The 57,671-nt window shown below is 67.3% G+C and carries 47 protein-coding genes and 1 pseudogene (1 of these 48 running past the window's edge); 20 read left to right on the top strand and 28 right to left on the bottom strand.

All coding sequences use genetic code 11. The features are described from left to right. From A9Z05_RS36470 to A9Z05_RS26265, 5 genes are all read left to right on the top strand, one after another. On the top strand, nt 1-1,844 hold part of the coding region annotated (locus tag A9Z05_RS36470) for a YadA family autotransporter adhesin (RefSeq protein ID WP_141723488.1) (this coding region is incomplete at its 5' end). 1,240 nt of the annotated region lie to the left of the window's left edge; 1,844 of 3,084 annotated nt are visible. A gap of 120 nt (nt 1,845-1,964) precedes the next feature. After that, nucleotides 1,965-2,633 carry an OmpA family protein gene (locus A9Z05_RS26280; protein WP_069620675.1) on the top strand — a complete coding sequence of 223 codons (669 nt, stop codon included), beginning with the start codon at nt 1,965-1,967 and terminating at the stop codon, nt 2,631-2,633. Nucleotides 2,634-3,020: 387 nt separating this feature from the next. After that, nucleotides 3,021-4,166 carry a DUF2827 domain-containing protein gene (locus A9Z05_RS26275; RefSeq protein WP_069620674.1) on the top strand — a complete coding sequence of 382 codons (1,146 nt, stop codon included), beginning with the start codon at nt 3,021-3,023 and terminating at the stop codon, nt 4,164-4,166. A 14-nt stretch (nt 4,167-4,180) separates the two neighbouring features. Continuing rightward, the gene (locus A9Z05_RS26270; protein ID WP_069620673.1) at nt 4,181-5,335 is read left to right on the top strand and encodes a DUF2827 domain-containing protein; all 1,155 of its coding nucleotides are present in this window, start codon (nt 4,181-4,183) and stop codon (nt 5,333-5,335) included. A 28-nt stretch (nt 5,336-5,363) separates the two neighbouring features. After that, the gene (locus A9Z05_RS26265; protein ID WP_069620672.1) at nt 5,364-6,500 is read left to right on the top strand and encodes a DUF2827 family protein; all 1,137 of its coding nucleotides are present in this window, start codon (nt 5,364-5,366) and stop codon (nt 6,498-6,500) included. A 24-nt stretch (nt 6,501-6,524) separates the two neighbouring features. Here the strand turns inward: A9Z05_RS26265 and A9Z05_RS26260 are convergent, their stop codons facing one another. The 3 genes from A9Z05_RS26260 to A9Z05_RS26250 form a co-directional block, all read right to left on the bottom strand. Beyond that, nucleotides 6,525-6,941: a hypothetical protein gene (locus tag A9Z05_RS26260; RefSeq protein ID WP_069620676.1), complete on the bottom strand. Its 417-nt coding sequence runs from the start codon at nt 6,939-6,941 to the stop codon at nt 6,525-6,527. A 71-nt stretch (nt 6,942-7,012) separates the two neighbouring features. Continuing rightward, complete coding sequence (locus A9Z05_RS26255) at nt 7,013-7,816, bottom strand: EAL domain-containing protein (RefSeq protein WP_069620671.1); 804 nt, start codon at nt 7,814-7,816, stop codon at nt 7,013-7,015. A 786-nt stretch (nt 7,817-8,602) separates the two neighbouring features. After that, the gene (locus tag A9Z05_RS26250; protein ID WP_069620670.1) at nt 8,603-9,745 is read right to left on the bottom strand and encodes a DUF2827 domain-containing protein; all 1,143 of its coding nucleotides are present in this window, start codon (nt 9,743-9,745) and stop codon (nt 8,603-8,605) included. 122 nt (nt 9,746-9,867) lie between these two features. Here A9Z05_RS26250 and A9Z05_RS37040 point away from each other — a divergent pair, with 122 nt between their 5' ends. Then, nucleotides 9,868-10,221: a hypothetical protein gene (locus A9Z05_RS37040; RefSeq protein WP_176730250.1), complete on the top strand. Its 354-nt coding sequence runs from the start codon at nt 9,868-9,870 to the stop codon at nt 10,219-10,221. Here A9Z05_RS37040 and A9Z05_RS26240 read toward each other — a convergent pair. From A9Z05_RS26240 to A9Z05_RS26205, 8 genes and pseudogenes are all read right to left on the bottom strand, one after another. Further along, a complete protein-coding gene (locus A9Z05_RS26240; RefSeq protein WP_069620668.1) occupies nt 10,152-12,266 on the bottom strand; it encodes a phosphocholine-specific phospholipase C in 2,115 nt (704 codons plus the stop codon). The two genes, A9Z05_RS37040 and A9Z05_RS26240, sit on opposite strands and share 70 nt — an antisense overlap. A gap of 42 nt (nt 12,267-12,308) precedes the next feature. After that, on the bottom strand, nt 12,309-12,512 hold the full coding sequence (locus A9Z05_RS26235; RefSeq protein WP_069620667.1) for a hypothetical protein: 204 nt from the start codon (nt 12,510-12,512) through the stop codon (nt 12,309-12,311). A 184-nt stretch (nt 12,513-12,696) separates the two neighbouring features. Next, entirely contained in the window at nt 12,697-13,035 is a 339-nt protein-coding gene (locus A9Z05_RS26230) for a DUF1493 family protein (protein WP_069620666.1), read from the bottom strand. Then, nucleotides 13,035-13,465: pseudogene (locus A9Z05_RS38475) on the bottom strand (STM2901 family protein). Before A9Z05_RS38475 ends, A9Z05_RS26230 begins: the two are co-directional and overlap by 1 nt. 529 nt (nt 13,466-13,994) lie before the next feature. Continuing rightward, complete coding sequence (locus A9Z05_RS26220) at nt 13,995-15,989, bottom strand: acetyl/propionyl/methylcrotonyl-CoA carboxylase subunit alpha (RefSeq protein ID WP_069620665.1); 1,995 nt, start codon at nt 15,987-15,989, stop codon at nt 13,995-13,997. 36 nt (nt 15,990-16,025) lie between these two features. Then, nucleotides 16,026-16,811 (bottom strand): enoyl-CoA hydratase/isomerase family protein, encoded by a 786-nt coding sequence (locus A9Z05_RS26215; RefSeq protein ID WP_069620664.1) that lies wholly within the window; start codon nt 16,809-16,811, stop codon nt 16,026-16,028. A gap of 19 nt (nt 16,812-16,830) precedes the next feature. Further along, the gene (locus A9Z05_RS26210; RefSeq protein WP_069620663.1) at nt 16,831-18,438 is read right to left on the bottom strand and encodes a carboxyl transferase domain-containing protein; all 1,608 of its coding nucleotides are present in this window, start codon (nt 18,436-18,438) and stop codon (nt 16,831-16,833) included. A 31-nt stretch (nt 18,439-18,469) separates the two neighbouring features. Then, a complete protein-coding gene (locus tag A9Z05_RS26205) occupies nt 18,470-19,651 on the bottom strand; it encodes an isovaleryl-CoA dehydrogenase (RefSeq protein WP_069620662.1) in 1,182 nt (393 codons plus the stop codon). A 170-nt stretch (nt 19,652-19,821) separates the two neighbouring features. Between A9Z05_RS26205 and A9Z05_RS26200 the strand changes: the two genes are divergently transcribed. Continuing rightward, complete coding sequence (locus A9Z05_RS26200) at nt 19,822-20,568, top strand: TetR/AcrR family transcriptional regulator (protein WP_069620661.1); 747 nt, start codon at nt 19,822-19,824, stop codon at nt 20,566-20,568. 67 nt (nt 20,569-20,635) lie between these two features. Here A9Z05_RS26200 and A9Z05_RS26195 read toward each other — a convergent pair whose 3' ends face one another. Continuing rightward, nucleotides 20,636-21,124, bottom strand: a complete 489-nt coding sequence (locus tag A9Z05_RS26195) for a MarR family winged helix-turn-helix transcriptional regulator (protein ID WP_069620660.1) — start codon at nt 21,122-21,124, stop codon at nt 20,636-20,638. A 198-nt stretch (nt 21,125-21,322) separates the two neighbouring features. Here A9Z05_RS26195 and A9Z05_RS26190 point away from each other — a divergent pair, with 198 nt between their 5' ends. Then, nucleotides 21,323-22,402 (top strand): aromatic ring-hydroxylating dioxygenase subunit alpha, encoded by a 1,080-nt coding sequence (locus tag A9Z05_RS26190; RefSeq protein WP_069620659.1) that lies wholly within the window; start codon nt 21,323-21,325, stop codon nt 22,400-22,402. Beyond that, nucleotides 22,399-23,364, top strand: coding sequence for a PDR/VanB family oxidoreductase (locus A9Z05_RS26185; protein ID WP_069620658.1), 966 nt, complete (start codon nt 22,399-22,401; stop codon nt 23,362-23,364). Before A9Z05_RS26190 ends, A9Z05_RS26185 begins: the two co-directional genes overlap by 4 nt. A gap of 115 nt (nt 23,365-23,479) precedes the next feature. Here the strand turns inward: A9Z05_RS26185 and A9Z05_RS26180 are convergent, their stop codons facing one another. Further along, complete coding sequence (locus A9Z05_RS26180) at nt 23,480-23,926, bottom strand: hypothetical protein (RefSeq protein ID WP_069620657.1); 447 nt, start codon at nt 23,924-23,926, stop codon at nt 23,480-23,482. A 403-nt stretch (nt 23,927-24,329) separates the two neighbouring features. On the opposite strand from A9Z05_RS26180, the gene A9Z05_RS26175 reads away from it, so the two are divergent. Then, nucleotides 24,330-26,498, top strand: a complete 2,169-nt coding sequence (locus A9Z05_RS26175) for a TonB-dependent siderophore receptor (RefSeq protein WP_069620656.1) — start codon at nt 24,330-24,332, stop codon at nt 26,496-26,498. Between the two features lie 13 nt (nt 26,499-26,511). Here A9Z05_RS26175 and A9Z05_RS26170 read toward each other — a convergent pair whose 3' ends face one another. Next, nucleotides 26,512-28,437 (bottom strand): SMP-30/gluconolaconase/LRE-like region family protein, encoded by a 1,926-nt coding sequence (locus A9Z05_RS26170; protein ID WP_069620655.1) that lies wholly within the window; start codon nt 28,435-28,437, stop codon nt 26,512-26,514. Nucleotides 28,438-29,058: 621 nt separating this feature from the next. Continuing rightward, nucleotides 29,059-30,252, bottom strand: a complete 1,194-nt coding sequence (locus tag A9Z05_RS26165; RefSeq protein ID WP_069620654.1) for a porin — start codon at nt 30,250-30,252, stop codon at nt 29,059-29,061. A 300-nt stretch (nt 30,253-30,552) separates the two neighbouring features. Between A9Z05_RS26165 and A9Z05_RS26160 the strand changes: the two genes are divergently transcribed. The 4 genes from A9Z05_RS26160 (at nt 30,553) to A9Z05_RS26145 (ending at nt 33,244) form a co-directional block, all read left to right on the top strand. Next, nucleotides 30,553-31,191, top strand: coding sequence for a LysE family translocator (locus A9Z05_RS26160; RefSeq protein ID WP_069620653.1), 639 nt, complete (start codon nt 30,553-30,555; stop codon nt 31,189-31,191). 12 nt (nt 31,192-31,203) lie between these two features. Next, nucleotides 31,204-31,740, top strand: coding sequence for a GNAT family N-acetyltransferase (locus A9Z05_RS26155; protein ID WP_069620652.1), 537 nt, complete (start codon nt 31,204-31,206; stop codon nt 31,738-31,740). A gap of 100 nt (nt 31,741-31,840) precedes the next feature. Then, complete coding sequence (locus A9Z05_RS26150) at nt 31,841-32,575, top strand: metallophosphoesterase (RefSeq protein WP_069620651.1); 735 nt, start codon at nt 31,841-31,843, stop codon at nt 32,573-32,575. Between the two features lie 57 nt (nt 32,576-32,632). Further along, the gene (locus A9Z05_RS26145) at nt 32,633-33,244 is read left to right on the top strand and encodes an alpha/beta fold hydrolase (protein ID WP_069620650.1); all 612 of its coding nucleotides are present in this window, start codon (nt 32,633-32,635) and stop codon (nt 33,242-33,244) included. 63 nt (nt 33,245-33,307) lie between these two features. On the opposite strand, the gene A9Z05_RS26140 is transcribed toward A9Z05_RS26145, so the two are convergent. Together A9Z05_RS26140 and A9Z05_RS26135 are read right to left on the bottom strand one after the other, a co-directional pair. Continuing rightward, nucleotides 33,308-34,630, bottom strand: coding sequence for an ATP-binding protein (locus tag A9Z05_RS26140; protein WP_069620649.1), 1,323 nt, complete (start codon nt 34,628-34,630; stop codon nt 33,308-33,310). Continuing rightward, the gene (locus tag A9Z05_RS26135; protein WP_050016245.1) at nt 34,627-35,367 is read right to left on the bottom strand and encodes a response regulator; all 741 of its coding nucleotides are present in this window, start codon (nt 35,365-35,367) and stop codon (nt 34,627-34,629) included. The genes A9Z05_RS26140 and A9Z05_RS26135 overlap by 4 nt, the downstream gene beginning before the upstream one ends. Nucleotides 35,368-35,600: 233 nt before the next feature. Between A9Z05_RS26135 and A9Z05_RS26130 the strand changes: the two genes are divergently transcribed. After that, the gene (locus A9Z05_RS26130; RefSeq protein ID WP_069620648.1) at nt 35,601-36,182 is read left to right on the top strand and encodes a thioredoxin family protein; all 582 of its coding nucleotides are present in this window, start codon (nt 35,601-35,603) and stop codon (nt 36,180-36,182) included. 51 nt (nt 36,183-36,233) lie between these two features. Here A9Z05_RS26130 and A9Z05_RS26125 read toward each other — a convergent pair whose 3' ends face one another. Beyond that, on the bottom strand, nt 36,234-36,872 hold the full coding sequence (locus A9Z05_RS26125; RefSeq protein ID WP_069620647.1) for an FMN-binding negative transcriptional regulator: 639 nt from the start codon (nt 36,870-36,872) through the stop codon (nt 36,234-36,236). Between the two features lie 123 nt (nt 36,873-36,995). Here A9Z05_RS26125 and A9Z05_RS26120 point away from each other — a divergent pair, with 123 nt between their 5' ends. Next, on the top strand, nt 36,996-38,504 hold the full coding sequence (locus tag A9Z05_RS26120) for a PLP-dependent aminotransferase family protein (protein ID WP_069620646.1): 1,509 nt from the start codon (nt 36,996-36,998) through the stop codon (nt 38,502-38,504). 124 nt (nt 38,505-38,628) lie between these two features. After that, nucleotides 38,629-40,860: a penicillin-binding protein 1A gene (locus A9Z05_RS26115; RefSeq protein ID WP_069620645.1), complete on the top strand. Its 2,232-nt coding sequence runs from the start codon at nt 38,629-38,631 to the stop codon at nt 40,858-40,860. 21 nt (nt 40,861-40,881) lie between these two features. Here the strand turns inward: A9Z05_RS26115 and A9Z05_RS26110 are convergent, their stop codons facing one another. The 4 genes from A9Z05_RS26110 to A9Z05_RS26095 all read right to left on the bottom strand — a co-directional run bounded on the left by A9Z05_RS26110 (nt 40,882) and on the right by A9Z05_RS26095 (nt 46,039). Next, nucleotides 40,882-42,792 carry a WG repeat-containing protein gene (locus A9Z05_RS26110; protein ID WP_069620644.1) on the bottom strand — a complete coding sequence of 637 codons (1,911 nt, stop codon included), beginning with the start codon at nt 42,790-42,792 and terminating at the stop codon, nt 40,882-40,884. A gap of 80 nt (nt 42,793-42,872) precedes the next feature. Then, nucleotides 42,873-43,319, bottom strand: a complete 447-nt coding sequence (locus tag A9Z05_RS26105; protein ID WP_256122095.1) for a hypothetical protein — start codon at nt 43,317-43,319, stop codon at nt 42,873-42,875. Nucleotides 43,320-43,544: 225 nt separating this feature from the next. Further along, complete coding sequence (add, locus tag A9Z05_RS26100) at nt 43,545-44,645, bottom strand: adenosine deaminase (RefSeq protein ID WP_069620642.1); 1,101 nt, start codon at nt 44,643-44,645, stop codon at nt 43,545-43,547. A 44-nt stretch (nt 44,646-44,689) separates the two neighbouring features. Then, nucleotides 44,690-46,039 carry an NCS2 family permease gene (locus tag A9Z05_RS26095; RefSeq protein WP_069620641.1) on the bottom strand — a complete coding sequence of 450 codons (1,350 nt, stop codon included), beginning with the start codon at nt 46,037-46,039 and terminating at the stop codon, nt 44,690-44,692. Nucleotides 46,040-46,133: 94 nt separating this feature from the next. Between A9Z05_RS26095 and A9Z05_RS26090 the strand changes: the two genes are divergently transcribed. Then, on the top strand, nt 46,134-47,042 hold the full coding sequence (locus A9Z05_RS26090; RefSeq protein ID WP_069620640.1) for a LysR family transcriptional regulator: 909 nt from the start codon (nt 46,134-46,136) through the stop codon (nt 47,040-47,042). Nucleotides 47,043-47,071: 29 nt separating this feature from the next. Here the strand turns inward: A9Z05_RS26090 and A9Z05_RS26085 are convergent, their stop codons facing one another. The 5 genes from A9Z05_RS26085 to A9Z05_RS26070 form a co-directional block, all read right to left on the bottom strand. Next, a complete protein-coding gene (locus A9Z05_RS26085; RefSeq protein ID WP_069620639.1) occupies nt 47,072-48,124 on the bottom strand; it encodes a nucleoside hydrolase in 1,053 nt (350 codons plus the stop codon). A gap of 10 nt (nt 48,125-48,134) precedes the next feature. Beyond that, the gene (locus A9Z05_RS26080; protein WP_069620638.1) at nt 48,135-49,247 is read right to left on the bottom strand and encodes a porin; all 1,113 of its coding nucleotides are present in this window, start codon (nt 49,245-49,247) and stop codon (nt 48,135-48,137) included. A 162-nt stretch (nt 49,248-49,409) separates the two neighbouring features. After that, entirely contained in the window at nt 49,410-50,720 is a 1,311-nt protein-coding gene (locus A9Z05_RS26075) for a hypothetical protein (protein ID WP_084044449.1), read from the bottom strand. A 141-nt stretch (nt 50,721-50,861) separates the two neighbouring features. Next, nucleotides 50,862-51,089 carry a hypothetical protein gene (locus tag A9Z05_RS37035; RefSeq protein ID WP_176730249.1) on the bottom strand — a complete coding sequence of 76 codons (228 nt, stop codon included), beginning with the start codon at nt 51,087-51,089 and terminating at the stop codon, nt 50,862-50,864. 17 nt (nt 51,090-51,106) lie between these two features. Next, entirely contained in the window at nt 51,107-52,525 is a 1,419-nt protein-coding gene (locus tag A9Z05_RS26070; RefSeq protein WP_069620636.1) for an MFS transporter, read from the bottom strand. Between the two features lie 447 nt (nt 52,526-52,972). On the opposite strand from A9Z05_RS26070, the gene A9Z05_RS26065 reads away from it, so the two are divergent. Beyond that, nucleotides 52,973-55,435: a DUF3772 domain-containing protein gene (locus A9Z05_RS26065; protein ID WP_069620635.1), complete on the top strand. Its 2,463-nt coding sequence runs from the start codon at nt 52,973-52,975 to the stop codon at nt 55,433-55,435. 137 nt (nt 55,436-55,572) lie between these two features. Here the strand turns inward: A9Z05_RS26065 and A9Z05_RS26060 are convergent, their stop codons facing one another. Then, entirely contained in the window at nt 55,573-57,084 is a 1,512-nt protein-coding gene (locus A9Z05_RS26060) for an aldehyde dehydrogenase family protein (protein WP_069620634.1), read from the bottom strand. Between the two features lie 367 nt (nt 57,085-57,451). On the opposite strand from A9Z05_RS26060, the gene A9Z05_RS37285 reads away from it, so the two are divergent. Further along, a partial coding sequence (locus tag A9Z05_RS37285; protein WP_218077821.1) for a hypothetical protein occupies nt 57,452-57,671 on the top strand: 220 nt, incomplete at its 3' end.

The following is a 57,671-nucleotide window of genomic DNA, read 5'->3' as shown; positions in this document are numbered from 1 at the left end:
TGTCGTCCGCCAACAGCTCGATCACGTCGCTGTCGACCTCGACTTCGACCGGCATCAACTCGCTGTCCACCGGCCTGAGCAGCACGGACAGCACGATCGTGTCGCTGTCCACGTCGACGTCGACCGGCATCGGCTCGCTGTCCACCGGCCTGAGCAGCACGAACAGCTCGGTGGCATCGCTGTCCACGTCGACCTCCACCGCGATCAACGCCGCGAAGACGCACTACTACAGCGTCAACGACAACGGCGTGCAGCAAGCCAACTACGACAATACGGGTGCAACGGGCACCAACGCCCTCGCCGCCGGTGTGAACGCCAGCGCGGCGGGCGCGAGCAGCGTCGCAGTCGGCGACGGTTCGAACGCGCAGACGGCAGGCGCGGTCGCGATCGGCCAGAGCGCATCGGCAACGGGCGGCAAGGCCGTATCGATCGGCTCCGGCAACACGGCGTCCGGCGACGGCGCGGTCGCGATCGGCGATCCGAACGTGGCGACGGGCACCGGGGCCGTGGCGATGGGTGCGAACAACACGGCGACCGGCGACGGCACGGTGTCCCTCGGCAACCAGAACACGGCAACCGGCGCCAGCGCGCTCGCCCTCGGCAGCTCGAACCAAGCCACCGCGGACAACACGATCGCACTGGGCAGCCAGGCCACGGCCAGCGCCGCCGGCGCACAGGCCTACGGCTCGGCCGCCAAGGCCACGGCCGCCGACGCGCTCGCCTTCGGCACGAACGCGCAAGCGAACGTCGCGAACTCGATCGCACTCGGCGCGAACTCGGTCACGGCGGCAGCCGTCGGCACCCCGAGCGCCACGATCGGCGGCGTCACCTACCCGTTCGCGGGCAGCTCGCCGGTCGGCGTGGTGAGCGTCGGCGCACCGGGCCAGGAACGCCAGATCACGAACGTCGCCGCGGGCCGGATCTCGGCCACGAGCACGGACGCGATCAACGGCAGCCAGCTGAACGCGACGAACAACGCGCTCAACACGCTGTCGACGTCCACCGCGTCGAACGTCGCGTCGCTGTCGACCGGCATCAATTCGCTGTCGACCGGCCTGAGCACGACGAACAGCAACGTGGCCTCGCTGTCCACGTCGACCTCGACCGCGATCAACTCGCTGTCGACGGGCCTCAGTTCGACGAACAGCAACCTCACGTCGCTGTCCACGTCGACCTCGACCGGCCTCGGCTCGCTGTCGACCGGCCTGAGTTCGACCAACAGCACGGTGGCCTCGCTGTCGACTGGCGTGACGAACATCAACAACCAGTTGAATCAGTTGTCGACGACGCTCAACAACAACACGACGCGTGCGGCGAACAACAACGGCGTGGCGGCCGACATGAACGGCAGCGGCAACGATCACCCGACCGTCACCGCCGGCTCGAACTCGGTGGCGATCGGCGCGAATTCGACGGACGGCGGCCGTTCAAACGTGGTATCGGTCGGCAGCGACACGCAGCAGCGCCAGATCACGAACGTCGCGCCGGGTACGCAAGGCACCGACGCGGTGAACGTGAACCAGTTGACGCAAGTGCAGACGACGCTGTCGACGGCACTGTCGGGCCAGCAGGCACAGATCAACTCGCTGGGTTCGCAACTGCAGCAAACCGACCAGATGGCGAAGCAGGGTATCGCGGCCGTCGGCGCGATGGCGTCGATCCCGCAACTCGACCGCGACGCCAACTTCGGGATGGGCGTGGGCACATCGACCTTCCTCGGCCAGAAGGCGATGGCGGTCAGCATGCAGGCGCGTATCACGGAGAACCTGAAGGCGTCGGTCAACGGCGGCTTCAGCGGCGGTCAGAAGGTGATCGGCGCCGGCATGCTGTATCAGTGGAAGTAACGCGTCGCACCGCCCGCGCGTCCGGCTTGCCAGCCGGACGCCCGCGGCGCCGACGGCAGGACGAGCCCGCCGCGCACCGCGCGGCGGGCCTCGGTCAACCCAAGCTTTAAGGACGTCACCGTGAACAAACTCGCTTTTGCGCTCGCGCTTTCCGCAACGGTCCTCGCCGCGTGCTCGACCGCATCCGGCCCGACCTTCAGCGCCTCCGAACTGCAGCCGCGCGACGGCGTGCGCACCTTCCAGGTGGACTGCCACGGCCTGCTGTCGGGCCCGCAGACCTGCATGAAGGCCGCCCGCAAGATCTGCGGCGACGCGCCCGTGCGCGCCGTCGACTCGGCCCGCGCGCTGCGCGACAAATCCGATCCGGCCACGCTGGTCTTCCAGTGCGGCGCCGCGCCGGCCGAGGCGGCCTCGGGCGCCACACCCGCACCCGCTGCCGCCGTTGTCGAACGCGTGAACCTGTCGGGCGACGCGCTGTTCGCGACCGATCGCGCGACGCTCGCGCCGACCGCGCGCGAATCGCTGGACCGGCTGCTGAGCGAGCGCGCCGAGCGCACGTACTCGCTGGTGACGGTCACCGGCTTCACCGACTCGGTGGGCAGCGACGACTACAACCTCGCGCTGTCGAAGCGCCGCGCCGAATCGGTCGCCGCCTATCTGAAGGCGCATGGGCTGAAGACCGATTCGATGACGGTCTCGGGCCGCGGCAAGGCCGATCCGGTCGCCTCGAACGCGACGCCGGAAGGCCGCGCCAGCAACCGTCGCGTCGAAATCCGGCTGCAGCACTGACGCGCCTGCGGCCGCCCATGCGGCCGCGCGATCCGGCAGGCCGCAGCGCCGCGCCGGAATTCCGCCGGACCGCCGGGGCGCCGCTTCGCCTGCGCCCGCTCCCGTTGGCCGCCGGCTATGTCAAAGTTCGTCACGCGCCGCCAAAACTGGCGGTTTCCATGCCACAATCGCCGCAAACAGTCGCCGGGGCAGCCTGCCCGACGCGCGCCGTGCCACGCGTGCCCGACGACACGCCGGAATCCGGCTGCCGCCTTCGCGAATCTCGTCGCCCGATTCGCGCACCGCAGCGCACCGGCGCGAATCCAACCATGACGATCCACGGCGCGCCGCTGCCGGCCAGACGCTCGACGCGATGCCGGACGCACGACGCCGCAGAGGAAACAACCGGTGACGGACATCAATGAAGCCGCCGCGGGCGGCACCCGCAAGCAACGGCCGGCGGTCGGCATCTCGCTGTTTGCGCGCGACGGCCAGGCGATCTGGGAAAACGGCATTCACCAGAACATCGCATTCCTCGCGATGATGCTCAAACGCTCGGATCGCGTCGGCCCCGTCTATTTCCTGAACGGTGGCGACGCCAACGCACTGCCGGTCGGCCTCGAACTCGACGGCCTCGACATCCCGCTCGTGAAACCCGCCGACGTCACGCACGAACTCGACGTCGTGATCGAAATGGGCGCGCAGTTGCCGGTCGAATGGCTCCGGCACATGAAGGCGCTCGGCAAGAAGACCGCCGCGTTCTTCTGCGGGCACGTGTATGCGGGGCTGGGCGAAACGCCGATCTTCGGGAAACCGTCGGGGCACGTGTTCAACGGCGCACCTTTCGACGAAGTGTGGCTGCTGCCGCAATACGACAAGACCGCCGCGCCGATGCTGCGGACGATCCTGCGCGCCCCCGTGCACCTGATGCCGCACATCTGGTCGCCGTACTTCCTCGAGCGCCGCGTGGCCGCGCTCGCCGACGAAGGCGCGACGTTCGGCTATCGGCCCGGCCCGCGGCCATGGAAGCTCGCGATGCTCGAACCGAACATCTCGGTCGTGAAGTCCTGTCACTACCCGATGCTCGCGTGCGACGAGCTCTACCGCGCGCGGCCTGATGCGGTGCAACACATGTTCGTCGTCAACTCGATGCACATGAAGGAGCATCCGACCTTCGTGCACTTCGCGAACAGCCTCGATCTCGTGCGCCAGCACAAGGCGACGTTCGAGCCGCGCATCGACCTGCCAAGCTTCATGGCGCGCCACGCGGATGCGGTCGTGTCGCACCACTGGGAAAACGGGCAGAACTATCTGTATTACGACGTGCTGTACGGCGGCTATCCGCTGATCCACAACTCGACGCTGATCGGCGACGCCGGCTATTACTACCCGGACTTCGACGCCGCCGCCGGCGGCCGCGCGCTGCTCGAGGCGTGGCTGCATCACGACGAACGCGTCGACGACTACCGTGCGAAGGCCGACCGGCTGCTGCACTCGGTCTCGATCGACAACCCCGCGAACCTCGACGCGTTCGTCTCGCGTCTGGTCGCCTGAACCGGAGCATACGCATGTCGGACTCCAATGCCCGTCAAGCGCCCGGCGAGGGCAAGCGTCTCGTCGTCGGCGTGTCGCTGTTCGTGCGCGGCGCCGGCCAGTCGCTGTGGGAAAACGGCATTTTCCAGAACTGCCTGCTGCTGATCCTGCTGCTGCGCCAGTCGCCGCTCGTCGCGGATGCCGTGATGGTGAACGGCGGCGAACAAGTTGCCGATCCACAGATGATGCTCGGCGAGTGGAACGTGCCGCTGCTGTCGATGGACGAAGCGCTCGAGCGCTGCGACGTGCTGATCGAAATGAGCGCGCAGTTCGGCGCGGACTATCTGCGCGCGTTCCGCGAGCGCGGCGGCAAGGTCGTCACGATGCGGGTCGGCAACGACTATGTGATCGACATCGAACGCGCGATGTTCGACAAGCCGTCGGGCTTCCTGTTCTCGGGCGCGCCGTACGACGCGGTGTGGACGATCCCCGAGTTCGAGCGCTCGTGCCTGCACTACTACCAGACGGGCCTGCGCGCGCCGGTCACGATCGTTCCGCACATCTGGCATCCGATGCTGTTCGACAAGGCGCGCGCGACGCTCGGCGCCGGTTTGTCGTTCGGCTATCAACCGGGCAAGCCGCGCTGGCGCGTGACGATGTTCGAGCCGAACATCTGCATGGTGAAGACGAGCATCATTCCGATGCTGGTCACCGAGGAAGCCTACCGCGCGAATCCGACATTCCTCGAATTCGTGCGCGTGTGCAACACGATCCACCTGAAGGATCACGCGACGTTCATCCACTTCGCGAAGAGCCTCGACATCGTGAACCACGGCATCACGACGTTCGAAAGCCGCTATGCGGTGTACGAGTTCATGGCCGCGTACGGCGATGCGGTGGTGTCGCACACGTGGGAGAACGCGCAGAACTACCTGTATTACGAGCTGCTGTACGGCGACTATCCGCTGATCCACAACTCGCCGTTCCTCGGCAAGGCCGGGTATTTCTATCCGGATTTCGACTGTCAGGCCGGCGGCCGCGCGCTGCTGCAGGCGTTCGCCGAGCACGACGCGAACCTCGACGCGTATCGCGAGCAGTCGAAGCACGTGCTCGATTCGGTCAGCATCTACAACCCCGACAACGTCGCGGCCTATACGGACGCGATCGCCACGCTCTATCGCGACGCATGACAGATCCTCGCCCCACGGAGCCGAGCCGATGAAACTCAATGTCGCGATAACGATCAACGTGCAGCGCGACGCGACGCAGTCGATCTGGTACAACGGCGCGAACCAGCACTGCGTGTACCTGTACATGCTGCTGAAGCAATCGCCGTTGATCGGCGAGGTCTGGCTCGCGCACGACGACGGCATCACCGGGTATCCGCAGGCGCTGATGATGGACGCGTTCGGCGACGCGCTGCGGCCGCTGTCGGCCGTCGTCCACCAGACCGACCTGCTGATCGAGATGAACGCGTTCGTCGATCCGTCGCACACGGACGTCGTGCGCCAGCGCGGCGGCAAGTGCGTGTCGTATCGCTTCGGTAACGACTACGTGATCGCGGTCGAGACGATCAACTTCGAGAAGAACGACTGGCGGCCGAACCCGCACCGCGTGCAGTTCGACGAGATCTGGACCAATCCGCAGCACATGCACACGTGCGCCGCGTATTTCCAGGCCGTGTACCGCGCGCCGGTGATCGAGCTGCCGCATATCTGGTCGCCGTATTTCATCGAACGCAGCCTCGACGCGGACCCTGAACTGAAGGCGCGCTTCGGCTATCGCAACCACGGCCCGGCCAAGCGCATCGCGTTCTTCGAGCCGAACCTGAACGTCGTGAAGAGCGCGATCGTGCCGATGCTCGCCGCGAACGCGTGCTACGTCGAGCATCCGGAGCTCGTCGAGCACGTGTACATGACCAACACGTTCGACAAGAAGGAAAACGTCGCCTTCAAGCATCTCGCGCTCGGGCTCGAGATGGTGCGCGACGGCAAGGCCACCGCCGACGTGCGCGCGCCGTTCGTCGCGTGGGCCGCGCATCACACCGACATCGTCGTGTCGCACCACTGGGAAAACGGCCTGAACTACCTGCTGTACGACGCGCTGTACGGCAACTACCCGCTCGTGCACAACTCGCCGTTTCTGCGCGACGTCGGCTACTACTATCCGGACTTCGAGATCTTCGATGCGGCGCGCGCGATCGCGACCGCCGCGCAGACGCACGACGCACAGCTCGACGACTACGCGGCGGCCGCCCGCCGCTGCCTGCACCAGGTCGACACGCTCGCCGAGCACAACGTCCGCGCCTATTCCACGCAGATCCAGCACCTGTTTGCCGGCCGCCCGCTCGGCTGATTGCCCGCGCACGCGCCGGTTGCGTTACGCCAGTACCCGGTCGCCGCTTTGTGCGGCGAACGCACGGCCATGCCGCCGCCCGATGCGCGCGAGCATCGCGAAACAACGGGCTGCCGACCGGCCTGCGTCGGCCGATTGCCGGACGAGGCTGTCGGATACGCCGCGCGCGATCGCCGACTCGTCGCCGCACGCGCCGGCGATGACGCCCGCATAATAGTGCCGGGCCGCCAGCTCGCGGCCACCCGCATCGAGCAGGCTCATCCGTCGAATACGGCGCGCGACGCGTGTCAGGCCGTCCAGACAGGGCGCGACATCGATCGGCGCATCGGTCGATTCGGCGCCCAGTTGCCCCAGTATGTCGGCCAATTCGGCGATCGCGACCAGGTCGCGCACATCGGTTGCCTGCGTGCCCGTTCCGCCTCCGGCTTTCGTCCCCGCCATGCCCACGCCCCTTTTGCGATTCGTCCCGCCCCCGACGCGCACCCCGCGCGCCGCCCTGCCCGTTCCCGCGGTCACGCGGCGGCCGGCGATCGCCATGAAAAGCGAATGCCCTGCGCCCACGTGACGCCGGCATCCACGATCATCTGCCGGTCAGTCTCGCTTTCCACGCCTTCGACGACGACGTGCCGCGCACCTTCATGCGCAAACGCGATCAGCCGCCGGAACTGGTAGCGCCCGATCGCGTTGTGCTTGATCATCGACAGGATCGAGCGGTCGAGCTTCACGATGTCGGGATTGCCGACCACCAGATTGTTCAATGCACTGAAACCGACACCGAAATCGTCGATCGCGATCCGGCACCCGGCCTGCCGGAAGCGGTACACGAACGACCGGCCCGCGACGGGGTTCAACGGCCCCGTCTCCGTGATCTCGACGACCAGCCGCGCCGCCACCGACGGCTCGCGCTCGAGCCGCCTGAAAATCGCGAGCCACGCGTCGTCCACGACCGCACTTGCCGCCGCGACGTTGCAACCGTACACGGCGCCCGGATCGGCGCGCAGCGCATCGATCGTGCGGCCGACCACCAGCCGGTCGAACCAGCGCATCAGGCCGAGCGATTCGAGACGCGGCAGGAAGGCGAGCGGCGGCAGCGCATCGCGCTCGCCCCACCGCAACCGCGCCAGGCGCTCCTCGTACAGCACGCCGCCAGACAGGTCGGCGCGGCACACGGGCTCGTGCGCGAATCCGAGCCGGCTTTCGACGAAACTGCGTACCGACGCAAGGTCGGGGTGATCGTCGCGCGCGCCGAACACGAGATCGATTTCGTCGCGATTCGCTTTCCGATTCGCCTCCTGGCGAGCTTCGACCGCATTCATCCGGCGCTCCGGCAAATGGCGAGCCGCCGATCGCGGCTCGACCTCAACACCCAGGCGGAACGCAGCAACCTCGACGCGCTCCGCCGCCTACCCGGCCCATCCTGTATGTCGATTTTTTCCGGGGAGCGTACTGGTCGCTTCGGCGCCGTCAAATTCGATATTTTTACGATATTCGATTACTTGGAATACACCACGCGCGCACACTGCCGACAGTGCGACAGGTTACACAACGCAAATTACGCGAACCTCAAATCCGAATCACTTACTTTTTTTCATTCAGACGGTTTTATCCGAATCGTCTTTTCCCGAATTTGCCTGTTGCGAGAAACACGAAACCGTCAATTGATCAGATAAATACCATGCAATGAAGTAGCGCCCGCGCTCGATATGTCGGGGCGACATGCCGCTCTCCTTGCATGCGGTCTCCCGTGTCACGCGTGCCGCCGCGCGCCATTCGATCATCGCAGCACGCAATTTTCACGTTTCAAACGATATTATTAAATGCCGAACAGGAATACCCATCGCTTAACCGATAATACCAATTTCAATTATATGAAGATGATAGATCGAAACATATTTAACAATCTTTCCAACTTGTTAACCTATAAACTTGTTTTTGACGGACTTCCCTCGGAGCCGTCAATTTCGTGCCTTCAAAACCGACGAACCCATCGGGTTCGTCGGTTTCTTTTTTAACGGCATCATTTCGTCAGACATGAGGGCGGGACAAACCCGACGGCGCAAGACGGGCGGGGCGCAACGAACGTGCGCCGCGGAAACCCGGCCTCAGGCGGCCGGCGCGCCGATCAGGTTCGCGAGCAGCGCGTCGTACTCGGCGACGAGCGCCGGATTCGCCGACGTGTAACGGCGAAGGATCTCGCGCTGGCACCGCGCATACGCTTGCCAATCGTCGTCGTGCGTATGGAGCGCGCGCAGCAGCGCATCGGCGCCCTGCTGCACGTCGTTGTCCGGATAGTAGTAGCCCAGATCGGGCGCGAGACTCGCGTTGTGCACGAGCGGATAACCCTGCCAGCACACGTCGAAATAGAAATAGTTCAGCGGATTCGACCATTGGTGCGACACGACGATATCGGTCAGGTCGGCCAGGAACAGCGGCGTATCGAAGCGCCCGACGAAGCTCGCCTTGCCGGCGCGCACGATATCCAGGTAGTTCATCAGCATCACGAACTCGGGGCTGTCGTGTGCGAGGCGATCGGCGTTCGTCACGTGCGTGAAGCAGATCGCGTCGGGGTCGCGGCGATACGCTTCGTCGATGATCAGCATCGGATACACGCAGAACTTCACGACGTTGTGGTTCGGCTCCATCACCGTGAGCCGCTTGCCGGGCTCGCTGCGCGGCCGGTATTCGCCGTGCTCGGGCAGCGACCGCGCGCGCTCGGTCAGGAACATCGGATCCCACACGAACGGCACGACGCGCCCCGGACAGCGGCGCAGCGACTGCAGGAACGGCAGCGACGACGGCGCGATCTGCGGAATCGCCCACACCTCGTCGTAGCCGCGGTTGATGAACAGCGACTCCCACAACCGGCGGCCGAACAGCATCGACTCCATCGCGTTGATGTACTCGACCCCGCAGCAATAGCTGACGAGCTTCGCGCCGCGCGCTTTCAGGTAGGCCGTCTGCTCGCCATCGATCTGCCCGCCGAGTTCGATCACCACGTCGAGCGCATCCTTCATGTCGGCGAACGCGCGCGTGTCGTACACGCCGCGATCCCACGGCAGGGCGTCGGTCAGCGGCACGTCGGTCGTGTTGACCAGCGTCACACGGTAACCGTGCGGCGACGCCATCAACAGCTTCGCGAGAAACAGCGCGTTCTGCTTGATGCCGTTGATCCACAGGCTTTCGTCGGGGGCACGCAATCCGATCGTGATACCGATGCGCAGGCCGGTCAGGGCAGGAGACGTCATCGTCGGCGGGATGGAAAGTTGAATGGGGATGGCATGGCGCATTCTAGCGGAGCGCCGGCCGCACACTGTCAGGGATGGTCAGCGGCCGGTCCGGCCGTGCCCATCCGCCCGAACGTTATGCGATGCTCGCGCCGCCCGGCAGCCGGTTTTTCTCGCGGCATTCGAGCGGGCAGCTGGCGACCTCACCGCACCGCGATCATCGAATGGAACACGACGCCGCGCAAGTCCTCCAGATCCTCCACGATGAACCGGCGCGGCGCTCGCGGGAAAGCGCTTCCGGGCGGGGCGCCGCGCTGAAGCGCACCGCGCGAATCGCTGACGCGGCCGCCGCACCGTCAACGATCGGTAAACGCGACGCGCCGGCCGGATGCGACCGGCCGGCGCGTCGTCGCATCGGTTGCCGTCGTCAGATCGCCGCGATCGTCGGCGTGACGGCCGCCGGGTCGGTGATGCTCGGCTTGCCGGTTTCGACGTGACCCGCGATGCGGCGCGTCCAGCCGGCATTGCCCGCCACGGCGAACTGCAGGTCGTACCAGTGGCTGCTGCACGACAGGTCCCAATGCGCTTCGACGCGCTGCCCCGCCGGGACCGTCAGCGTGCGCGCCGCGCCGCCGTACGCGACATCGGTCGCCGTGACCGTGAGCGGGCCGGTGCCGGCATTGGCGATCGTCACGTAAACGTCGCCGTTCGCGGTGTCGTAGCACGGCGTGATTTCAGGCTTGGCAGCGCCATCCGCGGCGGCCGAACCCGCGAAGCGCCGGAAATAGCCGTTCGGCCCCCACACACTCACCAGGTAGTTGCCGTTCGCATCGAGCGCCCACGTATCGGTCAACTGCTTGCCCGCTTCGACCGTATAGCGGCGCGGCATCGCGGTGGGGTCGCCCGTATAGACCCAGAAATGCGCGCCCTGCGTGCCGGTATTCACGAACGTCACCGCATAGCCTTGCGCCTGCAGCTGGCCGGTCACGTGCAATTCGTACGGTAGCGCGCGGGCCGGCCGCGTGCCGGGTTCCTGCGCGGTCACGATCTGCTGCGCGGTGCTGGCCGGCGCGGTCTGCGACGACGCGCGCGAGCATTGCAGATCCGCCTGCGCGACATACGCCTGCGTGCTCGGCAGGGTCGGCAGCGTCGCATCCGACTTCGAGAAGTCGAGCGCCGACGTCAGGTCGCCGCAGATCGCGCGGCGCCACGGCGAGATGTTGGTCTCCATCACGCCGAAGCGCTTCTCGATGAATTGCAGCACCGACGTGTGATCGAACACCTGCGAGCACACGAAGCCGCCCTTCGACCACGGCGACACGACGAACATCGGCACGCGCGGGCCAAGGCCGTACGGCAGGTTGTCGGCCGTATAGGTGCCGGCTTGCGTCGCGGTCACGACGTTGTGCCGCTCGAGCGATACGTCCACGGTGCTCATGCCCGAGCCGGGCAGCGTCGGCGCCGACGGCGGCACGACATGGTCGAAGAAGCCGTCGTTTTCGTCGTACATGATCAGCAGGACCGTCTTGCTCCACACGTCCGGATTGGACGTCAGCGCATCGAGGATCGTCGACAGGTAGTACGCACCGTACAGCGGCGTGAACTTCGGATGCTCCGAATACGCGGCCGGCGGCAGCAGCCACGACACCTGCGGCAGCGCGTTCGCCTGCACGTCCGCTTTGAGCTGCGTGATCGGGCGCGTGCTCATCCCGCGCGTCTGCAGCGACGAACCGGCCGGCGCGTTCACGAAGTTGTTGAAGCACGCGAGCATGTTCGTGCCGTAGTTGCCGGTGAAGTTGTCGAACCCGGTGCCCTGCTGATAGATCTGCCACGAGATGCCGGCTTTTTCGAGCCGCTCCGGGTAGGTCGTCCAGTTGAAGGGCGGCAACTGGACCTTGTCGAACTGGTTGTCGATGTAGTCGGTGTTGTCGAGCAGCGGGCCGCCTCCCGTGCCGAGCGGATCGACCATGCCCGTCATCAGGTACATGCGGTTCGGGTGCGTGTTGCCCGGGATCGAGCAGAAGTAGTTGTCGCACACCGTGAACGCATCCGCGAGCGCGTAATGGAACGGGATGTCGTCGCGAACGTGATAGCCCATCGTCATGTTCGACTTCTGCACGGCCCACTGGTCCGCGCGGCCGTTGTCGATCGCGCCGTGCGTCGTCGCCCACGTATGCGGCAGGCCGCCGATACATTGCGCGTTGACGCCCGGGTTGGTCGTGTCGTAGCGGAACGGTGCGATCACGCTCGACTTGTCTTCCTGGCGCGGCTGGAACCACACCGGCTTGCCGTTCGGCAGCGTGACCGGGAAGCGGTCGTTGTAGCCGCGCACGCCGCTCAGGTGTCCGAGGTAGTGGTCGAACGAACGGTTCTCCTGCATGAACACGACGATGTGCTGCACATCCTGGATCGTGCCCGTCACGGTGTTCGGCTCGACCGCCAGCGCCTTGCGGATCGATTCCGGCAGCAGTGCGGTGGCGGCGGTCGCGCCGGCGAGGCCGGCCGAGAACTTCAGAAAATCGCGTCGAGAATGGATGGCCATGCTGGTTGCGCTTGATGGGATTTCTGGTGGAAACGGCCGGTATCAGGAAGCGGGCGACGAAGCAGGCGCGGTGAAGCCCGGCGGGCAGCGCATCTGCGCGGTGGCGACCACGGCGCCGCCGCACGCGGCCTTCTGCTGCGCGACGGGCGCGGCGGGTGCGGTCAGGTCGTCGTTGCAGGCGCCGAGGACGGCGCTCAGCACGACCAGACCGGCGACCGCGAAAGGCCGTAGGGCCGACGTTCGCATAACGGTTCTCCGTGAGGATGATGACGTGACGCGGACGCGAACCCGCGCCGGTCATATCGACGCCGAGATGCTATGTTCGACTTGTTACACGACGGTGTCGAGCGACAGCAGCCGATGCGCAGACAGATCCCCGCGTTGGTGCGGAAATCGCAGGTGCGCCATCGACTGGCCCTTTTTCGAGCCGCTACATCGTCCACCGCCCGGTTTCAATCGCCGCCTCCATCATTTTGATCGTGAGCGGACGCTCCAGTATTTTGTCCCTGGCGTCGGCGCTGAATGGCGACCTGAATACCGTCATCAAGAGTCGACCCAATCCCAGTTTCCGGGACGGGTAATAATAATCAATGTCGAAATCGGAAATATCGACACCAAACGTTTCCGAAAATCTCCGCATCAATCTCGACATGGCCCTGTCGGAAATTTCAAGATCGATGCAGAGATCCGTGTCCTCGGTAAGCTCCAGCTCGCCCCATAGTGGCGAATCGGCCTCTTCCCGCACCATCTCTATCAGACGACCGTCCATTAAAAGCGATCCTCTTGCTTGACCAAGCCATTGTACGTGACTGTCGAGCGATACATGATGACCGATATATCGATAGCGGTAATGACCCAACCCACCACCGGTACGGCCCGCCCGACAAAGGCGCCGAGCTCCCGGGTAAATTTGATCTTGAGCAGCAGGAGACTCCTGAATGACGTTACCGTTGGCAGAATTTTGTACTTGAGTTCATAGGGCAACACCTTTCTCGATACCCTGGATGCGATTGAGGTTCCCTTGACCGCTCCGCCGAATTTCCCCTGGTCGGCACAAACCTTTGACCCAACAAAATCATTGCGATTCCGACAGCATCATCGATACCCAACTCCTCACAGGCCACATCGATAACAATCAGGCAGAAAAGTTCTGGCGGGGTAAGGTCAATGTGAATTCCATACTTATATTTGTTCGCCATCTCAGTCTTTCTCTCGGCTACATTGCGCAGGACACCGGGCCGCACATCCCGGCGGGTACGCTAACGCAGCCATGTCGCGCATGGACAGGAACGCGCAGCCGTTTCTCCAAACGAGTCTGATTTTCCGGACACCCGCGGAAGCAGCCCCGATCGCGTGCAGCCTTTCTCCACAAGAGGAAGCAGTCAGTTCGTTTTGGCGAAGTAGTCCGGACCGGACCGGTTTCGATCTTTGAACAACTGTTGCAACGGGCAAACCGGTGCAAGGCAGCGCGACAGCGCATGTCGAGCGGCTGTTACCGGCGAGAATCCCGGGATTATTCAAAAATCTCGAAGATGCGGCACGCAAATTATTTGTTTTTGTCTGCGCGCGACAAGATCGACGATCACAACACAAGAATGCAATGTCGTCCTGATGCAGGCACATCAAGTATCCACAGCCGGAGGGCGTCGGGGCGCTCGGATAATACGGGGCACGATGGCCCCTGCGTGAGAGCCGGCAACGGCCCTCACGCGTATGCAACGCTCAGTCTTACGCCATCATCAGCAACTGCGCACCGTCCGCGACCTGATCGCCGACGCCGTACAGCACTTCCGCGACGACGCCCGCGCTCGGCGCGCCGATCGTGTGCTCCATCTTCATCGCTTCCATCACGATCAGCGGCGTGCCGGCTTCGACCTTCTGCCCCGGCTCGACCAGCACCGCGATCACCTTGCCGGGCATCGGCGCGGTGAGGCGGCCGCCGCCCTGCTCCGCGTCCCCCGCATGCGCAAGCAGGTTGCGCCATTCGAACGTCTCGGCCGCGCCCTGCGTGAACACGTGGAACGTGTCGCCGTCCGCATACACGCGGCCGCTGCTGCGCACGCCGCCCAGCGTCACGTCGAAATCGAGCGGCGTGGCGCCGCGCGTCCACGCGAACGGTTGTGCGGCGGCGTCGCCGATCGCGACGCGCGTGCCGGCGCCGTCGTCCTCGTACGCAACCGTCACGTCCGCTTCGCGATCGGTCGCACGCCATTCGAGCGTGCGGCGATAGCCGCCGTTCAGCCGCCAGTCCGGCAGCGAACACCACGGCGACGCGCCGTCCTGCGCGGCGCCGCCACGCTCGCGTGCCAGGAGCGCGGCACATGCGAGTGCGAGCATCGCACGCGGCGGCTGTTGCGGCGCGAACAGCGCATCGTGGTTGCGCTCGATCAGGCCCGTGTCGAGATCGGCGATCGCGAACGGCGCGCATGCGACGATCCGCTGCAAGAACGCGGCGTTGGTATGCAGGCCGACCACTTCGCACGCGCGCAGCGCACGCAGCATCAGGCTCAATGCTTCCGCGCGATCCGCGCCGTGCACGATCAGCTTGGCGATCATCGGATCGTAGAACGGCGTGATCGCATCGCCCTCGCGCACGCCGCTGTCGACGCGCACCGCCGCCCCGATGTCGAATTCGGCGCCTGCCGGCAACCGCAGATGCTTCAGCGTACCCGTCGACGGCAGGAAGCCGCGTGCGGGGTTCTCCGCGTACAGGCGCGCCTCGAGCGCATGGCCGTGCACGTGCAACTCTTCCTGCTTCAGCGGCAGCGGCTCACCCGACGCGACGCGCAATTGCCATTCGACGAGATCGAGCCCCGTGACCATCTCGGTCACCGGATGCTCGACTTGCAGGCGCGTGTTCATCTCCATGAAGTAGAACGCTTCGCCCGTCATGATGAATTCGACGGTGCCCGCACCGACGTAGCCCACCGCGCGCGCGGCCGCGACGGCCGCTTCGCCCATCGCCTGGCGCACGTCCGCATGCAAACCGGGTGCCGGCGCTTCCTCGAGCACCTTCTGGTGACGACGCTGCACCGAGCAGTCGCGATCGAACAGGTAGACGGTATTGCCGTGCGTGTCGCCGAACACCTGCACTTCGACGTGACGCGGGCGCGTCAGGTATTTCTCGATCAGCACGCGATCGTTGCCGAAGCTGCTGGCCGCTTCGCGCTGGCACGACGCGAGCGCCGCCGGGAAATCGTCGGAGCGCTCGACCACGCGCATCCCCTTGCCGCCGCCGCCCGCGCTCGCCTTCAGCAGCACCGGGTAGCCGATCCGGTCGGCTTCGCGATGCAGATTGGCCGCATCCTGGTCGTCGCCGTGATAGCCCGGCACGAGCGGCACGGCGGCCGCGTGCATCAGCGCCTTCGCGGCAGCCTTCGAGCCCATCGCCGCGATCGCGTCGACCGGCGGCCCGATGAACACGATGCCGGCCTCTTCGCACGCGTGCGCGAAATCTTCGTTCTCCGACAGAAAGCCGTAGCCGGGGTGAATTGCCTGCGCGCCGGTCGCGCGCGCGGCTTCGATGATGCGCTCGACGCGCAGGTAACTGTCTGCCGCGGCCGAGCCGCCGATATGCACGGCCTCGTCGCACGCGGCCACGTGTTTCGCGTTCGCATCCGCGTCGGAATAGACGGCGACGCTCGCGATCCCGAGACGTTTGCACGTCGCGGCGACGCGGCACGCGATTTCGCCGCGGTTGGCGATCAGAATCTTGTCGAACATGGCTTCGATGTCGTCCGGAAGGTTAAGGTCACGCGATCATTCGCGCCACGATGGCGTGCGCTTTTCGAGGAAGGACGCGATCCCTTCGCGCGCTTCCGCGCCGGCGCGGGTCTTCGCGATCCAGTCGGCGGTCTGCTCGATCAGCGTCGCGTCGAGCGCGCGCCCGGCCACGTCCGCAACGAGCCGCTTGCACGCCCTCACCGCATCGGGGCCGTTCGCGACGAGCGTCGCGGCCAGCTTCGCGACCGTTTCGTCGAGCGCGTCGGCCGGCACCGCATCGTGAATGAAGCCGAGCGATGCGGCGCGCGCGCTGTCGAACACTTCGGCCGTCGTGAAATAGCGCCGCGCCGCGCGCTCGCCCATCGCACGGATGACGTACGGCGCGATCGTCGCGGGAATCAGCCCGAGCCGCGCTTCCGACAGGCAGAACTTCACGCCGTCCGCGGCGAACGCAATGTCGGCCGCCGCGACGAGGCCCACGCCGCCCGCATACGCATCGCCATGCACGCGCGCGATCACCGGCTTGCCGCAGCGATGGATCGCTTCGAGCATCCGCGCGAGCTTGCGCGCATCGGCGCGGTTCTCGTCGTCCGAATAACCGGCCATCCTCTTCATCCAGTTCAGGTCCGCGCCCGCGCAGAACGCGGCGCCTTCCGCGGCGAGCACGATCGCGCGCACGCCTTCGTGCGCATCGAGCCATTCGAACGCGGTGGTCAGCTCGGCGATCGTCGTCTCGTTGAATGCGTTGCGCACGTCGGGACGCGCGAGCGTGACGGTCGCCACGCGGCCGGCTTCGCTTACCTTGATCGTTTCGTATCGCATCGGTCGGTCCTCCCGGGCGTTACATGCGGAACACGCCGAAGCGCGTGTCGTCGATCGGCGCGTTCATCGACGCGGCGAGGCCGAGCCCGAGCACGTCGCGCGTCTGCGCGGGATCGATCACGCCGTCGTCCCACAGCCGCGCGCTCGCGTAATACGGATGGCCCTGGCGCTCGTACTGGTCGCGGATCGGCTGCTTGAACGCATCCTCTTCCTCGGGCGACCACGAACCGCCCTTCGCCTCGATGCCGTCGCGACGCACGGTCGCGAGCACCGACGCAGCCTGTTCGCCGCCCATCACCGAGATTCGTGCATTCGGCCACATCCACAGGAAACGCGGGCCGAACGCGCGGCCGCACATCCCGTAGTTGCCGGCGCCGAACGAGCCGCCGATGATCACCGTGAACTTCGGCACCTTCGCGTTCGACACGGCCGTCACCATCTTCGCGCCATGCCGCGCGATGCCTTCGTTCTCGTACTTGCGACCGACCATGAAACCCGTGATGTTCTGCAGGAACACGAGCGGGATCTTGCGCTGGCAGCACAGCTCGATGAAATGCGCGCCCTTCACGGCCGATTCGGAGAACAGGATGCCGTTGTTCGCGACGATCCCCACCGGATGGCCCCAGATGTGCGCGAAGCCCGTGACGAGCGTCGTGCCGAAGCGCGCCTTGAATTCGTCGAATTCGGAATCGTCGACGATGCGTGCGATCACCTCGCGCACGTCGAACGGCTTGCGCGTGTCGACCGGAATCACGCCGTACAGGCTCTTCGCGTCGTAGCGCGGCGGCTTCGGCTCGCGCAGCGCGATCGGCGGCGCGATCTTCGGCGCGAGGTGACCGACGATGTTGCGTGCGATCGACAGCGCATGCGCGTCGTTCTGCGCGAGATGGTCGGCCACGCCCGACAGGCGCGTATGCACGTCGCCGCCGCCGAGATCCTCGGCGCTCACTTCCTCGCCGGTCGCGGCCTTCACGAGCGGCGGGCCGCCCAGGAAAATCGTGCCCTGGTCCTTCACGATGATCGACTCGTCGCTCATCGCCGGCACGTACGCGCCGCCCGCCGTGCACGAGCCCATCACGACGGCGATCTGCGCGATCCCCGCGGCCGACATCGTCGCCTGGTTGAAGAAGATGCGGCCGAAGTGATCGCGATCGGGGAACACGTCGTCCTGGTTCGGCAGGTTCGCGCCGCCCGAATCGACGAGATACACGCATGGCAGCCGGTTTTCGGCGGCGATTTCCTGCGCACGCACGTGCTTCTTCACGGTGATCGGGTAGTAGGTGCCGCCCTTGACCGTCGCGTCGTTGCACACGATCACGCATTCGCGACCGGCAATGCGGCCGATCCCGGTGATGACGCCCGCGCCCGGCGCGTCGTCGTTGTACATGCCGTTCGCGGCGAGCTGCGAGAACTCGAGGAACGGCGCGCCCGGATCGAGCAGTTGCGCGATGCGGTCGCGCGGCAGCAGCTTGCCGCGCGACAGGTGCTTGTCTCGCGCGGCTTGCCCGCCGCCTTGCGCGAGCCGTTCGATCTTCGCGCGCAGGTCGGCAACGACCGCCTCGAGCGCCGCGGCATTCGCGCGGAAGTCTTCCGAACGCGGGTTCAGTTTCGATTCGATGATCGGCATCGACGGGGCTCCGTTCGCGTGACGTGGGGCGTTACATCGTTTCCGCGAACAGCTCGCGGCCGATCAGCATCCGGCGGATCTCGCTCGTGCCGGCGCCGATCTCGTACAGCTTCGCATCGCGCCACAGGCGGCCGACCGGGTATTCGTTGATGTAGCCGTTGCCGCCGAGAATCTGGATCGCCTCGCCGGCCATCCACGTCGCCTTCTCGGCCGTATAGAGAATCACCCCCGCGCAGTCCTTGCGTACCTGGCGAATGTGGTCGCTGCCCGCCGAGTCCAGATGGCGGCCGACTGCGTACAGGTACGCGCGGCACGCCTGGAACGTGGTGTACATGTCGGCGACCTTGCCCTGGATCAGCTGGAATTCGCCGATCGACTGGCCGAACTGCTTGCGGTCGTGGATGTACGGCACCACCGCGTCGAGACACGCGGCCATGATGCCCGTCGGGCCGCCCGACAACACCGCGCGCTCGTAGTCGAGGCCGCTCATCAGCACCTTCACGCCGCCGTTCAACTGGCCGAGGATGTTCTCTTCCGGCACCTCGACGTCCTGGAACACGAGCTCACCCGTGTGCGAACCGCGCATGCCGAGCTTGTCCAGCTTCTGCGCGACCGAGAAGCCCTTCATCCCCTTCTCGACGATGAATGCGGTGATGCCGCGCGAATGGGCCTCGACGTCCGTCTTCGCGTAGACGACGAGCGTGTCGCAGTCGGGGCCGTTGGTGATCCACATCTTCGTGCCGTTGAGCACGTAGCGATCGCCGCGCTTGTCCGCGCGCAGCTTCATGCTGACGACGTCGGAGCCGGCATTCGGCTCGCTCATCGCGAGCGCGCCGATGTGTTCGCCGGACACGAGCTTCGGCAGGTATTTCCGTTTTTGCGCTTCGGTGCCGTTGCGGTGGATCTGGTTCACGCACAGGTTCGAGTGCGCGCCGTACGACAGGCCGATCGACGCCGACGCGCGCGAGATCTCCTCCATCGCGACCATGTGCGCGGTGTAGCCCATGTTCGCGCCGCCGTATTCCTCGGAGACGGTCATGCCGAGCACGCCGAGATCGCCGAACTTCTTCCACAGATCCATCGGGAACTGGTCGGTGCGGTCGACCTCCGCCGCGCGCGGCGTGATTTCCTTCGCCGCAAACGTCGCGACGGCGTCGCGCAGCATCTCGATGTCTTCACCGAGCATGAATTGCACGCCGGGCAGGTTGATCATGTCTCCTCCGTCTCCAGAAAGTGTGCCGCACTCACCGATTTCTGAGTTTCGCTCAAATCGAATGAATACGGGTATTCATTGACCAATACAGCAGAAATTTTGCACAGTTTCGCGCCTCGCCGGGTTCTGCGTCAATAGTTTTCTGAGTGATACTCAGATATGATGCGAGCATGACAGCCGCTCCCGCCGACACCATGACCGCCCCCGCCAAAGCCGACCGCGCCGACACGCCGCGCGCACCCGCCGGACGCAAATCCCAGCAGCGCGTGCAGGACATCCTGCGCGCCGGTCGTGAAGTGTTCGCCGAAAAAGGTTACGAGCATGCGACGGCAGCGGAGATCGCGCAGCGCGTGGGCGTGTCGGAGGCGACGGTGTTCAGCTATTTCCGCGGCAAGCGCGAGCTGTGCGCGCGTGTGATCGCCGACTGGTACGACGAAATCATCGCCGCGTTCGAACACGGGATGCCGCGGGACGCGTCGGTGCAGCAGCAGTTCGCGTTCATCGTGCGCACCCACCTGCGGCTGATGCTCGTGAACGGCACGGGGCTGTGCGCGCTGGTGCTGTCCGAGGGGCGCGCGAAGCAGCATGCGTTGAGCGACGAACTCACTGCGCTGCAGCGCCGCTACACGGCGCCGTTGATGGACGTGCTCGCGCGCGGCCAGGCGGCCGGGCAGGTGCGTGCGGATCTGCCGCTGAGCCTGCTGCGCTCGATGGTGTTCGGGCCGATGGAGCACGTGCTGTGGGATGCGATCCTCGGGCACCGCAAGCTCGATACGGAAACGACGGCCACGCAGTTGATCGACATGCTGTGGGCCGCCATGCAGCCGCCCGCGCCGGAGCAGGCAGCGCTGGTGCGCTTCAGGAACGAAGTGGCGGAAGCGGTGCGGCGGCTGGAAGGGGAAGCGTCACGCGCGTGACGCGGATGGGCGGCGCGGCGGACGCCCCCGCCGCGGCTTCCGCGCTGGCGCTCACGCTGCGGCGCCGCTACGAATCCTCGCTCACCCGCAGCGGCGCGCGGCTTTGCTCGTTGTTCAAATGGACGAACTTGCGCAACAGGCGCATCAGCTCCTGCGAATCGTCCTCGCCCATGCCGTCGAACAGCCCGGCACGCAGTTCCTTCACTGACGGCATCAGGTGGGTGAGCAGCTCGACACCCGCCGGCGTCAACAACAGACGCCGCTGACGCCGCGGCAGCACTTCGCGGACGATCAATCCTTTCGCTTCGAGCCGGACCGCGAGATCGGCCGTGGTCGACGTGTCGAGCGCGACCCGCTGCGCGAGCGTCACCTGGTCGAGCCCCGGATTCTCGTAGAGCATCCGCAGCACCGCATACTGCACGGGCGTCACGTCCCGGCCAAGCTTCTCGTAGAACATCGCGACCGCGATCTGGTGTGCGCGCCGGATCAGGTGCCCGGGTTCGTCGTACAGGTCGATCGGGAAAGCCGGCAGGTCGGCGGGATTCGTTTTTTCCATGGATGAGTCGATGACATAGGCGGCGCGCACGGTTGCGCACGCCGTCGGCATGGCGCTACGCGCGCCATTTCCCGGGAAAACCAGTATACCGCTCGCCTTGTCCCGCCCCATATCAATGAGTACACTGAATCTCATTCAGTACACGGAATGATGATCGGGCCGCATCCCCGGCGGCACCGCCCCGAAGGAGACAAGAACATGTTTCTCAAGAACGCGTGGTACGTGGCATGCACGCCCGACGAAATCGACGGCAAGCCGCTGGGCCGCAAGATCTGCAACGAATCGATGGTGTTTTACCGCGCGGCGGACGGCCGGGTCGCCGCGCTCGAGGATTTCTGCCCGCACCGCGGCGCGCCGCTGTCGCTCGGCTTCGTGCGCGACGGGGTGCTCGTGTGCGGCTATCACGGGCTCGAAATGGGCTGCAACGGCAAGACGGCCGGCATGCCGGGCCAGCGCGTCGGCGGTTTCCCGCCGATTCGCAACTTCCCGGCGGTCGAGCGGTACGGCTTCGTGTGGGTCTGGCCGGGCGACGCGTCCGAAGCCGATCCCGCCAGGCTGCCCGCGCTGGCGTGGGCCGAGGATCCGGCCTGGGCGTATGGCGGCGGCCTGTATCAGATCCGCTGCGACTACCGGCTGATGATCGACAACCTGATGGACCTCACGCACGAGACCTACGTGCATGCGTCGAGCATCGGCCAGAAGGAAATCGACGAAGCGCCGCCGAAGACGACGAGCCATGGCGACGAGGTCGTCACGAGCCGCTTCATGGAGAACGTGATGCCGCCGCCGTTCTGGCGGATGGCGCTGCGCGGCAACGGGCTCGCCGACGACGTGCCGGTCGACCGCTGGCAGATCTGCCGCTTCACGCCGCCGAGCCACGTGATGATCGACGTAGGCGTCGCGCACGCGGGCCACGGCGGCTACGACGCGCCGGCGAACAAGAAGGCGTCGTCGATCGTGGTCGACTTCATCACACCGGAGACCGACACGTCGATCTGGTACTTCTGGGGGATGGCGCGCAACTTCCGGCCCGACGACGACGCGCTGACCGCCGAGATCCGCGAAGGCCAGGGCAAGATCTTCGCGGAGGATCTCGAGATGCTCGAACGCCAGCAGCGCAATCTCGAGCAGTGGCCCGAGCGCACGCTCCTGAAGCTCAACATCGACGCCGGCGGCGTGCTGTCGCGCAAGCTGATCGACCGGCTGCTCGCCGCCGAAAACGCGGCGAGCCCGCAGCGGCCCGTGATGCCGGTCGCGCAGGTCAAGGAAGCGTCATGAGTGGCGCGACATTGACGGTCCGCGTGGCCCGCAAGTGGCAGGAAGCGCGCGACATCTGCGGCTTCGAATTCGTCAGCGACGATGGCTCGCCGTTGCCGCACTTCGACGCCGGCGCGCATATCGACGTGCATCTGCCGGGCGGGCTCGTGCGCCAGTACTCGCTGTGCAACCATCCGCAGCAACGCGATCGCTATCAGATCGCGGTGCTGCGCGAGGCCGACGGCCGCGGCGGGTCGCGCGCGATTCACGACGAAGTCCGGCAAGGCGATACCGTGCGGATCGGCCTGCCGCGCAATCAATTCCCGCTCGCGCCCGACGCGCCGCACCATCTGTTGCTCGCCGGCGGGATCGGCGTCACACCGGTTCTGAGCATGGCGGAACGGCTGTTCTCGGCCGGCATCCCGTTCGACATGCATTACTGCGCGCGCTCGGCCGACCGCATGGCCTTCGTCGAACGGATCAATGCGGCCGGGTTTCGCGATCGCGTCCGCTTCCACGTCGACGACGGCGATCCCGCGCAACGCTTCGATCTGGCCGCCGTGCTCGCGGCCGCGCCCGAAGGCACGCATCTGTACGTATGCGGCCCGCGCGGCTTCATGGACGCGGTGCTGAATGCCGCGCGCGAGCGCGACTGGGCCGACGCACGGCTGCACTACGAGTTCTTCGGCGGCGCGGTGGCATCGTCCGGCGCGGATCGTGCATTCCAGGTCAGGATCGCGAGCAGCGGCAAGGTGATCGACGTGCCGGCCGAATGCACGGTGATCGCGGCGCTGGCGGCGAACGGCGTCGACGTGCTGACGTCGTGCGAGCAAGGCGTGTGCGGCACTTGCCTGACCCGCGTGCTCGAAGGCGAGCCCGATCATCGCGATGCGTATCTGACCGACGATGAAAAAGCGGCCGGCGACCAGTTCATGCCGTGCTGCTCGCGATCGCGAACCGACCTGCTGGTCCTCGATCTGTAGATCGGTAGACGGACCGCCCGACACGCGGCGGCCAGCCGCCGTCATGGCGATGATCGATGGTGCTGCAACCCGAACCCGCCTGACCATCGCACGCCGCCCCCGTCCATCGCTCAGCTCAATCGGCGAGCCGGCAATGCGACAGCTTCAACCCCGGCAGCACCGGCGCATCGACATAGCCTTCGTTCACGCAACTGAACCGGAACGCCGCCGACGTGACGAACGGCTTGATCTCGCCGCCGGGGAATTTCGGCTTCAGCGCCTCCTGGTCGGCCACGTCGAAATGCGTGTCGAACTGCTCGCCGTCGGCCGTCAGCGCGCCGAAGTACGTGCCGCCCGGGTCGCTGCCCATCCGGATCACGGCGCCGACGAACGCGACGCGCTTGCCGTCGTACTTCGTCTTCGCAGCGGCCATGTCCTGCGTATAGGCCTCGATCATCGCGCCGTAGTGCGCGTCGATCGCGGGTTCGGCGTTCGAAGCCGCACGCGCGGCCTGGTGTACGCCCGCCAGCAGCGCGCAGGCCGCAAGCGCGGCCGCCGCGAACGGCGCGGAAATCTTCTTCATGGGTGGTCTCTCCCGTCTAGCGTGGTGGTTGGAATGATCGAAGCCCGGCGCGATGCCGGTTGAATTCGCTTGCGTCGCTTTAATCGTTCGAACGGCGGTAAACGGCTGCGATCACTTCGTCGCCCACGCGGTCGTGCGCGGCGCATGGCGTCGCGCCGAGCGCGACGTGACAGGAAGATGACATGGTGCGGCCCCCGGCTCTCTCGTTGAATTTCACTGCGTCTGATTTTGGCCGCTACGGTAGCAGACGGCCGACAGGGCGGCAACCGACGGCCGCGCATTGCCCGGTCGCCCCATTACAATTGCAAATGGTTCTCATTACATATATCATGCGCGTCCTGTACGCAACGCAATGTCGCGGCCCACGCCACGATCCTTCGCCTTCCTCTTCCCGCATCGATTCATGCCATCCCGTCGAACGCCCTGCCGTGTCCGGACCCCGCGTCCGTGGCGCACGCGCCTGCCTGCCCTGCTCACCCTGTGTGCCGCGACCGGTGCGCATGCGGCCGGCGCCGAACCCGTTGCCCCCGCATCGGCTCCGGCGACCGCCGCCGAACACGAACTCCCGGCGATCAGCGTCAATGCATCGGCCACCGTCGATCCGACGATCGGCTATCAGCCGCGCACGACGAGCATCGCGGGCGGCGACGACCGGCCGCTGAAGGAGATCCCGCAATCGGTCGCGGTGGTCAGCAGCAGCGTGATGCAGGACCAGCAGGCGCGCTCGCTCGACGACGTGCTCGGCAACGTCAGCGGCGTCACGCAGACGAACACGCTCGGCGGCACGCGCGACGCGTTCATCAAGCGCGGCTTCGGGTCGAACAACGACGGCTCGGTGCTGGTCGACGGCGTACGCACGCCGGTGCTGCACAGCTATCTCGCGACGATCGATCGCGTCGAAGTGCTGAAGGGCCCGGCCTCGCTGCTGTACGGGATGCAGGACCCGGGCGGCGTGATCAATCTCGTCACGCGCAAGCCGGAAGACACGTTCGGCGGCTCGATCTCCGCGTCGCGCACGAACCACGGCGGCAGCACCGCCCAGTTCGATCTCACGGGGCCGCTCGGCAAGCCCGGGCAGGTCGCGGGCGGCACGCTCGCATTCCGGCTGACCGGCGAATACGACACGGGTCGCTACTGGCGCAGCTTCGGTCGCGAACGCAATGCGCTGATCGCGCCCGCACTGTCGTGGCACGACGCGAACACGTCGATCGACGTCAGCTACCAGTACGTCGACTACACGACGCCGTTCGACCGCGGCACCGTGCTCGTCAACGGCCAGCTCGACGATGCGCTGCGCTATCGCCGCTACGAGGAGGCGTGGTCGCAAAGCAGCGGCATCCAGGAAACGCTGCGTACGCGTATCGAGCACCGCTTCTCCGATGCGTGGCGCGTGCGCGCGACCTACGGCTGGGGCCGCGACCGCTACGACCAATACCTCACCCGCGCCACCGCGTTCAACAGCAGGACCGGCGCGCTCACGCGCTCGTCCGATGCGAACCTCGGGCGCAACGATTCGGACCAGATCGCGACGCTCGGCCTGCTCGGCAACGTGACGCTCGCAGGCATGCAACACGCGATCTACGTCGGCGGCGAATACGAGCGGCAGCGCAGCTTCCGCGGCGACACGATCCGCGGCAAGGCGACGACGGGCTTCAATCTCTACGATCCCGTGTACGGCCTGCTCGCGCCGGGCGGCGTGCCGAATCCGAAGCAGAGCGATTCGCGCTCGGTCGTGCATGCGTATTCGACGATCGTGCAGGACTCGGTGAAGATCACCGATCGCCTCACCGCGGTAGGCGGGCTGCGCTGGGAAAACTGGCAGCAGGAATCGGGGATGGGCCGGCCGTTCGCGTTCGCCGACCGCTCGCGCGGCAGCGTCTGGCTGCCGCAGTTCGGGCTCGCGTATGCGTTGACGCCGGCGCTGACCGCCTACGCGAACGTGAGCCGCTCGTTCAAGCCGAACGTCGCGTCGAACGTCGCGGCGCCGCTCGCGCCGGAATACGGCCGCGTGCTCGAGGCCGGGCTGAAGTTCAGCCTGAAGCCCGCGATCACGGGCACGCTCGCCGTCTACCAGATCGACAAGCGCAACGTCGCGGTCACGGTCGGCGACATCACGTCGACGATCGGCACCGCGCGCTCGCGCGGGGTCGAGCTGGACGTCGCCGGGCAGATCACGCGCCACCTGAGCGTGATCGGCAGCTATGCGTATACGAACGCGAACGATCGCGACAGCAACACGCCGCTCGTCAACGTCGCGCGCCACACGGGCAGCTTGTTCGCGGTATATGACACGGCCATCGCGCATCTGCCCGGGCGCTGGCGCTTCGGCGGCGGCGCGCGGCTCGTCGGCGCGCGGCCCGGCGACACCGCGAACAGCTTCTCGCTGCCCGGCTACGTGACCGTCGACGCGTTCGCGGCGTACGAAACGACGATCGGCAAGTTCCCGACCCGCTTCCAGCTCAACGTGAAGAACCTGCTCGACAAGACCTACTATCCGTCGAGCAACAGCAACCTGATCGTCGCGGTCGGCGAGCCGCGGCTCGTCACGCTGACGACGACGGTATCGTTCTGACGCCCCGGCGCGCTCACGGCCGCCAGCGATACACGACGATGCTCGAGCCGTTGTAGTTGTCCTTCGTGATCACGTATTCGCCGGTCGAGCGCAGGTACGCCTGCACGCCGTACATCGAGTCGACGTCGTTGCCGACGTCCATCGCCGACGCGTTCGAGTTCGTCAGCGTCGTGACGAGCGCGCCGGTGTTCAGGTCGAATACGTCGATGTTCGGCACGGTATGCACATAGCCGACGAACAGGTAGTGGCCGGCCGCCGCGATCGATTTCGGGTTCGCGCTCGTCAGGTTGATCACCGGGTTCGGGGTGCTCGTGTTGCCGTTCTTCCAGCCGCGATAGACCTCGATGTGCCCGTTCATCGCGGTCCAGTCCCAGTTGCCCGCGAGGCCCTGCGCGAGGATCATCGTGTCGCTGTCGGCCTGGTAGAGGATGCGCGTCACGGGCGCCACGCTGCTCGGCACGGCCGTCGTCACCGGCTTGCCCCATGACGGCTTGCCAGTCGCGTCGAAGCCCGTCATCGGGTAGCGCGTGATCACGTTGGAGCCGTTCAGTCCGGCCCACACGTCGCCGTTGCCGTCGATGTCGAAGCCGGCCGTCACCTGCAGCGTCGTGTTGAACGGCTTGCCGGGCAGCGAGCCGGCCGGAATCGCGATATAGCCGCTCGCGGTGTTGAAGTAATAGAAGTTGAAGTTGCCCGGGTTCTGGCCCGACGCGACGAGGATCCGGTTGCCGCCGACCGTCACGAGCTGGCCGAAGTGCTGGCCGCGCTGATAGTCGTTCATGTCGAGGCGCGGGTCCTTCGGATAGGTGAACGGGTCGACCGTGTTCGCGACGAACGTGCCGCCCGCGGTGCCCGTATACACGTTGTTGCCGCTGAAAAACAACGCGCCGTCGGTCGCGGGATCGGGTGCGGCGATCCCCTCGAAGTTCAGCGCCTGCAGCTTCCATTGCAGCGTGCCGACCGGGCTGTACGCATGCAGATCGGTGCTGCCGTTGCGGCCGAGATCCCAGCCGCCGCCCCACGCGTTGTTCAGTACGTACAGGTTGCCCGCCGCATCCTTGCCGAGCGCCGCGACGCGCGTGAAACGCTTGTCGCCGACCTGCCCCTTGATGCCCGTCGTCGTGTCGAGATAGCCGCCCTGCACGCCGAACGTACCGACTTGCACCGGCATTCCGGGCAGCCCGCCGTACACCTTGATGTTCATGTCGGGCCCTTCGTCGCCCACCATCAACCGGCCCATCGACGCATCGAAGTACAGCGACGCCGGCCGCGCGCCGGCCGCCATCTGGAGCGTGTTCATCGCCGCACCGGTCGCACTGAACTGCGCGACGACGCCCGCGCTCTTGCGCGCGACCCACAGGTTGCCGGCCGCATCGAGCGCCAGCGCGCCGGGGCCCGTGACGCCGATGTCGCGCTGCCACACGCCGTCGGTCGTATAGACGCGCACGCGGTTGCCGTAGAAGTCGCTCACGTACAGCAGGTTGCCGCCCGTCGCGAGGCCGGTGATCACGTCCGCATACTGGATGCCCGTCCACGTGCTGACCGGAATGCGCAGGTCGCGCTGGTTCGTACTGCGGTTGTAGCGGCCCACCGAGCCGCTGCCGAACGTGCGGTTGTAGCCGAGCGCGACGAACAGCGACGTCGAATTGCCGGTGATCGCGCCGCCCTGGAATTCGTCGTGGATGCCGATCGTGCCGAGCGGCTGGCCGTTCTGGTAGATCGCGACGCCGCCCGCGTTCTCGTCCCAGCGCGACGCCGTGTAGATCACGCCTTCGGGCGCGACCCACATCGAGCGCGCGCCGTTGCCGACGTGCGAGGCCAGCGTGCCGTACGTGTTCGCGAGCCAGTCGGTCGAGTATTGCGCCTGCGCATGGCTTGCCGCGGCCAGCATCGCCATGCACATTCCCAGCAACGCTGCGCGGATTTGTTTCATTGACATGAATAATGCTCCCAGACGAACAATGGTCGACACTGTAAATCGCGGCGCATGAAATATTGGTGATTCCGACAAATGCGTATTCGCCGTTCCATCGAATTATTCACTCCACGCCCTTTGCCGTCCGGCGCTTTTTCGTCAACGATCGCAAAATCTTCGAAACCGTGCCACGACGGCCTGCCAGCCGCGCGGTTTCGGCGCATTCCCCGGCATTTTCTTCCGGGCCACCAATGCAAATACGTCATTTTTTCTGACATGCCGTATCGCCTTTTCATCCCGGAATTCTTTTCGATTATTACAAATCGAAATTAAAATGAAAGAGAAAAATTATTGTGCGGCGCGATCAGCTTTTCGCGATTTCGGACACGGAAGGGAAAGCGGCAGGGAAAGGAGGAATGTGGCGGGAAAAGCCGCGCGCCGGCCGGACCGGCACGCGGCGGCGATCGTTCAGCGCGGCGGGTCGAGCGTCGGGCCGTCCCAGCCGTCGACGTATTTCGTCGGCGTATCGACGACGTCGATCACGCGTTGCCGGGAGAACAGGTGCATCGTCGGTTGCTGGCGAGCATGCCGACAACGGCGCCCGCCGTAGCCGCGGGCGCCGTTGCACGCGCAACGATCGCCGCGTCAGAACTTCTGGCGCAGCCCGAGGCTCACGATCGCCTGCGATCGCGAGTCGGACGAATGGCCGTTCGCCTTGTCCGACACCGACGCAGTTGCCGCCACCGGCCGGCCGAGCGCGTCGAGCGTCGTGCCGGACGCATGCTGGTACGCGCCGAGCAGATACACGCTGGTGCGCTTCGACAGGTCGTACACCGCGCCGAGCGTGACGTTGTGATACTGCGCGCGGTTGTCGATGCCGTCGACGTCGCTGCCGCGCGTGTAGCTGTAGCCGGCGAACAGCTGCGTCTGCGGCTGCACGTTCCAGCGCGTGAACACGCCCGCGACGTTGAACGTCGCATGCCCGGAGAACAGCGATTGCGCGCCGCCGCGGTACTGCACGTTGCTGTAGTTCACGCCGACGACGGCCGGGCCGAAGTCGTACGTCGCACCGGTCGCGATCACCTGCTGCGACTGCGCGCTCGCATAGCCTTCGTTGATCGACGAATTGAACAGGCCGTCGTCGGTGCTCCGCCACTTGCCCGCCGTCGGATCGGTCGCGCCGGTCTTGCTGTTGTCCGAGCGCTCGTAGCCGACGCCCACGCGCAGCGGCCCGGCCGCGTATGCGGCGCCGACGCTCCACGTGTTGCGCTGCTTCATGCTGCCCGGCTGGCCGCCGAAGCCGTACAGCGCGCCGAACGTGAAGCCCGAGTAGTTCGCGCTCGTGTACTTGATCGCGCTGTCGACGCGCGCGGTCTGGTCGAGATCGTCGATGTCGCCCGGATGCGCGCCGAAGCCGCCGATGAACGAAGACGGGCCGACCGGACTCACGAAATCGTCGAGCGACGTGTACTGGCGGCCGAGCGTGATCGTGCCGTAGCGGTCGCTGCCGACGCCGACGAACGCCTGCCGGCCGAACTGGCGGCCGCCCTGGCCCGACGTGCCGTTGGTGATGTCGAAGCCGTTCTCGAGGACGAACAGCGCACGCATCCCGCCGCCGAGATCCTCGGAACCCTTGATGCCCCAGCGGCTGCCGGACAGGTTGCCCGTCGTGAGCCCGACACTCGAATGCCCGGTGTACGCACCCGCCGACCCGACCCGTTCGTTGCTGCGATAGGTCACGCCCGCATCGACGATGCCGTACAGCGTGACGGAGCTTTGCGCGGCGGCGATACCCGCGAGCGAGAGCAGCAGCGGCGCTGCGATCAGTTGCTTGTTCATGGTTTGGTGTCTCCGGGCGCTGAACCCGTTGTTCTGGCTGTTGCGAGTGGCACGCGCGGGCGCCGACATCCGCCGGCGGTCCGAGCCCGGCGACGTCCGCGCGCGACGACGCGGCGGGCACGCCCGCTGCGGCCGGTATGGTAGTTGGAACCGGTTCCGTTCCAAAGCGGAATAATGGCAACAGTTTCTTGTCAAAATTGAGATAGTCGACGAGCGGCCGGAAACGCGACTGCCGCGCCTGTACAGCGCGGGGCGACGCGGACGATAATCGGCTGCGCGCCGTCCACCGGGAGCTTCTTCATGCACGAAACGACCTTGCTGATCTTCGCCGCCGTCGCGTTCGTCGGCATCGCGACACCCGGCCCGACCGTGCTGCTCGCGCTGACCAACGGCTCGCGCTACGGCGTGCGCCGCGCGGCCTATGGTTTCGCGGGCGCGATGCTGTCCGACTTCGTGCTGATCGTCGCGGTCGCGCTCGGCCTCGGCGCGCTGCTGCTGGCGTCGGCGTTCTGGTTCTCGGTCGTGAAGTGGCTCGGCGCCGCCTATCTCGCCTATGTCGGCATCCGGCTGCTGACGTCGAAAGGGTCGCTCGACGTCGCGGCCGCCCAGGGCGGCACGGCCACGGCCTCCGGGCGCAACGCGTCGATCTTCGCGAAGAGCTTCCTGACCGCGGTGACGAACCCGAAGGGCTATCTGTTCTTCTCCGCGTTCCTGCCGCAGTTCCTCGATCCGCTGGCGCCGCTCGCGCCGCAGTACGTCGCGCTCGCGGTCACATTCGCGCTGCTCGACGGCATCGTGATGTTCGGCTACGCGCTGCTCGGCGCACGCGCGGTGCGGCTGCTGAAGCGCTCGGGCGCGCTGTGGCTCGAACGCACGTGCGGCGCGATGCTGCTCGCGCTCGCCGGTTCGCTCGCGCTGTACCGGCGCCATGCCACGTAGGCGCTCGGTTCGATGAGAATCGCCGCACCGCCCGACGCCGGATTCCCCGGCCTGTCGCTCAGGCAACTCGAACGCGCGGACCTCGACGCGTGGTACGCGTACCTGTCGAATCCCGACGTCTTCCGCCACACGAGCTGGAACCTGCGCTCGCCCGACGACCTGCTGCCGCTGTTCGACAACATCGAATCGGCCGATCCCGATTCGATCCGGCGCCTCGCGATCGTCGACACCGCATCGGGTGCGCTCGCCGGGACGATCGGACTGCATACGGTGTCCACCGTAAACCGCTCGGCGGAGCTCGCGTACGACTTCGCGCCGTCGCACTGGGGGCGCGGCATCGCGAGCGCGGTGTGCGAAGCCGTGACCGCGTGGGCGTTCGCCGAAGGCGGCTTCAACCGCATGCAGGCCGTCGTGCTGACCAGCAACGCGGGCTCCGCGCGCGTGCTGCAGAAGTGCGGCTACCGCTACGAAGGGCTGCTGCGCGCATACAAGATGGTGCGCGGCACACCGGGCGATTTCGCGATGTACGCGCGGCTCGCGACCGACTGACACGCCACGCCGCCGCGCATCGCGCGCCAATGCCGTGACGCAATTGGACGCGCCGCGCCGAATTGGCGACAATCGCCGTTCCCCTCATCGACGCTCCGCCATGAAAATCGCCGCGCTGTCCGACATTCACGGCAACCTCGCCGCGCTCGACGCGGTGCTCGACGACGTCCGCCGCCGCGGCGCCGACGTGATCGTCAACCTCGGCGACATCCTGTCGGGCGCGCTCCATCCGGCCGAGACGGCCGATCGCCTGATCGCGCTCGACGTGCCGACCATCAAGGGCAATCACGAACGGCAACTGCTGACGCTCGAGCGCGACGCGATGGGGTTGTCGGATCGCTGGGCGCATGACACGCTGCGCGCCGACCACCGCACGTGGATCGCCGCGCTGCCCGAACGCCTGATGCTCGACGGCGACGTGCTGATGGTGCACGGCACGCCGGCCAGCGACCTCGTCTATTTCCTCGAAACGGTCACGCCCGACGGCTGCCGCGCGGCCACGCCCGATGAAGTCGCGCAACGCGCGGGCGACACGGCGGCCTCGCTGATCCTGTGCGGCCACACGCACGTGCCGCGCACCGCGAAGCTCGACGACGGCCGGCTGATCGTCAATCCGGGCAGTGTCGGGCTGCAGGCGTACGCGGACGATCTGCCGCATCCGCACCGGATCGAGACGGGCTCGCCGCATGCGCGCTACGCGATGGTGTCGCGCACGGCGGCCGGCTGGAACGTCGACTTCCATGCGGTCGAATACGACTGGCACACGGCCGCCGCCATCGCGGCGTCGCGCGGACGCGACGACTGGACCGTCGCGCTGCGCACCGGCCGCTGCTGACGCGCGCGTACCGCCCGCCCCTCCCGCTTCGCTTCGATTACAGGAACACGAAACGTCATGCCCGTCCCGTCTCAACTGCTCTTCCTGCCCGGCGCATCAGGCAGTACCGCGTTCTGGCAGCCGCTGGCCGGCATGCTCGCGCATCCGGCCGAGCGGCGGATCGTCACGTATCCGGGTTTCGGCGACACGCCGCACGACGCGGCCGTCGACGGTTTCGACAGTCTCGTGCGTCATGTGCTCGCAAGCGTCGATCGGCCGACCGCCGTGATCGCGCAATCGATGGGCGGCGTGATCGCGATGCGCGCGGCGCTCGACAAGCCGGATCTCGTCACGCATCTCGTGCTGACGGTCACGTCCGGCGGCCTCGACATGGCCAGGCTGGGCGCGCAGGACTGGCGCGCCGGTTTCGCTGAAGCGAACCCGCAGTTGCCCGACTGGTTCATCACGTTTCGCGCGGACCTGTCGCAGGACATCGGCCGTATCGCGCAGCCGACGCTGCTGCTGTGGGGCGACGACGATCCGATCAGCCCTGTCGCGGCCGGCCGGCGCCTGCTCGAACGGCTGCCCGATGCGCAGCTGCATGTCGTGCCGGGCGGCCGGCACGATCTCGCGGCCGTGCACGCGGAAGCGCTCGCGCCGCTCGTCGACGCACATCTGCAACGCGTGTGACGCCGCATACCTTGCACGGTTCGGCACGCGTCCGACACCGCGACGCTCGCGCGCCGCGTCGCATCACCCGGCGTTCCTCAGCGTCAGCCGCGCTTCGAGCCCGCCGCCGTCCGCCCGGTTGTTCAGCGTGAGCGTGCCGCCCATCGCAAGCGCGAGTTGCCGCGCGATCGCGAGGCCGAGCCCCGTGCCGCCCGTGTCGCGATTGCGCGATGTCTCCACGCGCCGGAACGGCTCGAACACCGCGTCGAGCTGATCGTCCGGAATGCCGGGCCCGCGGTCGAGCACCGCGATCACCGCGCCGCCGTCCGGCGCCGCCCGCACGTCGATCTCGGCCGCGCCCGCGAACTTCAGCGCGTTGTCGACCAGGTTGCCGACGATGCGGCGCAGCGCCTTCGGCCGCGTGACGAGCGCGAGCGGCGCATCGCTGTGCAGCGCGACGTCCTGCCCCGCATCCGTGTAGTCGTACACGATGCTGTCGAGCAGCGCATCGAGATCGATGCGGCGCGCGGCTTCCTCGGTGCCGTGCAGCGTGCGCGCATACGCGACGCCCTCCTTCACCAGATGCTCCATCTCCAGCAGATCCTGGCGCAGCTTCGCGCCCTGCGCGTCGTCGTCCATCACGTCGACGCGCAGCCGCATCCGCGTGATCGGGGTCTGCAGATCGTGCGAGATCGACGCGAGGATCTGCATGCGCTCGGCCATGTACTGCGCGATGCGGTCCTGCATCGCGTTGAATGCCCGCGCGGCCCGCGCGACTTCCGACGGCCCGTCTTCGTTCAACCGCTCGCCCTTCAGGTCGGGGCCGAGCGCGTCGGCGGCCTGCGCGAGCTGCTTGAGCGGCCGCGTCGCGAGCCGCACCGCGAGCCAGCAGCACGCGGCCAGCACCGCGAGCTGCACCACGAGCACGGCTGGCAGCCAGCCCGACAGCGGCACCGTCGACATCGGGTGGATGTCGATCGTCAGCGGCGAGCCGTCGGTCAGCCGCAGATGCACCTGCAGATGTTCGCTGTCGCCGGGGATCGAATTCGCGGTCAACGGGTAGTCGCCGCCGATGCCGTCCGAGATCGAGCGCTCGACGCGCGCCGACAGCCGCGCTTCCGGCGGCGTGCCGGTCTGGCCGGGCCCGAGGATGAATGCATAGCTGCGCCGCGCGAGGCGCGGCAGCCACGCGGCCCGCTCGGCCGGCGGCAGATGGTCGAGCAGCGCGACCGAGCTCGCGACCTCGCGCTCGATGTAGCCCATCATCAGGTTCGTGGTCGCCTGGTCGCGCTCGGTCACGGTGAGCCAGAACGACAGCGTCTGCGCGAGCGCGAGGCCCACGCACAGGATCAGCGCGAGCCGCGCGAACAGCGAACGCGGCCAATGCCACGGCGTGCGCGCGCTCATGGCGTACCGTCGACGGCGGTGACGGTCGACGAGAACACGTAGCCCTCGTTGCGCAGCGTCTTGATGTAGCGCGGTTCGCGTGCACCGTCGCGCAGGCGCTGGCGCAACCGGCTCACGAGCAGGTCGATCGAGCGGTCGAATGGGTCCGACTGCCGCCCTTGCGTGAGATTCAGCAACTGGTCGCGCGTCAGCACGCGCTGCGGGTTGTCGAGGAACACGCGCAACAGCCGGTATTCGGCGCCGCTCAGCGCGACCAGCGTCCCTTCGGCGTCGAGCAGGTGGCGCCCGGTCGTGTCGAGCTGCCATTCGCCGAACGCGAGCAGCGCGGCCGTTTCCGTCACCTGCATGCCGGGCGGCAGCATGCGCGCGCGACGCAGCACCGAGCGGATCCGCGCGAGCAGCTCGCGTACCGCGAACGGCTTGGCCAGGTAGTCGTCGGCGCCCATCTCGAGGCCGATGATGCGGTCGGTTTCCTCGCCGCGGGCGGTCAGCATCAGCACCGGCACCGTGCGGAACTTGCCGGCGCGCAGGTCGCGGCACAGCGTCAGGCCGTCCTCGCCGGGCAGCATCAGGTCGAGCACGATCAGGTCGGGCGCGCCGTCGTCCAGCACGTTGCGCATCTCTCGGCCATTTGCGGCGAGCGACACGCGCATGCCGTTCTTCTCAAGGTAGTCCGCGATCAGTTCGCGGATCGCGCGATCGTCGTCGACGATCAGCACGTGGTCGATCTTGTCCATGAGTCGTGGTCGGTATCGGTATCGGGGTTCGGGCGGGCGATGTCCGCTTTTATACCGCACGGCGGGCACGCGTTTGTATCCCAATGTATCGCGCGACCGCGACGACACACAACATTGCACACGCGCGACCGGCCGGACACATCGCAGATACGTCGGCGCCGCCTAATGGGGCCTGTCGAAACACGTCGGGCCGCCGCCCTCGCGCCGCGGCCGCCAAAGATCAGGAGAACGCCATGCTGTCCCGACTCAAGACCGCCGCCCTCGTCCTCGCCCTGGCCGCCACGGCCGGGCTTGCCGCGTTCGCCGGCACCCGCGACGACGCGGGCATCCAGGCGTCGCCGGCCGGCATGACGGCGCCCGGTTTCACCGGCATCGACCGCTGGCACAACAGCCCACCGCTGACGCTCGACCAGTTGCGCGGCAAGGTCGTGCTCGTCGATTTCTGGACGTACTCGTGCATCAACTGCATTCATACGATTCCGTACGTGAACGACTGGTATCGGAAATATCGCGACCAGGGGCTCGTCGTGGTCGGCGTGCATACGCCGGAATATCCGTTCGAACGCGACGCGAAGAACGTCGCCGATGCGATCAAGCGCTTCGACATCCGCTATCCGGTCGCGCAGGACAACCACTACGACACGTGGCGCGCGTACGGCAACCAGTACTGGCCCGCGCTGTACCTGATCGATGCGAACGGCAAGATCGTCTATACGCGGTATGGCGAGGGCGGGTACGACAAGACGGAGGCGGCGATTCGGGGGGCGCTCGCGCAGGCGGGCGAAGGGGCGAAGGGTTCGACGCGCACGCAGTGACCCGAGCGGCGAGCGGGCGCGATACTCGCCGCGCCCGCTCGCGTCGCGCGCTCATGCGCGCTTCGCGTCGGCCTCCGCGAGCATCGCCTCGCCGATCGCAAGATTGCCGGCCGCGACCAGCGCTTCGCCCGCGCCGCGGATATCAGCCTCGGCCTTGTTCTGCCCGAGCTTGCGCTTGCCGACGAACCGCGTGATCCTGATCTGCAGCCCGACGATCGATTGCAGCATCGTATCGATATAGTCCGGCGGCGCATCGCCCATCTTCCACGGCACCGGCTGCGACGCTTCGTGCGTGCGCGTCAGCCGTGCGACCACGCGGCGCACGAACTTCGCGTCGTCGCGCACCGTGATGCGGCCGTGCGCATGCACGACCCGGTAGTTCCACGTCGGCACCTGCCGGTGCGCGACGTGCTTGCTCGGATACCCGTTCGGCGAAATATATGCGTCGCCGGCGCGGAAGATCACGAGCACCTCGTCGCCGTCCGCGACGTCGTGCCAGACCGGATTCGCGCGCGCGACGTGCGCATGCAGTTCGCCGAGCCCGTCGTCGTCGGGCATCAGCTCGAACGGGAGGTGGTTCGCGTCGAGCCCGCTCTTGCCGTGCGTGATCAGGCTGCCGAACGGGTGCCGCACGATCAGCTCGCGCAGTACGTCGGGGTTGGGTTCGTCGAAATCGGCGGGGACGTACATGTCGGCTCCACGGTCGTGCGGGGTGGGAAATGGCGCGGGTGCTGGCCCGTCATGCGCCGATTGTGAGCCCGAACTGGTTTATTCTGTAGAGCCGGTTTGAAACAATTTCAGCGGACCAGAATCATGGCAAGAACGGCCCGGATCGTCGAAATTCCGTCGCTCGGCGCGCTCGACCGCGCGGCCGGCGACCTGAGCCGCCAACTCGCGCAGGCGCTGCGCGACGCGGTGCGCCGCGGCAACGTCCGGCCCGGCGACGCGCTGCCGTCCACGCGGCTGCTGGCCGCGTCGCTGCAGGTGGCGCGCGGCACCGTCGTCGACGCATATGCGCAGCTCATCGCCGAAGGCTTTCTCGAATCGCGCGGCGGCGCGGGCACGCGGGTGGCGAACGCGCTCGCGGAACCGCCCCCCGTCGAAACCCCCGCTCCCGCTGCCAGCCGTCGGCACGCGGCGCGCGACGGCCTGCCCGAGCCGGCCGCCACCTTCGCGCGGATCGCCCGCGAATTCAGTCCGCTGCCGGCCATGCCGTTCGCGATCTCGGTGCCGGTCGGCCTCACCGCGCCCGACGACATCTGGCGCCGGCTCGGCAATCGCCTGCGCGCCCGCGGCGCCGGCGCGCCGTCCGGCTATGCCGACCCGCAAGGCGCGCTGCCGCTGCGCGACGCGATCGCCGATTACGTGCGCCGGTCGCGCTCGGTGCGCTGCGACGCCGGCCAGGTCGTGATCACGAGCGGCACGCAGCAAGGGCTGCATCTCGCGAGCCAGGTGCTGCTCGGCGAAAACGACCGCGCATGGGTCGAGAATCCGGCCTATCGCGGCATCACCGCCCTGCTCGAAAGCACCGGGCGGCGCGATGCGATGGTGCGCGTGCCAGTCGACGCCGACGGCCTCGACGTCGACGCCGGCATCCGCGTCGCACCCGATGCGCGCGCCGCATTCGTCACGCCGTCGCACCAGTACCCGCTCGGCATGCCGCTGAGCATGGCGCGGCGCAATGCGCTGCTGGCGTGGGCGCGCGCGCACTGCGCCTGGGTCGTCGAAGACGACTACGACAGCGAGTTGCGCTACGAAGGCTATCCGTTCCCGTCGCTGCAAGGCCTCGCGCCCGACCGCGTGATCTATCTCGGCACCTTCAGCAAGATCCTGTTTCCGTCGCTGCGGCTCGGCTACGTGATCGCCCCCGACGATCTCGTGCCCGCGTTCTGCGGCGCGCGCGTGCTGATGGACCGCCATGCGCCGACCGCCGATCAGCACGTGCTCGCCGCGTTCATCGCGGAGGGTCACCTCGATCGCCACATCCGCCGCGTGCGCGGCGTCTATGCGGAGCAGCGCGCGCTGCTGATCGACACGCTCGGCGCGCGCCTGCCGCGCGAACGCGCGTGGGTGCAGCCCGGCGACCAGGGGATGCACGTTGTGCTGTGGCTCGCGCAAGGCATCGACGATCTCGACGTGGTCGCGCGCGCCGCCCGAGCCGGTGTCGCGGTGCGTGCGGTGTCGCCGATGTTCGCGCCCGGCACCGCGCGCCCCGGGCTCGTGCTCGGCTTCGGCGGGTTCGGCCGCGCGCAGATGGAAGCGGCCGCCCAGCGGCTCGCGGACGTCGTTTCGTCGGCGGAATCGCGGCCCCGCGCGCGGTAAAAGGTTGGCGGCGGGCAACAAACGTAATCGTCTGTAAATCCTGCAAGCAAACGGCCGTTTCGGCCGTCGGCGCGCGGGTTCCGTTTGCTAGGATCGCGCGTCTTCCATCCGCGCCCCTGCCGCCTTGAACCGCTTCGTGCCGTTTCTCCGAGACGCGTGGCTCCGTTGCCGCGCCCGTGTCGCGCCGCTCGCCGCCGCGTGCCGCACGCGCGTCCGCGCGCTGGGCGCCGGCGCGCTGCATCGCCTGCGCCATCCGACCCGACGCGGCGTCGCGCTGACGCTCGCCGCGATCCCGGTGCTGGGCCTGCTGGTCCTGCTCGCGTTCGTTCCGTTCACGCCGAGTATCGGCGACATCCGCAAGGCGCGCATCGACCGCCCCGCGCGCGTGCTGTCGGCCGACGGCCAGCTGATCGCCGAATTCCGGCCCGTGAACCGTGAATGGGTACCGCTCAAGCAGATCTCGCCGCACATGGTCGATGCGCTGATCGCAACCGAGGATCACCGCTTCTACGCGCATCACGGCATCGACTGGCGTCGTACGCTCACGGCCGGGCTGCGTACGTTCTCGGGCGACCGCCAGGGCGGCTCGACGATCACGCAGCAGCTCGCGCGCAATCTGTATCCCGACGAAGTCGGCCGCGCGCCGACGCTCACGCGCAAACTGAAGGAGCTGATCACCGCGTTCAAGATCGAAGCGGTGTACAGCAAGGACGAAATCCTCGAAACCTACCTGAATACCGTGCCGTTCCTGTACAACGCGTACGGCGTCGAAATGGCCGCGCGCACCTACTTCGGCAAGTCGGCGGACCAGCTCGACATCACGGAAAGCGCGACGCTCGTCGGAATGCTGAAGGGCAACAGCTACTACAACCCGGTGCTGAACCCGGAACGCGCGGTCCAGCGGCGCAACATCGTGCTCGGCCGGATGGCGCAGATGGGCATGCTGTCGCCGCAGCAACTCGCGAAACTGCAGCGCCGGCCGCTGCGCGTCGACTTCGAACCGCAGACGGCGCAGCCGGGCCTCGCGCCGCATTTCGCGGTGCAACTGCGCAAGTGGCTGATCGCATGGGCCGACCGCAACAACTACGATCTGTACTCGGACGGCCTCGTCGTGCGCACGACGCTCGACGCGCGTCTGCAGGACATGGCCACGCAGGCGCTGACGCGGCAGACCGAACGACTGCAGGCGGTCGCCGACAGCGCATGGCGCGGGCCGTCCGGTTGCGGGCTGCGCAACGACCTGTTCCTCGGCTTCGTTCGGCAGACGCCCGAGTATCGCCAGGCGCGCGACACGGGGCTCGCCGATGGGGCAGCGCTGAAGCAGCTCGGCGCGAATCGCGAATTCATGCGTGCACTGTGCAAGCGCAAGACGCAGGTGCAGGCCGGCTTCGTCGCGATCGATCCGCGCAACGGTGCGATTCGCGCGTGGGTCGGCAGCCCCGATTTCGGCAGCGAGCCGTTCGATCACGTGGTGCAGGCGCGGCGCCAGCCGGGTTCGACGTTCAAGCCGTTCGTCTATGGCGCCGCGTTCGCGGACGGGATGCGGCCGGGCGATACGTTCGTCGACCGGCCCGTCGCGATCCCGATCGACGGCCGCGCCGTGTGGCGGCCGACCGATGCGGAACCGCCGACCGGCGAGCCGATGACGCTGCGCGACGCGCTCGCGCTGTCGCGCAACCGTATCACCGCACAGGTCATGCAGCACGAAGGCGCCGCGAAGGTCGCGCAGCTTGCACGCGCGATGGGCGTGCGTGACAGCCCGCTCGATGCGGTGCCGTCGCTCGCGCTCGGCACGAGCCCCGTCACGCTGAAGGAGATGGTGTCCGCGTACGGCACGATCGCGAACCGCGGCGTGTACGTCGCGCCGCAGATGATCACGCGCATCGAGGATCGCGACGGCAAGGTGCTCGCCGCGTTCGGCAGCGCGCCGCCGGAACGCGCGTTGCCCGCGCCTGCCGCGCAGACGCTCGTCGACGCCATGCGTGGCGTCGTCGATTACGGGACCGGCGCGGACATCCGCTCGCGCTACGGGATCCGGATCGACGTCGCGGGCAAGACCGGCACGACGCAGGACAACACGGACGGCTGGTTCATCCTGATGCATCCGCAACTGGTGGCCGGCGCATGGGTCGGCTTCGACGACGGCAGCGTGACGCTGCGCAGCGACTACTGGGGCGCGGGCGCGCACAGCGCGCTGCCGATCGTCGGGTCGTTCTACGATGCGGCGCTGCGTGCGCAGGCGATCGATCCGCACGTGCAGTTCTCGCCCGATTTCCGGCCGCGCAGCGCGCCGGCGTCGAGGCGGCGCGCGCCGCAGCATTCGGGCCTGTTCGACTGGCTGAGGTTATTTCGCTGATCGGGGTGGCTGCGTACCGGGCTACCGAGGCGTCGTCGTCGCGTGCCCGTCCGCGTACAGCCACACGGGCACGCCGTCGTCGCGCAATGCGGCGACCGGTTCGTCCGTGCTCCAGCGCCGCGCGATCTCGACACGGCGAACGAACCACGGCATCAACGTCGCATGCCGTGCATCGTCGTCGCGATCGTCGTCGAACAGCGCATCGTCGCCGATTCGCGTGTAACGCGCCGGATGCAGCACGGTGCCGTCCGCGCGCAATGCCGTCGCGCGCACGTCGTGGCCGTCGTCGTCCTGCACGCTGGCGAGCCAGCCATGGTCGGCGCCCCAGAACAGGCCGGCCACATCGTCGTAGCGCCCCTGGGCGATCGTCGCGCCCGTCTCGAGATCGCAAATCGCCAGTTGCACCGGCTCGCCCGGCAGGACGCCGATCGCGTAACGCGTGAACAGTTCGCCCGGCACCATCTCGTCGTCGGGCAGCCACGACAGCGCGCCCATGTTGACGAAGTCGAACGGCGTGAGCACGCGGCCCTGCCCGTCGACGATCGCGCAACGGCCGTCTTCGCGCCGCACGATATGGCGGATCGCGCCGAGTTCGTCGAGCATCTCCGCTCGTTCGCCGTCGGTCAGTGGAGCGACTTCCGCGTAATGCGGTTCGACGATCATCCGACCTTTCTCATCGACGAGACCGACGTGACCGTCGCGCCGTGCGACGAACGCGCCGCACTCGGACGACCATTCGAGCGCCGCCCACTCGGGCTCCGCGCGCCATTTTCCGTCGCGCCCGATCAGCCCCCACTGCTCGCCTTCGGCGACCGCCGCGACGGCGCCGTTCACGAATTCGTGCGCATCGTCGAAGCGCGGCGCAATCGCCCACGCGCCATGCGTATCGACGAAGCCCCAGCGGCCGTCCATGCTCGCGGACGCAATCCCGCCCGTGAATTCGCCGAAGTTGTCGAGCAACGGTTCGAGCGCCCACACGCCATCCGTGCGCAGGAGCCCGAACCGCTCGCCCACGCGTACGCAGGCGACGTCGCCGTTGAAATCCCACACCGCGTCGAACGCCGGTTCGCGCACGATCCTGACACCGTCGCCTTCATCGTCGCCATCGGCAAGCAGCAGGCCGACCTTGCCGTCGCGCGCGGCCCACAACAGCCGGTCGTCACGCGCGCCACTGGCCCACAGGTTCGTCCACTCGGGCGGCACGATCACGTCCCACGCGTCGTCGGTTTCGCGCCGCACGCCCCAGAGGCCGTTGCGTCCGCGAAAGCTGAACGTGCCGTGACCGAGCCAGTTGCCGTGCAGCTCGCCGGCGTCGAACATCTCGGCGAACGTCACGCGGCGCGGCGGATTCTGACGGACGAAATAGTGATGCGACACCCCGCCGAACCCGAAGCCCCACGCCCAGTCGCGCCAGTCGGCCGGCGTGTCGATCTCGAGTACCTCGCGCACGCCGCGCACGTCTCGGAAGTCCATGCAGTTCGCGACGCGCCACCACAGGCGCGTACAGGCATCGCGCTCCTCGTCGATGTAGTCGTTCGGATCGCCGTCGTCGAGCCATGACAGTTCGTCGAGGTTCGCGGATAACCGCGGCGCGCCATGCGCATCGCCGAGCGCGTCGATCGATTCGCCGAGATGACGCACGAGCGCATCGAACTGACGCGCGAGTGCGGGATCGTCGCCGTGCAGCGGATGCGTGACGACGAACGATGCGAGCCGGCTCAGGCGCGCATGCGCGGCCCGCGCGTCGCTGGCGAGATTCGGCGTGCCTGCGTCGCCGAACACACGCTGGTCAGTAATCGCGCCGCCCGCGCCGCCGTCGGCGAGCAGCACGCGCCACAGAAGCGGGAAGTGATTGTTGGATTCCGCGAACCCGATCGTTCGCGCGTCGTCCCCGTCACCTGACTGGAGATACAGCCATGCTCGATTGCCCATCGGAAGGGGTCGCCTCGTTGTTGTGTCGTCGTGTGCAGCAACATGCCGGCCCGCTCGCCGTCAGCGCGCGGCGCCCGCCTTCACGGCGCCGTCGGCGAATCGCCGCTGCGCGCGACCCGATACAGCTCGATGCCGTCGACCTGGAAGCCTTGTGTCATCAGCAGCAGAACGCCGGTGGTTGAATGCTTCGTCGTGAAGTTGCTGCCCGTGATCGACGTGACCTGATACGGGGTCCCGATCCGCATCCTGATCAGCTGGCCGCCCGGCACCTCGAGCACGCATGCGTCCGCAGGCGGCTTCTCCGGTCCGTCCATATCGAGTTCCGCCACGTGCGTCGGTGCGGTTTCGGCGCTCCACTGGCCAGCTTCGCGGCCGCGCAGCACGATGTCGCCCCCCACCTTCTCGACCCGCATGGTCGCGGGCTTGCCGGCGGCCGGCGCGTAATCGCCGAGCAGCCCATCGCAGGCGCCGCCGGCTCGCGCGGACAGCGAGACGAACAACATCAGACAGAAGACAGGGATACGCACGTGGAGCCTCTCGGATTCGAATTATTGTCGGAATGCCGGCGCGGGCGCGCGCGGCGGCAGCGACACGCTCGAGCGCTGCCGGACGCCAATATAGCGAATGCGATCGAGGTATGCCAACCCGACACGCACAGCGTGGTGCGGACAGACGACAGGACGCCTGCGCGGCATCCTGTTCCCGCCGTGCACGGCCCGAGGCCGTCTGGACGAAGTGCCGACCGGACGCGCTCAGCCCGCCGCGAGCGTATCGGCCAGCGCATCGAACTCCGGCGCCCACGTCGCACGCCACACCGCCTTCGTCGCATCGTCGACCCATGCGCCGTCGATCCCGTTCAGCATGAATTGCTTCAACTCGGCCACGGTGAAGCCGAAATGGCTGAGCATCAGTTCCCACGCCTCGCTCGGATTGACCTTGTGCAGCGCCGGATCGTCGGTGTTCGGATGGATCTTCAACCCGAGCCCCGGCATCTTGCGCATCGGATGCAGCTCGGCCCATTGCTCCGGCGGCAGCGTGCGCAGGTAGTACGAATTCGTCGGCACGACGGTAAACACGATGCCGCGCTCCGCATAGCGTGCACACAGCTCGGGGTTGTCGACGATCGTATAGCCGTGATCGACACGATCGACCTGCAGCAGGTCGACGGCCGTCTCGACGTTGCGCCACGGCATCCCGAACTCGCCGGCATGCGCGGTCGTGCGAAAGCCGGCTGCGCGCGCGTTGCGATATGCCTTCCAGAACAGTTCCGGCGGCCGGTCGTTCTCGCGATAGTCGATGCCGATCCCTGCGACTTCGTCCGCGCGATTGGCCGTCATCCACTCGACGATCGCCACGGCTTCATCAGGATCCTGCTCACGGTCGATGCTCGGAATCAGGCGCGCGCCGATCCCGAAGTCGCGCGCGGCATCGCGGATCCCGGTCACGATCGCGGCCTGCGCATCCGCATACGCGATGCCCGACACGCGTACCGTTCCCGTCGGATTCCAGAAGAATTCCGCGTGCCGCACGTTGTGGGCGGCTGCGTCTTCCAGATACTCATACGCGATGCGCCGCAAATCGTCGGGGCGTGTGAGCAAATACTTGTCGAGCGCGCGCAGCACGTGCAGCACGCCGACCGGTTTCTCGCCGCGTGCGTAGAACGCGTCGATCTCCGCACGCTCGATCGGCGCGCCGCTGCGTTCGGCCAGTGCGACGAACGTGTCATGCCGCACCGCGCCGAGCAGGTGGCAATGCAGTTCGATTTTCGGCAGCGCGCGGAAGAAGGCCCGATGGGCCGGCGTGATGTCGATACCCGTGCGCGCGGCCGGGACGTTGCCTGGTGTTCCCTTCATGTCAGTCTCTTTTCGGTAGTGCCATTGCGTCGCGAAGCCGTCTCTCAGTGCGGCTTCACGACGGTCCAGAAGTAATAGCCGAGCGGAATCGCGAGCACGACGAGCCCCCACGACACGTCGCGCCAGCGGCCGGCCAGCAGCTTGACCAGCACGTAGCACAACAGCCCGCCGGCAATGCCGGTGCCGAAGCTGTTCGACATCAGCGTGAGCAGCACCATCGACATCACGGGCAGCGCATCGGTGAAGTCGTCGAAATGCGTATGGCGGATCGTCGCGAACATCGACAGCCCGATCAGGATCAGCGCCGGCGCCGTCGCTTCCTTCGGGATCGCGAGCGCGACCGGCACGAACAGCAGCATCGCGGCGAACAGCACGGCCGCCGCCACCGACGACAGCCCGCTGCGGCCGCCCGACTCGACGCCGGCCGCCGATTCGATCAGCGCGGTCAGCGCGGGAATGCCGAACACGGGCCCGAGCGTCGCGGCGAGCGAGTCGACGAGAAACGGCCGGTTGATGTTCGGCAGGTTGCCCTGTTCGTCGAGCAGGTTCGCCTTCGCGCCGACCGCGAGCGCGGTGCCGAGCGTCGAGAAGAACTCCGCCGCGAAGAATGCGAACAGGTACGGTGCGGCGGCCAGGCTCAACGCGCTGCCGATGTCGAGCTTGAACGCGATCGGCGCGATGCCGTGCGGCAGCGACATGAACGACGCGGGCAGGTGCGTGACGCCGAGCGGCACGCCGGCCGCGGCGGCGACGAAAATCGCGATCAGGATCGCGCCGGGCACCTTGCGCGCCTGCAGCACGATCGCGACCGCGAGGCCGATCAGCGCGACGAGCGCGCCCGGCCGCGAAAAGTCGCCGAGCGCGAACGCGTTGGTCTTCGCGTTCGCGACGACCATCCCCGCATTGCGCAGCCCGAGCATCGTGACGAACAGTCCGATCGACGCGCCGAGCCCGAACTTGATCTGCACCGGAATCAGCCGCACCACGACGCCGCGCGCGCCGAGTATCGTCAGCAGGAAGAACAGCACGCCCGACACGCACGCGATGCCGAGGCCCGTCTGCCAGCCGACGTGCTCGGTCGTCGCGAGCGTCACGCCGATGATCACCGAGCCGCCGATACCGGGGCCGACGAGGAACGGCAGATTCGCGTAGAGCCCCATCAGCGTGGTGAACAGCACGAACACGACGATCGTCGCGGTCGTGGCCGCGCCGCGGTCCATGCCGCCCGTCGCGAGCAGCGACGGGATCACGACGAGCAGGTACGCGGCCGCGAGAAACGACGTGACGCCCGCGATCGTCTCGGTGCGCACGCTCGTGCCGCGCGCGGCGAGCGCGAAGCGCCGCTCGAGCCAGTTGGCCGGCGCGCGCGCCGGCATCGTGTCAGTCGCTGACATGGTGGTTCTCCTGTGATTCCGAATATTGTCCTGTGTCGGGGCGTGCAGCGCGGTCTTATACTGCCGCGTACCGCATCCCGACCGTCATTGCCCGATGTCCGACCGCTCGTCGCTACTCCCCGCGCTCACGCTGCGGCAGGTCCAGCACTTCGTCGTCCTCGCACACGCACGCAGCTTCACGCAAGCCGCGCAAGCGCTGTCGCTCACGCAGCCCGCGCTCACCGCGTCGATCCGCCAGATCGAGTTCCTGCTCGGCGGCCGCCTGTTCGCACGCACCGCACACCGGCTCACGCTGACCACCGCGGGCGAAGCCGTGCTGCCGCTCGCCGAGCGTCTGCTCAACCAGGCGCGCGGCACCTTCGACGACATGACGCGGCTCATCGGCGAACGCATCCAGACCGTGCGCATCGCGTTCATCCCGTCGGTCGCGGGCCGCCTGCTACCCGCGCTCAACGCGCTGCGCGGCACGCATCCGACGCTGCGCTTCACGCTCACCGATTTGCCGAACAGCGCGCTCGTCGAAGCGGTGCGCGACGGCGTCGCGGATCTCGGCATCGGCGTGCGCGAGCCCGACGGCGACGACGGCACGCTGCGCTACCGGCAACTGTTCGAGGACGAGATCGTGATCGTCGTGCGGCACGACGATCCGCTCGCCCGCGCGAAGAGCGTCACGTGGGCGAAGCTCGTCGATCGCGACCTCGCGGTGTTCGTGCGCGGCAGCGTCAGCGAATCGCTGCATCGCACCGGCGGCGCCGGGAAGCTGCGCCTGAACGTCACGTACCGGATGGAATACACGGAGCCGCTCTACGCGCTCGCGCGCAACGGCCTCGCGACCGCCGTGCTCCCGAGCCTCTACACGATGCATCTGCACGATCCCGAACTCGTCGCGCTGCGCGTCGACAAGCCGCGCGTCACGCGTGCGATCTCGCTGATCTCGCTCGCCGCCGACGATCGCGGCCCGCACGTGCGGGCGTGCCGCGAGTGGATCGAGAAGCACATCTGATTCCGTTCGCCGCGCTTGGCCGCCCGCACTCAGGGCAGATTCGCGATGCGTGCGACGAGCGTCGCGTAGAAGCGGTCCGCGTCGACCTCGTTGATCCACGTTGCATTCGCCGTACGGCCGCTGCGCCCGTTCCAGTCGACGATCGTCTCGCCGAGCGTCCACTGCCCGGTCGTCTCGACCACGACATTCACCTTGCGGCCGCCGAACAGCGTCGGATCGACGAGATAGCCGACGGCCGTCGGGTCGTACATCGGCGCGTCTTCAACGCCGCGCCGCTTCTTGTTGTATGCAAGCTCGGCCTCCATGATGTCGGCGACGATCGCGCCGCAGCGGTTGCCGAGCGCACGGAACGGCGCGACGCGCGCCGGCGTGATCGGCGCCTTCACCGCGACGTCGCGCGGCAGCACGACGATCGGCACGCCGCTGCCGAACACCACGTCGGCCGCCTGCGGATCGACGTAGATGTTGAACTCGGCGGCCGGCGTGATGTTGCCGCGCTCGAAGAACGCGCCGCCCATCAGCACGATGTCGCGCAGCGCACCGCGAATCTGCGGCGCTTCGACCAGCGCGGTGGCGAGGTTCGTCAGCGGGCCGAGCGCGCACAACGTCACGCTGTTCGGCGCCGCGCGGCTCAGCGTATCGACGAGGTACGACACCGCGTGGCCGGCGGCGAGCGGCGCGCGCGGCGTGTGCAGTTCGACGCCTTCGAGCCCGGTCTTGCCGTGCACGTTCGCGGCCGTCACCAGATCGCGCACGAGCGGACGCGGGCAGCCCGCGTACACCGGCAGCGCGTTCGTGCGGCCGGCCCAGTCGCGGATGATCCGCGCATTGCGTTCGGTCAGGTCGAGCGGCACGTTGCCGGCCACGGCCGTCAGCGCGCGCACGTCGAGGCGGTCCTGCGCGCCGAGCGCGAACAGGATCGCGATGGCGTCGTCCTGCCCCGGGTCGGTGTCGATGATCACCGTTCGGCGCGCGGCGTCGGCGCCGGCCGCGAATGCGCCCGTTTCGGGCAGCAGCGCGGTGCCGGCCAGCGCGGCGGACAGTTTCAGGAAGGTGCGGCGGGAGGCGATCGAATGAGTCATGGTCGGGCGCTCAGAACACGTGCCGGACGCCGAGCGTCGCCATCATCTGGCGCGTGCCGGTCGAACGCGCATACGCGAAGATCTGCGCATGGTCCGCGTCGCCAGCCGCCTGCTGTACGATCACCGTCAGCGCGACGTCGGTGCGTTTGGACAGGAAGTAATCGGCCTGCAGGTTCACCTGATGCCATTTCGGACGCTTGTCGATCACGTCGTACTTGCCGTTCGTGAACGCATACGCGGCGCCGAGAAAGAGTTGCGGCGTCATCGTGTAGACGACGTTCACGCCCAGGTTCTGCAGGTGCAGGTGCGAATTGTCGAGGTAATCGTAGCGCACGTCGGTGAACATCGCCGCGAACTGCGCGCGGCCGATCGTGTAGAAGCCGCCCGTGCCCGCGATCCGCTGCCGGCTTGCGTATGCGGCCGGCGACATCGCGCTCTTGCTGAAGATCAGCAGCGGCGACGCATAGTCGTTCGCGATCGCGCCATCCTGGTTCGTCGCGCTGTACGGATGGTTGTACTGCGCATAGACCACGCTCCAGCGCAGCGGGCCGCGCTCATAACCGAGCCCGAAGCTGTACGCGCTGTTGTTCGCGAAACCGGTCGCATTGCTGAAGCCGTACAGCGCGGTGAACTTCAGCCCGGAGTAGACGGGGCTCACGTACTTCACCGAGTTCTGCACGCGGATGTCGTTGTAGCCGTTGTCGTTGTCGCCGATGTTCACGCCATTGCTCGCGATGATCACGGGCCCGATGTAGTCGTGGATCGCATCGTACTGGCGACCGAACGTCAGCGAACCGTAGGTACGATCGGCGAGCCCGACGTACGCCATGCGCCCGAACTCGCGGCCGTTCTGTGCGGCCGTGCCCGTCATCACGTTGAAGCCGTTCTCGAGCTGGAAGACCGCGGACAGCCCCTGCCCGAGATCCTCCTTGCCCTTCAACCCCCAGCGCGGGTTCTGGTTCGTGCCGGACAACGCCTGCCACGCGTTCTTGCCGCCCTGGTTCGTCGCGAACCCGACGCCGGCCGAGATGAGACCGTACAGCGTGATGCTGCTTTGCGCACCGGCATGGGTCGCGAAAGCGCCGAGCATCGCGAGCGGGGCGAGCTTGTAGAGAGTTTTCATGCGGGTCGTGTGGTCGGTGGTGGTCCAGGCGCGGCAGGGGTTCCGCGAAACTGGACTCGACTATACGAACCCGGATCGGATAATAAAAGTTTGCTTTCCTTATATGTCAATAAATCGGATTTATTCTCATCTGCGCGCATTCCGCTCTCGGCGAACCGACGCTCAGTCCGCCGTGTCGCCGCCCTTCGGCAGCTTCGACCACGCGCCGCGCCCCGGCATCGGCGACCAGGCGGGGCGGGTCTTGCGGGCGCTGTCGATCACGACCAGGTAGCGGCCCGCGATCGGCGTGACGTCGCGATCGCGACGCAGCACCCACAGCGACTTGCCGGCCTCGACGCGTGCCTGATAGTCGTCGTCGAGCACCCCGTGCTGGTCGAGGAACGTGTTCAGCGACGCGGGAATCCGCACGCAGCCCTTCGAATGCCGGATGCCGAGCAGCGCTTCGAGCCGGTCGGGGTCGGTCGCATGCATCTGGAAGCGCATCGGCGACACGCCGCCCTTGCCCCAGCCGCGCTCGCCATCCACCCAGCCGAAGTCGTAGATGCGCATGTCGCGGCGGCCGTAGCCGCGAATGCCGTTCTCGTTCGTCGTGCCTTCCGCGCGGAAATCCATCGTGTCGGGCGAGTGATGAAACACGCCGAGCGGCGTCAGGAAATGGTCGTACTGGCCCGGCAGCCCGGTGCCGACCGGCGACGCGCCGATCATCAGCCACGCATTGGCCGGCGTCGCCCGGAAATAGATGAACAGCGCCTGCACGTTCGGCGCGCGATCGACCATCGCGACGTATTCGCCGGCGAGATCGCCGAGATCCGCATCGGCGAGCGCTTTCTGAAGGCGGTCGCCGTACGCGCGCTGTTCGTTCGCGGGTACGTTCAGGCGTCGCGTGACTTCCTGCGTGAAGCGCTTGCGCATGTCGAGCGCACGGGTCGTCGCGTTTTGCGCCTCCTCGGCCGACAGCGGCGGATGCCGACGCGGCGGGGTGGGCGGAGGCGGCTCGGCCTCGCTGGCGGGCGCGCCGGATGCGGCCGATGCAGGCGCGGCGGCCGACGCGGCGGAAGCCGAGGAAGCGGCCGACGCCCCCGATGCCGCATTCGCGGGTTCCGCGTGATTCATGTGATTCGCGTGTGACGCGGCGGATGCCGGCGCTGCGGCCGATGCACCCGACACCGCATGCGCAGACGGCTGCGTGCGGGACGCTGCCGAAGCAGGCGACGCAGCGGACGAAGATGACGCAGCAGACGATGCAGCGTCGGACGCGGCAAAGGCAGGCTGCTCGGCGAGAACGGAAATCGACATCGCGACAGCGAGCCACACGTATGCGGCAACTGCACGGTTGAGGCAACGCGGCTTCGCAAAGCGCCGCGTCAGAGGGACAAGAATCATACGTTCGAAGCCATCGGCCGATCCGGCCGCCGCATGCTGCTGGTGCGAGCGGCGCATCTTCCGCGCAAGCCATCGACACGTCCGGCGCATCGTGCGCGCCCGGCGCCGACGCCTCTTCGCGGCGGAGCCGTTCGCTGATGCAACGCGGGTGCTCCGATGGCGGCTAATGAGTCGTCAGGCCCTTCATTCTACTCGTCGATGCGCGAATCGGCAGCGCCCGGACGCGCGCTTTTACGTGTAATTGCGCTTCGTCACGCTTTGTTTCAACTCGTTGCCGCCGGGGTTTTCTTTGCGTGGCAGGTTGGCGTGCTGGACGTTGTCGGCGCGCGTCCGAAAGTTTGCGTGCTTCATCCGGATTCGATCGCGTTTGCGGGTTGATTCGCACCGCAAATCATTTTGACGATGCGGCACACCGGGACGCAACCGTGTCGCACGCATCCCGCACGAATCGTGCGACATGCGTGCGCACCTGCCGACTACTTCGAGATGGCTTCGAGTGCGATGCCCTTCGTGCGCGGCCCCATCCCCCCGATCGCGGCCATCACGACCACCATCGCGCCCGCGATGAACGCGAACACGCCGAACGTGCCGAAACCGCGCAGCACGGCCGCGATCACGAACGACGAGAAGATCGCCGAGAACCGGCTCCACGAATAGACGAAGCCGACGGCCCGCGCGCGAATCGACGTCGGGAACAGCTCGGCCTGGTATGCATGGAAGCTGTACGACATGATGTTGCTCGCGAGCGTGAGGCCAATGCCGAGCACGATCAGGAACGCGCCCACCGTCGTCTGGCTGAACAGCAGCCCGCAGACGACGATCGCCGCCGCCATCGCGATGATCACCGACTTGCGCTCGAAGCGGTCGGCGATCACGAGGCCGATCAGCGGGCCGATCGGCGCCGCGAGCGCGATCACGCTCGAATACATCAGGCTCGACGTGATCGTGATCCCCTGCTTGATCAGCAGCGTCGGCACCCAGTTCGCAAAGCCGTAGAAGCCGACCGTCTGGAACACGTTGAAGATCGTCATCATGATCGTGCGGCTGCGATACGGCGGTACCCACATGTCGCGGAAGCTGCCGCGCGGCGGCACGGGTTCGGCCGGCGCGGGCGGCGGCAGCGGCCGCCCGTATTCGGCTTCGACCTTCGCCTCGAGCGCACGCATGATGCGGTCGGCTTCGTCGACCCGCCCCTGCTGCGCGAGCCAGCGCGGGCTTTCAGGCAGTTCACGGCGTATCCACCACACGAACAGCGCGCCATGCGCGCCGATCAGCACGACCCAGCGCCAGCCGTCGAGGCCGAACGGCGCGTGCGGCACGAGCAGGTAAGCGAGGAACGCAACCACCGGCACCGCGACGAACCCCACTGCCTGTTCGCACGCGAACGCGCGGCCGCGGATCTGCTTCGGCACGAGTTCGGAGATGTACGTGCCGATCGTCACCATCTCGACGCCGAGGCCGAGACCGACGACGAAGCGCCAGAAGTTCAGTCCGGTGGCGGTGTCCTGGAACGCCATCACGACGTTGGCGGCCGTGTACCACAGCAGCGACCACGTGAAGATCGCGCGGCGGCCGAAGCGGTCGGCGAGGAAGCCGCACGCGATCGTGCCGATGAAGAGCCCGGAGAACAGCGCGGCGATGAAACTCGCGACGCCCGTGGTGCCGAACAGGCCGTGCGTCGTCGCGGACAGGATGCCGCTTTTCACGAGGCCCGGTGCGACGTAGCCGCTGTAGAGCAGGTCGTAGAGCTCGAAGAAGAAGCCGAGGCTCAGCAACACGACGAGCTTCCAGACGCTGCGTGTCGGCGGCAGGCGGTCGAGACGGGCCGAGATGGAGCCGGGGTCGATGGAGGGGAATTGGGCAGGTGCCTGGGAAAGGCTGTCCGTTGAGGCCATCTTGGGCGCGTCTCCTGATCGTGTCGTGTTGTGCGTCGTTCTCGGGCGGATCGCCGAACCGCCGCCGGGCGAATCGCTGCATTGTACCGGCACGCCCGTCCGGCGCACGGGCAAGCCGGCAGGACGGCGGCGCCGGGCGCCGAAACCGTTCGACGCCCCGTTTTCCGCCGGGACATTGTGTAAATTGCGTAACCGTCTGTCGGGTTCGGAAAGCGCGCCGGCGGGCCGTTCCCGGGCCTTCCGCCCCCGCGCGCCGGCCGCGCAGGCCGGCAACAACGGGACTGCCGCGCTGTTTCGCACAGGCGCGCACCGTCCGAATCGCCGCGACCGAGGATACGCAATCGGTACAACCACGCGTTCCGCGCCCCGGTAACATGCTACCGGGCCAACTACCGGCTTCCGGCTGCCTTTCGGCAACCGGTATTGTCGGCAAATCGTAAGCATTCCATGTCCATACAACGACTATCCACGTATGCCCGCCGGCTCGCGCTGATCGCGCTGCTGCAGTTCGCGGCGATCGCGACCGCGTCGGCGTTTCCGGCGGCCGCTTCCGCGCCCGTCGCGAGCGGCGTCGGCGCGACCGTGCCCGCCATCTCGCTGCCCGACGCCATCGCGCAGCTCAAGCAGATGCAGGCCGAGCTGGACCGCATCAAGCAGCAGACCTCGACCGCGTCCAACAGCAAGGAGCTGGACGGGCTCGACGACTCGGCGCAAGAGCTGAGCACCGATGTCGCGAAATTGCAGAGCGATCTCACGCTGCAACGCACGCAGGTTCAGGCGCAACTCGACGTGCTCGGCCCGCCGCCGGCCGAGGGCGCCGCGCCGGAAACGCCGGCCGTCGCAAAGCAGCGGGCCGCGCTGGACGCACGCAAGACGCAGATCGATGCGGCGCTGAAGCAGGCCGCCGACCAGAAGACGAGTCTCACGAACCTGACCGAGCAATTCGCGAAGCTGCACCGCAGCCTGCTCAAGAACCAGCTTGCGTTCCGTTCGGGCAGCATCTTCAGCGCGCAGTTCTGGCTGCCGCTGTTCCACCTGTCGCCGGACGACCGTCAGCGGCTCGACGATTTCAACGGCGAACTGTTCGACATGCTGCGCTCGTCGTGGGTGCCCGGACAACGGGTGCTCACCACGCTGCTGCTGATCGCCGCGTTCGCCGCATGGCTCGGCGGTCGCCGGCTCATCGAGCGCGGGCTCGCCTGGATCGCGCTGAACCGCCTGCCGCCCACCCGCTTGCGCCGCAGTGCGCTGGCGCTGTCGACCGCGTTGTCGACCTTCCTGGCGACGGCCGTCGCGATTCAGATCCTTTACCTCGCCGTCGCGCGCCACTACGAACTCACGCCGTCGCTGACCGATCTGTGGGACCAGTTCGCGAAGCTCGCCGCGACCTGCGCATTGATCGCGGGGCTCGGCCGCGCACTGCTCTGCACGAAGCATCCGTCGTGGCGCCTGCCCGCGCTGGCCGATCCCGTCGCGCTCGCGATGAAGCCGTTCCCCGCCGTCCTGGCCGGGCTGCTGCTGGTGTCGGGCACGCTCGAATCGATCAACCGGATCGTCGACACCAGCCTGTCGGTCACGCTGTTCGGGCGCGGCATCGTATCGCTCGTCGTCGCACTGACGGTCGGCGCGTCGCTGTTGCGCGCGAACCGCGCGCGCAGCGCCCTCGCGGCGGCAGGCGAGGCGCCCGAGCAACGCTCGACGCTCGCGGGCCTGATCCATGCCGGCGTCACGCTCGCGATCGTCGCGTCGTTGATCGCACTCCTGATCGGTTACATCACGGTCGCGCGCTTCATCACGTACGAGCTCGTGTGGTTCGAGATCGTGCTGTGCGCGACCTACATCCTGATCCAGCTGACGCGCGACGCGAGCGAAAGCCTGTTCTCGTCGAGCCTGTCGACGGGCCAGCAGATCAAGCACCTGTTCGCGCTCGAAGATCGCCACCTCGACCAGGCGCGTACGGTGCTGTCCGGCTTCGGCACGAGCCTGCTGATGCTGATCGCGGCGATCGCGCTGTTGACGGGCGGCTTCGGCACGACGCCGGGCGACCTGCTCGACAGCGCGGTCGCGATGATCGGCAGCCAGCGGCTGCAGAGCCTGAACATCATGCCCGACCGGATCATGAACGCCGTGATCGGCTTCGCGATCGGCTTCTACCTGCTGCGCTCGCTGCGCCGCTGGCTCGACGGCGAGTTCATGCCCGCGCTCGGCATGGATACGGGCATGCGCGTGTCGCTGATCACGTTGTTCACCAACGTCGGCTACGTGCTGCTCGTGCTGATGACGCTCGGGCTGCTCGGCGTCCGGTGGAGCAATCTCGCGTGGATCGTCAGCGCGTTGTCGGTGGGTATCGGTTTCGGCCTGCAGGAAATCGTGAAGAACTTCGTGTCGGGGCTGATCCTGTTGACCGAGCGCCCGGTGAAGGTGGGCGACATGGTCAGCATCGCGGGCGTCGAAGGCGACATCCGTCGCATCAACGTGCGCGCGACCGAGATCCAGCTCAGCGACCGCTCGACCGTGATCGTGCCGAATTCGCAGCTGATCTCGCAGAACGTGCGCAACGTGACGATGGGCAACAGCACGCAGGGCGTCGCGACGCTGGTGCTGACGTTCCCGCTGAACACCGATCCCGAGCAGGTGCGCGACCTGCTGCTCGACGCGTATCGCGAGCACCCGGCGATTCTCGACAAACCGGCGCCGTCGGTGACGTTCAGCCAGCTCGCGCCGGACGGGATCACGCTGAGCGTGACGGGTTACGTGTCGAGCCCGCGGATCGCGAGTTCGACGAAGAGCGACCTGCTGTTCGAGATTCTCAAGCAGTTGCGCGCGGCGGGGATCACGCTGTCGAGCCCGCAGATGCTGGTCGTGCAGAACATGCCGACGAACGATGGTTCCACGCGGCCCGAATCGTAAGCGAGCCATTGCGCGGCGACGCTCACGATCGATCGGCGCGCCGCACGCATCGCAATAAACGACAAGGGCCGGTTACCGCTTCCGCGGCAACCGGCCCTTTCATTCGACTGTCGAAGCGCCCTGGCCGGGCGCCTGCATCACACGTCGAACTTCACCCCCTGCGCCAGCGGCAACTGCCGGCTGTAGTTGATCGTATTCGTCGCACGGCGCATATACGCCTTCCACGCATCCGAACCCGACTCACGCCCGCCGCCCGTTTCCTTCTCGCCGCCGAACGCGCCGCCGATTTCCGCGCCGCTCGTGCCGATGTTCACGTTGACGATCCCGCAATCGCTGCCGGCCGCCGACATGAACTGCTCGGCCTCGCGCATGTCGTTCGTGAAGATCGCCGACGACAGGCCCTGCGGCACCGCGTTGTGCACGTCGATCGCGTCTTCGAAGTCGTCGTAGACCATCACGTACAGGATCGGCGCGAACGTCTCGCGCTCGACCACCGCCGATTGCTTCGGCATCCGGACGATGGCCGGACGCACGTAGTACGCATCCGCGTGACCGACGTCGACGCGCTCGCCGCCCTTCACTTCGCCGCCCTGCTCGCGTGCATCGGCCAGCGCCTTCTGCATCGCGTCGAACGACGCACGATCGACCAGCGGGCCGACCAGCGTGCCTTCCTCGAGCGGGTTGCCGACCTTCACCGACGCGTAAGCCTTCTCGATGCGCGGCAGCAGTTGCTCGACGAGGCTGCGATGGACGATCAGGCGGCGCAGCGTGGTGCAGCGCTGGCCGGCCGTGCCGACCGCCGCGAACGTGACCGCGCGCACGACGAGGTCGAGATCCGCGCTCGGCGCGACGATCATCCCGTTGTTGCCGCCGAGTTCGAGAATGCCGCGTGCCAGGCGCTGGCTCAACACCTTCGCGACTTCCTGGCCCATCCGCACGCTGCCCGTCGCGCTGACGACCGGCACCTTCTTCGACGCCGTCAGCACCTCGCCGACATCGCGCATGCCGAGCACCAGCTGGCTCAGCTCCGCCGGCGCGACGCCCGGATGCGTCTTGTCGAACTCGCGGAGCGCCTTCTGGAGCAGCACGTGGCATGCGATCGCGGTGAGCGGCGTCTTCTCGGACGGCTTCCACACGACCGAATCGCCGCACACGAACGCGAGCGCCGCATTCCACGCCCACACCGCGACCGGGAAGTTGAACGCCGAAATCACGCCGCACACGCCGATCGGGTGCCACGTTTCCATCATCCGGTGGCCCGGGCGCTCCGATGCGATCGTGAGGCCATAAAGCTGGCGCGACAGGCCGACCGCGAAATCGCAGATGTCGATCATTTCCTGCACTTCGCCGAGCCCTTCCGACGTGATCTTGCCAGCCTCGAGCGTGACGAGGCGGCCGAGCTCGGCCTTGTGCTCGCGCAGCACGTTGCCGAACACGCGCACGAGTTCGCCGCGCACCGGCGCCGGCACCGTGCGCCACTTGAGGAATGCGTCGTGCGCGGCGTCGATCTTGCGCTCGGCGTCGGCGGGCGAGTCGACGGCCAGCGTCGCGAGCGTCGCGCCGTCGAGCGGCGAACGCGCGGTCAGCGCATTGCCTTTCCACTGGGCGAGATCGATGTCGAGCGCGGCAAGAATGTCGTTGAATTGCATCACTTCCTCTTCAGGGACAGATTGATCGGTGCGGCGGCAGCGCCGCCCGCGTGATTCGATTGGAGCGCGTTCGAGCGCCTCGTGCAAGCGGATGCGCCGCGCGGCGGGCCCGGTGCGCCATCCGGCGCATCGCGCTGCGCCGCCGCCGGCAGGTCCGGCCGGACGGCGCGCCCCAGCCTCGCGAGGCACGATCCATGAAACACATTGTCGATGGCCACAAGTCCGGCCGCTATTGATATTAACTCACGACTTCATTCCCAAAACGCAAGAAGTCCGCCGCGCGGACGGGCCGGTTCCCGCGCCGATATCGGACGCTTCCAGAGCCCACGGACGGGTACGCGGACACGTCCCGATCCGACACAAGTTGATGACGATCCCGCATCACCCTGTGCGGAAATATCGTTTGCCGCCCGCGCATTCGACCCCACACAATCGGTGCGACGTCGAGGTGCAACGCACCCGGCGCGCCGCCGGCCGCCACGACCGCCGCCGGACGACCGACGAAGGCGACACGCACCACGGCCCGGCTCAGCGGGCCCGCGTCGCACCGCATCACCGCTGCCCGGCCCGCGGCCGGCAGCGCGTCG

The organism is Burkholderia sp. A2 (assembly GCF_001729305.1).
Lineage (GTDB): Bacteria > Pseudomonadota > Gammaproteobacteria > Burkholderiales > Burkholderiaceae > Burkholderia > Burkholderia sola.
Note: the sequence above shows the minus strand (reverse complement) of the source record. Positions and strands in the feature narration are given on the sequence as shown.

What these genes read in the sequence shown, in the direction of transcription:
- A9Z05_RS26215 (WP_069620664.1), bottom strand. Translation starts at nt 16,811, where the DNA reads ATGCGATACGAAACGATCAAGGTAAGCGAAGCCGGCCGCGTGGCGACC.
- A9Z05_RS26130 (WP_069620648.1), top strand. Translation starts at nt 35,601, where the DNA reads ATGCTGTCCCGACTCAAGACCGCCGCCCTCGTCCTCGCCCTGGCCGCC.
- A9Z05_RS26175 (WP_069620656.1), top strand. Translation starts at nt 24,330, where the DNA reads ATGCCATCCCGTCGAACGCCCTGCCGTGTCCGGACCCCGCGTCCGTGG.
- add (WP_069620642.1), bottom strand. Translation starts at nt 44,645, where the DNA reads ATGAAGGGAACACCAGGCAACGTCCCGGCCGCGCGCACGGGTATCGAC.
- A9Z05_RS26190 (WP_069620659.1), top strand. Translation starts at nt 21,323, where the DNA reads ATGTTTCTCAAGAACGCGTGGTACGTGGCATGCACGCCCGACGAAATC.
- A9Z05_RS26210 (WP_069620663.1), bottom strand. Translation starts at nt 18,438, where the DNA reads ATGCCGATCATCGAATCGAAACTGAACCCGCGTTCGGAAGACTTCCGC.
- A9Z05_RS26250 (WP_069620670.1), bottom strand. Translation starts at nt 9,745, where the DNA reads ATGACGTCTCCTGCCCTGACCGGCCTGCGCATCGGTATCACGATCGGA.
- A9Z05_RS26090 (WP_069620640.1), top strand. Translation starts at nt 46,134, where the DNA reads ATGTCCGACCGCTCGTCGCTACTCCCCGCGCTCACGCTGCGGCAGGTC.
- A9Z05_RS26110 (WP_069620644.1), bottom strand. Translation starts at nt 42,792, where the DNA reads ATGGGCAATCGAGCATGGCTGTATCTCCAGTCAGGTGACGGGGACGAC.
- A9Z05_RS26195 (WP_069620660.1), bottom strand. Translation starts at nt 21,124, where the DNA reads ATGGAAAAAACGAATCCCGCCGACCTGCCGGCTTTCCCGATCGACCTG.
- A9Z05_RS26070 (WP_069620636.1), bottom strand. Translation starts at nt 52,525, where the DNA reads ATGGCCTCAACGGACAGCCTTTCCCAGGCACCTGCCCAATTCCCCTCC.
- A9Z05_RS26165 (WP_069620654.1), bottom strand. Translation starts at nt 30,252, where the DNA reads ATGAACAAGCAACTGATCGCAGCGCCGCTGCTGCTCTCGCTCGCGGGT.
- A9Z05_RS26265 (WP_069620672.1), top strand. Translation starts at nt 5,364, where the DNA reads ATGAAACTCAATGTCGCGATAACGATCAACGTGCAGCGCGACGCGACG.
- A9Z05_RS26255 (WP_069620671.1), bottom strand. Translation starts at nt 7,816, where the DNA reads ATGAATGCGGTCGAAGCTCGCCAGGAGGCGAATCGGAAAGCGAATCGC.
- A9Z05_RS26080 (WP_069620638.1), bottom strand. Translation starts at nt 49,247, where the DNA reads ATGAAAACTCTCTACAAGCTCGCCCCGCTCGCGATGCTCGGCGCTTTC.
- A9Z05_RS26235 (WP_069620667.1), bottom strand. Translation starts at nt 12,512, where the DNA reads ATGCGAACGTCGGCCCTACGGCCTTTCGCGGTCGCCGGTCTGGTCGTG.
- A9Z05_RS26135 (WP_050016245.1), bottom strand. Translation starts at nt 35,367, where the DNA reads ATGGACAAGATCGACCACGTGCTGATCGTCGACGACGATCGCGCGATC.
- A9Z05_RS26180 (WP_069620657.1), bottom strand. Translation starts at nt 23,926, where the DNA reads ATGAAGAAGATTTCCGCGCCGTTCGCGGCGGCCGCGCTTGCGGCCTGC.
- A9Z05_RS26065 (WP_069620635.1), top strand. Translation starts at nt 52,973, where the DNA reads ATGTCCATACAACGACTATCCACGTATGCCCGCCGGCTCGCGCTGATC.
- A9Z05_RS26230 (WP_069620666.1), bottom strand. Translation starts at nt 13,035, where the DNA reads ATGGACGGTCGTCTGATAGAGATGGTGCGGGAAGAGGCCGATTCGCCA.
- A9Z05_RS26150 (WP_069620651.1), top strand. Translation starts at nt 31,841, where the DNA reads ATGAAAATCGCCGCGCTGTCCGACATTCACGGCAACCTCGCCGCGCTC.
- A9Z05_RS26075 (WP_084044449.1), bottom strand. Translation starts at nt 50,720, where the DNA reads ATGCGCCGGACGTGTCGATGGCTTGCGCGGAAGATGCGCCGCTCGCAC.
- A9Z05_RS37040 (WP_176730250.1), top strand. Translation starts at nt 9,868, where the DNA reads ATGCTCGCGCCGCCCGGCAGCCGGTTTTTCTCGCGGCATTCGAGCGGG.
- A9Z05_RS26085 (WP_069620639.1), bottom strand. Translation starts at nt 48,124, where the DNA reads ATGACTCATTCGATCGCCTCCCGCCGCACCTTCCTGAAACTGTCCGCC.
- A9Z05_RS26060 (WP_069620634.1), bottom strand. Translation starts at nt 57,084, where the DNA reads ATGCAATTCAACGACATTCTTGCCGCGCTCGACATCGATCTCGCCCAG.
- A9Z05_RS26160 (WP_069620653.1), top strand. Translation starts at nt 30,553, where the DNA reads ATGCACGAAACGACCTTGCTGATCTTCGCCGCCGTCGCGTTCGTCGGC.
- A9Z05_RS26145 (WP_069620650.1), top strand. Translation starts at nt 32,633, where the DNA reads ATGCCCGTCCCGTCTCAACTGCTCTTCCTGCCCGGCGCATCAGGCAGT.
- A9Z05_RS26220 (WP_069620665.1), bottom strand. Translation starts at nt 15,989, where the DNA reads ATGTTCGACAAGATTCTGATCGCCAACCGCGGCGAAATCGCGTGCCGC.
- A9Z05_RS26200 (WP_069620661.1), top strand. Translation starts at nt 19,822, where the DNA reads ATGACAGCCGCTCCCGCCGACACCATGACCGCCCCCGCCAAAGCCGAC.
- A9Z05_RS26155 (WP_069620652.1), top strand. Translation starts at nt 31,204, where the DNA reads ATGAGAATCGCCGCACCGCCCGACGCCGGATTCCCCGGCCTGTCGCTC.
- A9Z05_RS26185 (WP_069620658.1), top strand. Translation starts at nt 22,399, where the DNA reads ATGAGTGGCGCGACATTGACGGTCCGCGTGGCCCGCAAGTGGCAGGAA.
- A9Z05_RS26240 (WP_069620668.1), bottom strand. Translation starts at nt 12,266, where the DNA reads ATGGCCATCCATTCTCGACGCGATTTTCTGAAGTTCTCGGCCGGCCTC.
- A9Z05_RS26095 (WP_069620641.1), bottom strand. Translation starts at nt 46,039, where the DNA reads ATGTCAGCGACTGACACGATGCCGGCGCGCGCGCCGGCCAACTGGCTC.
- A9Z05_RS26120 (WP_069620646.1), top strand. Translation starts at nt 36,996, where the DNA reads ATGGCAAGAACGGCCCGGATCGTCGAAATTCCGTCGCTCGGCGCGCTC.
- A9Z05_RS26260 (WP_069620676.1), bottom strand. Translation starts at nt 6,941, where the DNA reads ATGGCGGGGACGAAAGCCGGAGGCGGAACGGGCACGCAGGCAACCGAT.
- A9Z05_RS26205 (WP_069620662.1), bottom strand. Translation starts at nt 19,651, where the DNA reads ATGATCAACCTGCCCGGCGTGCAATTCATGCTCGGTGAAGACATCGAG.
- A9Z05_RS26125 (WP_069620647.1), bottom strand. Translation starts at nt 36,872, where the DNA reads ATGTACGTCCCCGCCGATTTCGACGAACCCAACCCCGACGTACTGCGC.
- A9Z05_RS26270 (WP_069620673.1), top strand. Translation starts at nt 4,181, where the DNA reads ATGTCGGACTCCAATGCCCGTCAAGCGCCCGGCGAGGGCAAGCGTCTC.
- A9Z05_RS37035 (WP_176730249.1), bottom strand. Translation starts at nt 51,089, where the DNA reads ATGTCGCACGATTCGTGCGGGATGCGTGCGACACGGTTGCGTCCCGGT.
- A9Z05_RS26140 (WP_069620649.1), bottom strand. Translation starts at nt 34,630, where the DNA reads ATGAGCGCGCGCACGCCGTGGCATTGGCCGCGTTCGCTGTTCGCGCGG.
- A9Z05_RS26170 (WP_069620655.1), bottom strand. Translation starts at nt 28,437, where the DNA reads ATGTCAATGAAACAAATCCGCGCAGCGTTGCTGGGAATGTGCATGGCG.